The organism is Sulfurimonas sp. (assembly GCF_019429335.1).
Lineage (GTDB): Bacteria > Campylobacterota > Campylobacteria > Campylobacterales > Sulfurimonadaceae > Sulfurimonas.
On record NZ_JAHYJB010000005.1, the window covers coordinates 57672 to 110588 of the forward strand.

Sequence of the window (52917 nt, forward strand, 5' to 3'; positions counted from 1 at the left end):
ATCTTTCACGTAAACCCCATACTCTTTTGTATTTAACTCATTGAGGCTATATTTTTTAAGCAATATATTTTTATATGATGAAGAAACAATGGTAGAGTCTAAGGCAACCGCCATAAATGTGATATCTAAGTTTAAATCCTCTTTTTTTGAGTTAAGAGCCTTGAGATTCTCTTGTCGATATCCTCCGCCAAGAGGTCATCCATCAAATCAAGGGAGCTTAAAAATCTCACCTCCTTGGTTAAGCTCTCTAGATGGTTGTTAATAAGTCCTATTACAACTTTGGTTCTCTCTAGATGTTCATTAATAGTTTTGTTTACTATTTTTGTTTCACTTAAAAAAAGGGTATAGATTAAAAGTGTTAGAAACGGCAAAAAACCTATAACTATAAAAATAGAGAGCAGCTTGTTGCGCAGTGATTTTTTTAAAAAATCAAACATCTTGAAGCTTTTCTTCAATTTCTAGGATTTCATCCAAGTTCTCCATAAATATGTCAACTACCTTTGGATTAAAATGCGAACCTGAATAATTTTTGATAATTTCAAGAGTTTTCTCTAAAGTAAAAGCTCTCTTGTAAGGTCTTTCACTAAGTAGTGCATCAAACACGTCAACAACCGCAACTATGGCGCCGCTAAGTGGGATATTATCGCCAGCAAGAGCATTCGGATAGCCTTTGCCGTTGTATTTTTCATGATGAGAGTGGGCTATCTCTGCTGCCAGCCTAAGAAGAGGCGTCTCTTTTTGTGAGAGGATAGAGTAGCCGATAACGGAGTGCTGTTTCATTATCTCAAACTCTTCGTTATCTAGTTTGCCGGGTTTTAGAAGTATGTTGTCAGCAATACCGACTTTTCCTATGTCGTGCATCGGGGACGCCAATCTCATAAGTTCAACGCCCTCGCTGCTCCATCCAAATTTTCTCGCAATCAGTGCAGCCATTTCGCCTACTCTGAGAGTGTGGGCTGATGTTTCATTGTCTCTATATTCGGCAGTTTTTCCAAGGATAGAGATAATATCCTGTTCGCTTTTTTGGATTTCTATGAGGGCATTTTGAAGCTCTTTTGTTTTTTTAGAGACCTCTTGCTCCAAGATTTTCTTGTGCTCTTTGAGCATATTCTGATAAGCTCCGAGTTTGATTGCATTTTTGACCCTAAGGCCAAATTCAACAATATCATACGGCTTTGTCAAGTACTCGTTTGCTCCAAGTTTTAGGCACTTTGTTATAGCCTCTTTGTCTGAGAGAGCAGAGATGACAATAAGCGGAATTGTAGAAAATTTCTCGTCGCTCTTGATGATGCTAGTGGCTTCGTACCCGTCCATAACAGGCATCATTAAGTTCATCAAAATCAAATCAACTTTTTGTCTGTTTAAAATCTCTATAGCTTCTTTGCCGTTTTGAGCTTCGATGACATTAAAACCCTCTTTGTTTAGTATCTTTGAGGCAACTTTTCTGTTCATTAACTCATCGTCACACAGTAGTACGCTTTACTACTCGCTCCATCTGTATAAAACCTTTATGTCGTTATCAAGATTCTTGACGTTAATATATCCTATGGCGCCTTCAACATTTTTGACAAAAGCTTTAACGCTCTCCTCGGAGTGCATCCCGACCGGGGGTCTTTTTCCAAGATAGTGCTGTGCGGCCCAGTATGATTTTAATCTCTCAAAATTCATCTCTACTATTTTATTTTCAACTTTTCTCTTATAGGGTCTCTTGCTCCCAGATTGACAGGAACAGCATTGATGTCCTCAATAACAGTTATTTTTTTTAAAAATATCGCTTTAATCTGCGCTCTTGAGAGATCTTTCATCTTTTGGTTTGCAATAACGGCATACTCATCAGCCAAAGATTGGGTAGAGAACATAATGGTCGATAAAAAAATTATGATAACTGTTTTCATTAGAAGAGCACTGAGAATGAGAATAAAAACTGATTTTGGTTACTTTGTGAGTGAAACTGGTATTCAGATTTTATTGCAATAGGATAGAGTGGCCTATATGTGTAGCCAAATATCAATAGGTCATCATCAGTTGTGTTGAGATTGTCATCGTATGATTCTACTCTTATGACTCCTATATGCTGTTCGCTAAAGCGGTATAGACCTTGTATGTAGAGTGCGTAGTCGGTAGTAAAATCACTTTCTGATTTTTGAGAGCCTATTTCAGATAAAATCTGATATTTGTCGGACTCATATTTTGCTGAGAGAAGAAAGTAGTAAAGATTGTTTTGGATTGTGTAGTTGTCGAGATTGTGAAAATAGCCGCTGTTTAGTTTGAACGTATAGTCATCTCTCTCGTATGATATGCCAAACCCATAATGCTCATCAATTTTGTAATTATTGTACTTATTGTCAATATCATTGTTGTGCTGCAACATGACATCAACCTTTAGCTCACCATCCCTGTAGGAGAGGTAAGAGGTGCCAAGCCCCGTTGTAAATTTTGGAAAAATAATTGATGTGCTCATTGGATTGGATGTTGTTTCTCGCAGAACATTTACAGGCAGTAGGTTCCAAAAACCTATCGGTGAGCTGTATTTACCGACTCTAAACATGTAATTTTCATTGAGGTTATAATCTAAATATAGTCTTTCTGTGTACAATTTATGGTTATTGGTACTATCCTTAACGCCGTTTTGGTGCGTCACTACGTAGACCTCTTTAAACTCAAGTTCAGCCATGTATGAGAATTTTTCATAATCACCATAACCTAAAATAGCTACATCATTTATTCTGTATCTGTCAATATCGTCTGCATGTTTGTAGTCAAGTGAAAAATAGCCGCCTATGTAAAGCGGAAGTGAGCCCACTTGAACCCCTTTGCCCAGCTGATACTCTTCATCAGCGTGTGCAAAGAGCAGAAATGTAAAAATAAGAGCGATATAGCGCATAAAAAAATTTCCTTTTTATAGTTTTATAAGTTTAACCACTTTTTTGCTACATTCATTAACGATTCAGGATTTTCTGAAGCAAAAAACTCCAGCTTTGTTGTTTCATATTTTGTATTTAATTTAAAATCAAGTTCAAGCTGTTCTACGATAGCGTCGCCTGAGTGGATAAGCACGGTATCTTTGCCGAAATAGTTCCCAATGGCGTCAGAGATGAGCGGAAAGTGTGTACACCCCAAGATAATAGCGTCTGGTTTTTCAAGGGCGTCAAAGTAGTGTTTGAATGTCGCTTCCAAAATCTCCCCGCTGTAAATCTCCTCTTCAACGATAGGAACAAAAAGCCCCGTCGCTTTTGCTTGAAGATTATAAAATCCTTCTGCATGTAGTCCTATTTCATAAGCTTTTGAGTTGATTGTCGCTTTTGTTCCAAGGATTAATATATTTGCATTTTTATCTTTGATTGCATTTGCAGTTGCCAAAATTCCCGCTTCAACAACACCGATAACAGGGCAAGAGGAGACTTCCCGCATCTCATCAAGCGCATGTGCGCTCACCGTGTTACATGCTACAATGATGAGGTCAAGGTCAAAGTTTTTGAAAAACTCTACGGCTTCTATGGCGTAGCGAATGATGGTGGTTTTGTCTTTTATGCCATAGGGAACTCTCGCGGTGTCTCCAAAATAGACTATCTCTGCAAAAAGATTGTGTTCAAGCAGTGATTTTACAACAGTTAAGCCGCCGATTCCGCTGTCAAATACACCGACTTTCACTATTCTTCTCCTCTGTCCAAGAAGTGGATTCCTTGACAAATTCCCCTTACTAAAGCTAGGCCAAAAGGCGATAAATCTGACTTCGTCATTACTGGTTAGTGTTCATACTTTCAAGAAACTCTTCATTTGTAGCTTTTTTCCCCATTGTTGTATAGACAAATTTCAGCGCTTCTATCTCGTTGTCCTGCTTATGAATCATTTGGCGCAGGATAAATACTTTTTGTAGTATTTCAGGACTGACAAGAAGCTCCTCTTTTCTCGTTCCTGATTTAAGGATATCAATAGCAGGGAAAATTCTTCTGTCTGCGATTTTGCGATCAAGTACAACCTCTGAGTTGCCGGTACCTTTGAACTCTTCAAAGATAACTTCATCCATTCTGCTTCCCGTATCTACAAGAGCGGTTGCGATGATGGTCAAGCTTCCGCCGTTTTCTATGTTACGAGCCGCTCCAAAAAATCTTTTTGGCTTGTGAAGTGCATTTGCATCCACACCGCCCGATAAAACTTTTCCGCTTGATGGTGTTACGGTGTTGTAAGCACGTGCTAGACGTGTGATAGAGTCTAGTAAAATAACAACATTGCGTCCAAGCTCTACGCGTCTTTTTGCTTTTTCTATTACCATCTCCGCTACTTTTACGTGGTTCTTTGCGGGCATGTCAAAAGTTGAGCTGTAAACATCACCCTTGACGCTTCTCTCCATGTCTGTTACCTCTTCGGGTCTCTCGTCAACAAGCAGAACCATCAAATCTATCTCAGGGTGATTGTGAGTGATACCGTGAGCAATCTCTTTTAAGAGTTCAGTTTTACCGCTTCTTGGAGGTGCTACTATAAGACCGCGCTGCCCCTTACCGATAGGAACAAAAAGGTCCATCATACGACCTGTTAACCCTTTTTCTCTGTATTCTAGTTTTATCTGTTGTGTTGCGTAGAGTGGAGTAAGGTTTTCAAAAAGAGGTCTTTTTTTACTCTCTTCGGGAGGAAGGCCGTTGACTGCTTCTATTTTAATAAGCGCGTAGTATCTCTCTTGGTCCTTTGGAGGGCGAACCTGACCCGTTACTACATCTCCGTTACGAAGAGCAAAACGTTTGATTTGGGTATTTGACACATACGCATCGTTGATACTCTCATCAAAACTTTTATCAATCGAGCGGATAAAACCGTAACCATCTAGCATAATCTCCAAAATACCGCTAAAGAGGATAAAGCCGCCTTGTTCGGTTTGAGCTTTTAATATCTCAAAGATAAGGTCTTGGCGTTTTAGCTCATTTGGATGCTCAATGCTGAGCTCCGTTGCCATAGCGGTAAGTTCTTCTATGCTTTTTACACGGAGATCTTCTACGCTTGCGCCCTTTACCGGACTGTGCGTTCTTGTTTTAGCGTTAGTTTTGTTATTTGTGTTTTTACGAGGTTGTTGCGGAGTGTTTTCGCTCATAAGATAGCTACCTTAATGTTTTTAGATTTGCCATGTGGATATTAACTGTATGGTGCATAGGGAAAGTGTAAGATGTTTTCATACAGTTTTTGATGGCGTAATTTTACACTAATAGAAGTTGCAATGTCAAGTTTTTGTATTAGTCCATAGCATTTGGCACTGAGGATTAGTATTAATGAGATATTGTACAGGAGTTTTCATTTGTAAACTATGGTGTGGTATTTCAGTGTTATATTCTATGAGCCAATCTGCCATTTTTTGATTAAATAGATCTATATCGCTAAAAAGTAAATCATCGTTGTAATCAACGAATTGCTCTTGTATGGTTCTATTAAATCTTTCATTGTGAGCATTCATTTTAGGGGAGCGTGGATATGTCCAATAGTGTGTTAGCTGCTTTTTTTGTAAAAGAGCATCAAACTCTTTTTTAAACTCAGAGCCGTTATCAGATAGAATTGAAAATTTATCTTGATTATCGTTTGTAGTAACACCATCTATTAGTGCTTCAAGCACTTTGGCTGTATGCGTTGTGTGTTTGGTTGGAATTGCAACTGCAAATGCTATGCGACTGTTAGGGTCAATCATAGTCATAATATATCTTCTCATACCAGCTGTTACTCTTTGAATTGTATCAACGGCCCACAGATGCATAGGGGCATTCTTAAGACCTTTTGGTTTACGAGTTTTAATCTCTTTTTTCTTTGGTTTCACTCTGCCTTTAGAGTCTATGCGCTGTGGAAACAGTCTCATTTTATCTTTATCCCTTGCGATTATTCTTCCAATAGTTGACTCTGAGGGGAGAAGAAGATTATTATCTTCACACCAAGAATGTAACATTACATGTAGTTTAGCTTTACCAATATTTGGATATTTTTCTCTAAGGCGTTTAATTTCATCAACTACAGCTTTTGGTGTAGTAGGTTTTCTAATTTGTTTTGGTGCGGTAGATTTTGGATTTAAAGACGACACATTTTCTTTACTTTTTTTAAAAGTTGCTTTGTATCTATAGATAGTTCTTCTGCTTACACCAAATGCTTCTATGGTTGCTTCAAGTCCGTATTTGTCAAAAAACTTTATGATTTTTAATCTTTTAGTAGCTTCTGTATTTTCCATCTCAAAAAGATAGCTAAATCTTTTAAATCTGGAATATCCTCTTATGCCGTTGAAGAGATAATCTGTTTGCATTTTTCACTCTTTAGTTCTCCTCTAGAGAGTGCCATATGTTTCTGAACTTATACAGTTTTTAAACTTTAATGATAAAATGGCACTATAAAAATAAATACGCACTAGGCGTAACTTAGGAAGTGCAATTGGCCTATAAGATTTTAGTAACAAATGATGACGGATACGAGGCAAAAGGTCTTCTTAGCCTTATTAAAGCGCTCAGAGAGCTTGATGATGTAGAGATAACGGTCGTAGCACCCGCAAGTGAGAAGTCTGCCTGCGGACACTCCCTAACTATAATACGCCCGCTTCGTTTTGTAGGCGTAGAGGACAACTTTTTCAAACTCGATGATGGAACACCGAGCGATTGTGTCTATCTGGCGCTCAGCACAATATTTGTTGACTCTAAGCCCGATTTGCTTATCAGCGGGATAAACCGCGGCTCAAACATGGGCGAGGACATTACATACTCTGGAACTGCTGCCGGAGCCATGGAGGGAGTTTTACATGGTATAGCGTCTATCGCCATATCTCAAGTTATGGACTTTACAAACCCTGATGGCGATTTTACTTTGGCGCAAGAGGCAATTAAAAAGCTGGTTACAAAGATTAGAGAGGGTTCATTTCCTCTGCCTGAGCGAGAGTTTTTAAATGTAAACATTCCGCCCGATATTGATTCTAGCGACAATAAAGGCGCAAAGATAGAGGTTACTTATGCGGGATACAGACTCTATGCAAACGATTCGCATCTTCACAGAAACCCAAGAGGCGAGGAGTACTACTGGCTGGGAACGCATCCGCTGAACTTCTCCGCTCGAATAGGAAAAGAGGGCATAAGCGATTATGAGGCGATTGAGGCTGGAAATATATCAATAACGCCTATCCAGCTCGATATGAGCGCATATAAAAGCATGAGTGTACTTAAAGATTGGATAGAAGAACAATGAAATATGAACGTATAAAATCCCTTTTAGGAGATGATTTTTCAAAACTTCAAAACGCAAAAATTTTACTTCTGGGCGTGGGAGGAGTCGGTGGGCACTGTCTTGATTGTCTTAGCAGAAGCGGTGTTGGGCATATAACTATTGTCGATTATGACACCTATGATAAGTCAAATCAAAACCGCCAGATGTGGTCTGAACTTCATGAGGGCGAGATAAAAGTGCAAGCGTTAAAGACGCACTATCCTCATGTTAAAACCATAAATGCAAAAATAAACGAGCAGTGGGTGAGGGATTTTGATTTTGACGAGTATGATTTGGTTCTTGATGCGATTGACGATATCAAGGCAAAATTGGCTCTCACACAAAAGTGCTACAAAAAGCTTATATCATCCCTTGGAAGTGCAAAGAGGCTTGACCCGACAAAAGTGCATGTAGATGATATTTGGAAGAGTCATGGAGACAAATTTGGTTCAAAAATCCGCTACGAGCTTAAAAAACGAGGCTTTAACAAAAAGTATAAAGTTATATTTAGCTCAGAACATGCAAAAGTAAAAGAGAAGGGCAGCTTTAATGCTGTAACTGGAACATTTGGGCTTGTCATGTGCGCAGAAGCTGTTAAAAAAATAATTTCAAAATGAAGGAGTATTGGATGATTGATGATTTTGATTTAGGGAATCCGCTTGTATGCAAGGGGATAGTGGGTGATGGATGCGGAGGCGGAAGAATATTTTTTATAAAAGATGAAACACTTTACGCCCATGATCCACTCTCAAAAGAGAGTAGAATACTGCTTCAAGGCATAAAAAAAGCACAAAAGATAAGCAAAAGCGCATGTGTTATTACTATTGAGTGCGAGGATGAAAATATAAAATTTAACCTCTCCGCGATGAGTGCGGGCTGAAAAGTTTTGCTATAATTGTACGAAAAAATAAAACAAGAGAATAAGTTATGGAAAAAATAGAGCCGATGACGCTGTTTGGGTATAACAAACTGCAAGCCGAAGTAAAATATCTTAGAGAAGTAAGAAGACCGCAAATCGTAAGAGATATAGAAGAGGCTTTGGGTTATGGCGACTTAAAAGAGAATGCAGAGTATCACGCAGCAAAAGAGAATCAGAAGCTTATAGATTTAAGATTGTCGGAGCTGGCTGAGCTTTTGGGCTCATCAAAGATTGTGGATCCGAGCGAACTTGAACACACTAAAGTAAGTTTCGGCTCAACCGTCGTTCTTTGCGATACTGATACGGATGAGGAGTTTACATACACCATAGTCGGCGGATGCGAATCAAACCCCGACATGGGGCTTATCTCGTTTAACTCTCCGCTTGCAAAACAGCTTCTGGGACGCGAAGAGGGCGATGACGTTAAAATTCAGCTTCCAAACGGCAAAAAAGAGTTTGAGGTTATCGAGGTGAGATATCAGGAGATAGTTTTTGAATGCAATTAATGTTGGAGTCATTGGAGCTAGCGGCTACACAGGGCTTGAACTTTTAAAAATTCTTATCCGCCATCCAAAATTCAACCTCTCTTATGTTGCAAATACGGAGGGCGGAACGACTCTCTCGAGGCTCCACCCGTCTTTAAACAAAGTGCACGAGCTTGAGGTTAAAAAAGCCGATATTGACGAGTGTGCTGCAAGTTGCGAACTTGTCTTTTTGGCACTTCCTCATCAAACAGCAATGGCTTACGTAAAACCGCTTATTGCAAAGGGTTTGAAAGTAGTTGACCTCTCGGCTGACTATAGATTGCCGCAAGATATTTATGAAGCATTTTACTGCCCTCATACAGATACAAAAAACTTAGAGCATGCAGTTTACGGGCTTCCTGAGCTGTTTCGCAAGGAGCTAAAATCAGCTTCGTTAGTCGCAAATCCAGGTTGTTTTCCAACCTCTGCTATTTTGGGGCTTTTGCCTTTTATGGATAGACGTGTTAAAAACACGCCGATAATCATAGACTCAAAAACGGGCGTGAGCGGTGCCGGAAAAAAACTAAGCGACGTTACCCATTTTGTAAATATAAATGACAACCTTTTTGCATACAATCCTCTTTTCCACAGACATGCGCCTGAAATTGCACAAAAGCTACATGTAGATTTTGAAGATGTACATTTTGTACCGCATTTATGCCCTGTAACAAGAGGAATGCTAAGTTCTATCTATATCCAAGTAGAGGGCGATTTTGATGCAGAAAAACTTCTAGAAGAGTTTTACAAAGATGCTCTGCATGTAAGAGCAAGTAAAATTCCTGTTGATATGAAAAATGTGGCTGGGACAAATTTTTGCGACATTTTCGTAAAAAGAAAAGGCAATATTCTCTTTATATCAAGTGCGATAGATAATCTTTTAAGAGGCGCATCCTCAGCTGCGGTTGTAAATGCCAATCTTATGATGGGGCTTGATGAAGATTTAGGAATCCCAAATATAGCTTACGTTCCCTGAATAATGACTCAAGATTTTAAGATTTTAGAGGGTGCGTTTGTAGTGGCAGACGCACACTACTCGCATAAACGCCCAGAACTTTTAGCTTTTCTAAGGGAGATTCACTCAAAAAAACTCTCTCCTTCACAGCTTATTTTAATGGGCGATATATTTGATGCGCTTTTTGGTCAAATCCCCATGACGCATAAAAAAAATGAAGAGGCGATAGAGCTTATAAATAAGATATCTTTGGAGATTGAAGTTATATATCTAGAGGGAAATCATGACTTTAATTTAAAGAAAATATTTCCACATGTAAAAACTTTTCCAATCTCATTACAGCCTCTTGCATGTAGATTTGAAAATAAGAAAGTTCTACTCTCCCACGGCGATATTGAGGCTCCGCTTGGATACAGAATATATACTGCTATTATTAGAAGTTCTATCGTTTTATACCTTTTGAGAGCTGTCGATTTTCTCACAAAGCACTCTGTTTCAAAACGTCTCGACCTTTATCTTGGCAAAAAAGATGACTGCAGAGAGTTTGTAGGGCTAGAGAAATTTATCTACAAGAGGCTGTGGCAGAAGTATAAGTGTGACTACTTTGTAGAGGGTCATTTTCATCAAAACAGAACCGTAGAAATGGGAGATTTCATATATATAAACCTCGGGGCTTTTGCTTGCAATCAAAGATATTTTATAGTAAAATCTGCTCAAGATATAGAGTTATTGCAAGAGAAAAATTTCTCAAAAGGGATTTAAAGTATGAATATAGAGAGTTCATTAAAAGTCGGCTCCAATGAGATGGAACTTGTAGACTTTCGCATCTTCAAACAAGAAGACGACCAAGTTTACGAGGGTATTTACGGGATAAATGTCTCAAAGGTCCGCGAAATTATCAAGCTGCCAAAGCTGACAGACCTTCCGGGTACGCCTGAGTTTATAGAGGGTATTTTTGACCTTAGAAGCGTCGTTATTCCTGTTGTTAATCTCGCAAAATGGATGAAAATCAAACAGCCTGAGAGCGCTGAGAAAAACTCAAGAGTTATTATTACCGAGTTTAACAACGTGCTTATCGGCTTTATCGTCCATGAAGCAAAACGCATCAGAAGAATCAGCTGGGCAGATATAGAGCCTGCATCTTTTATGAGCAACTCAGCTTCGGTAGAGGGAAGCAAGATAACGGGAGTAACCAGAATAGAGGGAGACAATGTTCTTCTGATTTTGGACTTAGAGAGTGTTATCCAAGATTTGGGTCTTTATGAGCCAGACACTCAGTTCACGGCAACTGATAATGAGACTTTTTCAGGTCTGGCGCTTGTTTTGGATGACAGCTCAACAGCTCGAAAAATAGTAAAGGAGGCCCTTGTTAAGATGGGCTTTGACGTGCTTGAAGCAATGGACGGAAAAGAGGGGTTAGAGAAACTTGATGAGCTTTATGAGCTTTATGGCGAAAGTTTGTCTAAAAATCTCAAGATAATCATCTCCGACGTTGAGATGCCGAGAATGGATGGTTTTCATTTTGCGGCAAATGTAAAAGAGGATGGAAGATTTGGCAATATACCAATCGTATTTAACTCTTCGATAAGTGATCATTTTAGTGAAGACAGGGGTGTTGAAGCCGGCGGTGAAGCTTATTTGGTTAAATTTAAAGCAAATTCATTTTACAATGAAGTAGCACGAGTTGTTCGTGCACATATGAAGTAGGAGTATAAATATGGATGAATTTCAAGAGATATTGCAAGATTTTTTGGTTGAGTCTTTCGAACTTATCGACCAGTTGGATCAGGATTTGGTTGAGCTAGAGAGCAGACCCGACGATTTGGAGCTTTTAAACAGAATATTTCGCGTTGCGCATACTGTAAAAGGTGCTTCGTCATTTTTGAATTTTGATGTTTTAACACATTTGACTCATCATATGGAAGATGTTTTAAATAAAGCAAGACACGGAGAGCTTAGAATAAGTCCAAATATAATGGATGTTATTTTAGAGTCAATCGATCTGATGAAAGCTCTTTTAAGCACCATCCGCGATACAAGCTCAGACAGCGGTATTGACGTCTCTGGTTGTGTTGTAAGGCTTGATAAATGCACCGGAGGAAAAGGAGATGTAGAGACTCCTGCTCCAAAACCTGCCGCTGCCGTAGAAGTTGTAGAAGAGGTTGAGAAGGAGAGCGTAGAAGATAACTCTCCTGCCACAGACGAGCCTGACTATGATAATATGGATGCCGATGAACTTGAAGCTGAGATAGAGAGACTTCTGCAACAGAGAATGGCTGAGGACAAGGCTAAGAGAGAGTCTAAAAAATCAGCGCCTTCTGAAGCAAAAGATGATGTGTCTGAGGAGGAGGAGAATGAGCCTGCGCTTAATGTGCCCGTCGCAGTTACTCCTGCCAGAAGACCTGCTTCTCTAAGAGACGATGCAGACTCAGGTGATGGTGCAAAAGCTGCATCACCGGTTAAAAAGCAGTCTACCGTTGAACAGACAATCCGTGTTGACGTTAAGAGACTTGACCATCTTATGAATCTTATCGGCGAGCTTGTTCTTGCTAAAAACAGACTTATAAAAATAAACGATGATGTTGAAGAGAGATATGAGGGAGAGGGGTTCCTTGAGGAGCTAAATCAAGTTGTATCAATAGTCTCTATCGTAACAACAGACCTTCAGATAGCCGTTATGAAGACAAGAATGCTCCCTATTGGAAAAGTCTTTAATAAATTCCCTAGAATGATTCGCGACTTAAGTCGTGAGCTGAACAAAAAAATAGAGCTTGAGATATTCGGTGAAGATACAGAGCTTGACAAATCAATCGTTGAAGAGATTGGTGACCCGTTGGTTCACATTATCAGAAACTCATGCGACCATGGAATAGAGATACCAGAAATTCGTCTTGAACAAGGCAAAAGCGAAACGGGAACGATTAAGCTAAAAGCCTACAACGAAGGAAACCAGATAGTCATTCAGATAGATGACGACGGTAAGGGACTTGATGTTGAGATGCTAAAGAGAAAGTCTTTGGAAAAAGGTCTGATTACTGAAAAAGAGGCCGACAGCATGAGCGATAAAGAGGCGTTTGGGCTTATATTTAAGCCTGGCTTCTCCACCGCTACGGTTGTTACCAATGTTTCAGGCCGCGGTGTCGGAATGGACGTTGTTAAGACAAACATTGAAAAAGTAAACGGCATCATAGATATCGATAGCGAAATCGGCATCGGTACCTCAATGAAGCTAAAAATTCCTCTTACGCTTGCGATTATCCAAGCGCTTCTAGTCGGAGTTCAAGAGGAGCAGTATGCTATTCCTCTTGCTTCGGTTCTAGAGACTGTTAGAATCTCAAAAGATGAGGTCTATACGGTTGAGGGACGCTCTGTTATGAGACTTCGCGAAGATGTCCTCTCTCTGGTTCATATCGGCGATATATTTGAGGTTGAGCGCATTTTAGACTCAAGCGAGTATGCGTATGTTGTTGTTCTTGGACTTGGCACAAGCAAACTGGGGCTTATTGTTGATACTCTTGTGGGACAAGAGGAGATAGTTATCAAATCTCTTGGAGATTTCCTAAAAGGCATCGAGGGAATTGCAGGAGCGACTATCCGCGGTGATGGCGGTGTCACGCTGATTGTTGATGTTGTGGCTATTATGGATATGGCAAAACATGTTAAAGCTAGCATTTTAGTTGACACTACATCTGATGCGGCAATGCTTACGCACGAAAAAACAAAAGCAAGCGATTACGCCATAATGATAGTAGATGACTCTAAAACAGACAGAACTATTATGAGAAAAGCTCTGGAGCCTCTGGGAGTAACTCTTGTAGAAGCGGGTGATGGACAAGAAGCGTTAAGTATCTTAAAGCAGGGCGACTACAACTTTGACGCAATGCTTGTAGATATTGAGATGCCTAGAATGGACGGCTACACTCTAGCTACAGAGATTAAAAAGTACAACCGTTACAAAAACCTCCCGCTTATTGCCGTAACATCGCGCACAGGAAAATCTGACCGTATGCGTGGCGTTGAGTCTGGCATGATAGAGTATATTACCAAGCCTTACTCTTCTGATTATCTGATGAGCGTAGTTCAAAGAAACATTAATTTTAAATCGGAGTTTTTAAGATGAGCGATAGATTAAAACAGATTATTAAAAAACAGACTCAAAAAGAGAATGAAAATTTAGATCATGCAGACGATATCGTTCAGCTGGTAGGATTTATAATCGGTGACGAAGAGTACGCAGTGCCTATTCTCTCTATTCAAGAGATTATAAAGCCGTTTCCTTGGACAAGAGTTCCTCAGGTTCCAAAGTATGTTATCGGCGTGTTTAATATGCGCGGCGCCGTTATACCTCTGATAGACCTTCGTACAAAGTTCGGGCTAAGTCCTAAAAAACACAATGAAGACACTAGGTTTATCGTAATGAGAGACGGAGATGATATTGCAGGATTTGTTATAGATAGACTGACAATGGCAATAAGAATTAAAAACTCAAATATCGGACCTGCACCCGATACTGCTAACGGTGATGATACAGCGATTGACGGAGTAGGTAAACAGGCTGACAAAATTATTACTATTCTAAAGGTAAAAAAACTTCTTCAGAGAGATTTTTAGAGTTTTGATATGCACTACTCATCTCTGGATATTAGACATATAGACAATAGGCTCTCTCTAAAATTCAGAGGGGAGCTTACCCTCTACAACCTCGCAAAATATCAAAAAGATATAGACAAGCTAGACTTTGACAAAGAGCACGGCGTAGTCCTAGACTTGTCACAGCTTACTTTTTTGGATACTGCCGGATCTATTTTTCTGTATAATCTGAAAAAAAAACTGCAATCAAACAGCTCCTTACATGTGGATCTGCTTTGTGACAATAGTGAAGTTATAGATATGCTTGAGCTTGTCATGGCGCAAAAAATAAAATTCAAAGATATATTGCAGCCTAGAAAAGTAGGTTTTTTAGAGAATATCGGGAGAATAGCATATCAAAACTATCTTCTCTTTTTATCTTTTATGGTTTTTATAGGCGAGCTTTTTGCGCATAAGATGTACTATCTTGTCTCTCCTAAAAACATCAGATTTAAAGAGATAGCTTTTGAGATAAATGAGAGTGCGATAAAGGCGTTTGGCATTGTCGCACTGACGAGTTTTTTGATAGGTTTGGTCGTAGCTTACCAATCGGCACATCAGCTAAAAATGTATGGAGCTAATATATTTATAGTAGAAGTACTGGGAATATCTGTCTTAAGAGAGCTCTCTCCGTTAATTACGGCAATAGTCATAGCAGGAAGAAGCGGCTCGGCTTTTACTGCTCAAATAGGCGCTATGAAAATAACTCAAGAGCTTGATGCAATGCAGACTATGGGATTTGACCCATATAGATTTTTGGTTATGCCAAAGATAGTTGCCCTTATGATTACGCTTCCGATTTTGATATTTGTATCGGACGTAATGGCAATTATGGGCGGAATGGTGGTCGCAAATCTAGAGCTAAATATCACGACAAACCTTTTTTTAGACAGATTTAGCGATGTTGTCGCACTTAAACACTTTTTTGTAGGAATAGCAAAAGGGCCTTTTTTTGCTTTTTTGATTGCCGCTATCGGTATATATAGGGGAATGCAGGTTAGGGATGATACGCAAAGCATAGGATTTAACACCACAAAAAGTGTAGTGGAGTCCATTTTTGCGGTTATAATATGTGATGCAGTTTTTTCAATCGCTTTTACGAACTTGGGGATATGATGGATAATATTATTGAAGTAAGAGGCGTAAAAACGAGTTTTGAAGAGAGGATAATTCATGATACTCTTACGCTTAGCATTCCAAAAGGTTCAATATACGGTCTTTTAGGTCCAAGCGGATGCGGCAAAACCACGCTGCTACGAGAGATGGTAATGCTTCAGGAGTTTAGCGGCGGCGAGATTGAGATTTTGGGGCATAAACTCGGCAAAATAGAGTATAAAGAGGCCATGGAACTAAGGCAGCAATGGGGTGTGCTTTTTCAATCAGGAGCACTCTTCTCATCGCTTAGTCTAAAAGACAATATCGCTCTGCCACTTGTAGAGTATAGTGATTTGTCCGCGGCTATGATTAATGAGATAGTAAAGTTTAAGATAGGCATAGTAGGTCTGAAACAAGAAGATGCAAACCTCTATCCGTCTCAAATAAGCGGCGGTATGAGGAAAAAAGCCGCTCTTGCTCGCGCTCTTGCCATGGACCCGAAGCTTCTCTTTTTGGATGAGCCGACAAGCGGGCTCGACCCAATCTCTGCGAGGGAGTTTGATGCTTTGATACTGAAACTGCGCTCTTTGCTAAATTTAACCATAGTGATGGTTTCACATGATTTACAATCAGTTTACGATACACTCGACAAGGTTGCCGTAATAGATAATAAAAAGATTATATACGAGGGCGATTTAAAAAATATTCTCAGTGTTGAGAATAAATTTATAAAAACTTTTTTTAAGGGAATGGGGCGTATATGAACAATAGAGTTAATTACGGTCTTGTGGGCTTCTTGGTGCTGCTCTCTTTGAGCATGATGGTCGCATTTGGCTATTGGCTATTAAAGCCTACCAAAGAGGCTGAAGTGAAGACATATGCCATATATTTTGACGAATCTGTTTTGGGATTAAATATTGATGCTCCCGTAAAATATAGAGGAATCAACGTGGGCAATGTGGCCTCGCTAAATATAAATCAGAACAACTCCGAGCAGGTTGAGGTTTTGATAAATGTTCTAAAAACAACTCCCATAAAAGCATCCACTGTAGCGCAGCTTACTTCACAGGGAATTACGGGACTAAGTTATATAAATCTCAGTTATGGAGAGGAGACGTCAGAGGCTCTTATAAGTAAAGAAGGCGAAAAATACCCAGTTATAAAAACAGTACCCTCGCTTCTTATAAAACTTGAAAATACGTTTGGAGACATGTCGATTAATCTCTCGGAGACACTCTATAGAACACATCAGCTTTTAAGAGATGAGAATCAGCAGGAGATTTCGCTGCTTTTAAAAAACAGTGCTATTTTTATATCTAAGATGAACCAGATATTAGACGATGAGACGATAAGCAATTTTCAGCAGAGTGTAAAGAACCTAAACAGCGCTTCTAAAAAGCTTGACATGTTGATTCCAAAGGTTAGTGAGCTTATGGATAAAAGCATCAGATGGGAGAATGATATCTCTAACGCTTTTAAATCCATAACGAACAGTTATATGGGCATAAAAGACTCCATGGATATGTTTAAGCACTCGCTTCAAAGCGGGGACTTTAATCTCAAAGAGATGAGTAGCGATATCTTGCCTGCAATGAACAGCACATTTTTAGAGATGCAAAATCTTATTATAAAGATAGAGGAGACTCTAAACAAGCACAATAGAAGTCCTGGGGATATTATATTTATGCAAGAGAAGATTAAAAAAGGACCGGGGGAGAATTAGAATGAGAGCGATTTTAATAATTTTAACAATACTTTTTAGCGGCTGTACGACCATAAAGCCTCCTGTTACTGAGTATAGCGTTGCAACAAAAGATCTTAAAATAGATAGCGTTTCAAGCGGCTGTATAGATAAATCGCTAAAAATAGCACAGGCATTTAGCTCGAACTCTTTAATGTCTGTCAATATGGATTATACTCAAGATTCAAACAGAGTTTTTTCATACTCTCAGGCAGAGTGGCGGGAGTCTCCAAACAGCCTTGTAACCTCGGAACTTTTAAAAAGCATCGGCAACTCAAAGTTATTTGGCAGCGTTCATCCATCAAAATCAAGAGTTAAGAGCGATTTTATTTTAGAGACTAACGTTGAGGAGTTTATGCAGTTTTACACTCAAGATATGCAAAAATCATTTGTACATGTAGGATTTAGTTTAACGCTAATAGATGCAAAAACAAACAGTGTTGTCAAGTCGCAATATTTCAGCTCAAAGTTTGATGCAAAAACTCTTGATGCGCAGGGCGGAGCAGAGGCAACACAAAATGCGCTCTTTGAGATAATTTTTCAAAGTATAGATTGGCTAGGCGGAGTTTGCAAGTGATTAAGGAGAGCGAGTACAAAAAAAGACGCGACAGTCTCGCAAAGAAGATGCCAAACAACTCTGTAGGTGTTATCTTCAGCGCTGAGCCTGCAACCCGTTCACACGACACGCACCACCCATACAGACAGGAGAGCAACTTTTACTATCTGAGCGGTTTCAAAGAGGATAATGCTGTTCTGCTTTTTTTGAAAACAAAAGAGGTAGTAAAAACTGTTATGTTTGTTCACAAAAAGGATAGAGCACTCGAACTCTGGAACGGGGAAAGGCTTGGAGCTAAAGAGGCAAAAAAGAGTTTTTTGGTAGATGAGGTCTATGAGAGCAGTGAGTTTAAAAAGAGGCTTAAAGAGTTTATGAAAGGAAAAGATACTCTGTTTTGTGAGCTTGGTTCAAAAAAGAGAGAGGTCAAGAAGCTCTTAAAGCTGACAAAAGATTTTAAAACTAAGCATGACATTATTCCGCTTGTACAAAAAATGAGACTATTTAAGTCAGCCGCAGAGATAGAGCTTGTAAAAGAGTCAATCGCAATAACAACAAAGGCTCACCACAGGGCGATGAGGGTGAATAAAAAAGATAGATTTGAGTATGAATTGCAGGCTGAAATAGAGCATGAGTTTAAGATAAATGCCGCATACAGTGACGCTTACACGTCTATAGTGGCATGTGGAAACAGTGCAAACACGCTTCACTACATAAAAAATGACAAACCGCTTATTGACGGTGAGCTTATACTTATAGACGCAGGGTGTGAGCACAACTACTACGCAAGCGATATAACAAGAACAATTCCTGTAAATGGAAAGTTCACTGAGGCGCAAAAAGAGCTATACAATCTTGTTTTAGAGACACAGCTAAGAGTCATTAGCATGATAAAACCCTCTGTTAAAAGAAGCCATCTTCAAGAGAGCGCAGAGATGATGCTTACGAAAGGGATGGTTGAGCTTGGCATTTTAAAGGGTAACTATAAAAAGCTTGTAAAATTGCAAAAGCATAAGAGGTACTATCCGCACGGTATAGGGCACTGGATGGGAATTGATGTTCACGACCCCGCACCATACAAAGATAAAAAGCATCGTGAGATACCGCTTCAAAAGGGTATGGTTTTAACGATAGAGCCGGGGATTTATATTGATAAAGATGATAAAAGTGTACCGGAGCGGTATCGCGGAATCGGCATAAGAATAGAAGACAATATCTTAGTTACCAAAGACGGGTATGAGAATCTATCTTCAGCCATTGCAAAAACAGTCGATGAAGTAGAATCTATCTCCACAAAGCTTTAGTCGCTATAGCTGTAACTCCAGCCAGTTAAGCTTTTATCTTTTGCTTCGCTAAAGTTATCTGAGTCGGCTAGAAAATCCATAACGAGCATAGGAGTGTTTGGAATAGCTCTCATGTCTTCTTGTTTAACTAAAAGCAGCGGCATCGGGGTCTCCTGTGTTCCCTCGGAGAACCCCACCGGCATAATCTGGCTCATTATCTCTATTGGATTTCTAATACCGTTTTCATCCAAAAATTTATCTAAAATCGCCTCTTGAATCTCTCTTGGCAAATCATCAGAGGTGTTTAAAAAAATAGTAAAATGGATAGGCGCAGAGCTGAAATGCTCCGGTGATGGTGCCGCCATTATGATAAACTCAACGTTTTGAATATGTTTTTCAATCTCGCTAACAGTTAAATATCTAACTGTTTTTATAGCTTTTGCTTCCAATTGCTCTTTTTCTCCCTCAATTATGATTTCACCAGTCTCTTCTTCAATCTCTCTTTGAAGTTTAGACATCTCAAATCTGACAACATCCACTATATACGGTCTGACACTCTCCGCTTTGCTCCATCTTACTTCGTCGATATTTCCGCCGTAATTGGCTCCAAGCTCTTCGATTTTTTTTGCATATTCTATCAAATCTTTGCAAATCTCTATCTCGCCACTCTTTGTATCTCTTAGTTCAATATACCAATCTTCACGGCTGCCGTTCACCATTTTTATAGTTGATTCAAATATAGCAGACAAAACTTACCTCTTTGTTTGGTCAAATTTTCTTGTAAAAGTTGCTAAGTCATCCCTCTTTTTCAGATCTCCGTTGTAGGTCATGTTTGTAAAATCAACTCTGTCATCATTTAGTATTTTTGGCACGGCATCACCGTTTGCAATTACTTCCATATGTGCATCAAGCTCATCTTCGCTATATGCCATTTGCATGTCAGCTGTTATTACATGAGGTATGGCTTCTATGATTCTGAGTTTTTCAAGTTCCTCTGCAACGCCTTCCCCCTCTATCGTGATTATTACTCTGCCAAGCTCGTCGTGCATGTGATAGTCGCACGCTCCGCAATCCTTAAGGCTTTGAACAACCTCTTCCAGATATTTAGGTACTGTCTTAACTACTATGCTTGAAATATTCATCTCTTATCCTTTTTTTATTCTACACTATATAAATTAATAGTCTTGTCGTCACTTGCGACTAAAAACTCATTCTCATTTATAAATACTATTCTATTGAGCGTCATTTTATTTTTGCCAAATCTAGCAATTTTAGATTTTGTAACACTATTTAAAAGCGTTACGTTGTTATTCTCATCGGAGGCATACCCAACAATAGCTCCGCTTGGGGAGAGACCTACGCTGTATACTAAAAAATCAGATTTTATCTGGTATGCAGAGCCTGTTTTCGGAGCGTAAATAACTACTCTCCTATCTTGTCCTGCTGTTGCAATCACCCCGTTTTTATAATCAACCTGAAAAACGTTATCCAAGTTTTCTCCAGCGAGAGTTTTTAGAAGTTTGCCATCTTTTGTGCTGTGTATTTTTAGATTTCCGCTCTCATCAGCTATAACTACTTCATCTTTTGATTCATTTAAAACAAAATCTGAAAATTTGGCACCGGAAACTTGAATAAGCCAATTATTTGTGCGCTTTTTTATGTCATATGAGATTAGCTCATTGCTAAGAAGCGCCAAAAGAATAGTGTTTTCATTCAAGAATTTTGCTTTTGCTATTGTCAGAGCTTTTGAGTAATCAATAAGCAGTTGTGTTTTGCCGTCTTGATTTATGTGTACTCTTCTAAAACCATCTCTGCCCTGAGACAAAATCATGATTTTAGTGTTAATCTTATCAACAGAGTAGACTTTGGAATCAATCTCATCTCCCATAAAATCCTCAATTTTTGGCACCTCTATCTTTTTTAAAATTGCTCTGCTTTTAAAATCAAAAATATCGACACAGCCGGCATCTGTAGCGCTGTATAATCTGCCATCTTGATATAGTATATCGATGACTGAGCCGCTAGAGATGAAAGATGCTTTGGGCTCTTTTATATCAGCGCCAAATAAGAACCCCACAAGAAGAGTCAGAAGTATAAAAGGCTTCATCATATTACCTTTAAAGTTATCGCATTGGCCGGACATTTGCTTATGCAAAAGCCGCAGATAATGCATTTGTCGTTTATTATAGGCATAAACATCGCCTTGAAGTCTATCGCATTGTCAAGGCATGGATCTTTACATGAAAAACAGAGTGTGTGTCCCCAGCTTAAACATTTACTCTTATCTATACTGACAAGAGCATTTATAACTCTTTTATCTTCAACTCTCAAAACACCGTAGTTACAGGCAATTGCGCACTCGTCACAGTAGGTGCAGCCATGAGTTGAAAAATCCAGATAAGGAGTTTTGTCAGAGGCAATTTTTATTATATCTTCTTCACAAACAGTCTTACATGCGCCATCGCATTTGTGACACTCATTATGAAAAAGAGATTCGTCGCCGAAGTACGGTGGTCTTGGTAATTTCTCTTGCTTCTTAGTTTGTTTTATAGATGAAGCAAGAGAGCTAAATAGCTCCCTTCTTTGCATTAGTGACCAGAGTCTCCTAAAGTGCCTGCAGGCGAGTTTTTATTCGCAACATCTTCTTGCGTAACAAAGCTCTCATCCCCGACAGTGTCTAGAGCCTCTGTCATTTTGCTCCCAGCCCAGCTTGATTTGTTTGCTCCGTCTTTACTTGTAAAAACCGGTTCAAAAGTATTCTCAACTACCAAGTTTCCTTTAGATTGAGGCGTATGGCAAGCAGAACAGTTGAATCTGGCATTTTGAAGTTTGTCCTCTTGTTTGATAGCAACTTCATTTTTCATAACATCCGTTGGCAACTCAAATTTGCCGTCAACTATTTTTCCTTTTGGTCTAAAATCCGTAAAGTGCGACACAGGAATTGGTGTAGCACCCATCGAACCCGCAACTTCAGGCATATGACAGCTGATACATCTGTTGTCTTCTGTTTTAATAGGAAGCATTCCTGTCGTATCGTGCGGAATCATAGGGGGAGCGTCTTGAAACGCTCTTTTAATTTTTGTGCTTGTCGTAGCTTGCGCAGTTCCATATTCCGTTTTATCGGCTATGGTTGAGTCTTCCGTGTATATGTCGGTTTTTCTTAAACCCAAAGACTCTTCAGTGATAGTTTTTGATGCACCTTTGCTTGCCGGTGATTTGGCTACTTCAGCAGCGCAATCAACCATCAGCATTGCAACGGCAACTAAACCAATCGTTATTTTACTTATTGTTTTCATTCTACTCTCCCGATTTTTTATTTTTTATTAGTTTTCTGATTGAAAAACTCAGAGCATCATCTTCACACACTTCAACGCATCTTGCGCAATTTGTACACTCTCCTGAGAGAACATCTGCACTCTCTTTGGCAATCATATGCAGAACTTGATGTTCAGGACAGACGGTTTTGCATTTCATACATGAGGTACAATTCTCCACATTGTGATGCACTCTTATTAGACTGACTTTACCCAAAATTGAATAAAATCCACCTAGCGGACAAATATGCCCGCACCACCCATTTTTAAGAACAAACATGTCAAAAAGAAAAATAATGAGCATCGCCGCCCATCCAAAACCCAAACCAAATACAATACCTCTGTGAAGCATAGATATCGGCGATATAAATTCAAATGCCGTAACACCCATCATAAGCGAGATAATAAGGCCCAGAACTAAAACCCAGTACCTCATACTGCGTGAAGCAGGCTGTCTTTTAGAGATGCTATCGACATTAAGCTTTCTTCGCAAAATTGCTGCTGCGTCCGTTACTAAATTTACAGGACAAACCCAGCTGCAAAAAGCGCGACCGCCGATAAGCAGATAAAAGGTGCTTATTATCAAAGCGCCGACTATTATATCTGTAGCCAAAACAGCGCCTGCTGCGGCCATTTGAAGCGCAGCATAAGGGTCGCTCAGAGGAACAGTGCTTAAAAAAAGAGACGAGCTGAGATTTCCCATAAGAAGACCCCATCCCCAAGCATTCGCTCCGAAATAGAGCAGCAATAAGCCTAATTGCGTAGTTCTTCTTAAAATCAGGTATCGGTAGTTATTCCAAATAGTTCTCATTAGTATAAATCTCCCGAATCGCTGTTTAAAGAGTCAACCGCACTATCTTTGCTTATCTCTGTCTTGGTTTTTATCTCTTTAGCACCTTCTAGGCGCTTCTCATCATCTTTATCCCAACCTTTTATATAGTAGTTGCCGACTCTGCCCATTGCAACCTCTCTGGGAAGAACAAATATTGCCGCTTTCTCCGTAACACAAGCCTTTTCACATAATCCGCAACCGGTACATATATCCGAGTGCACAACCGGTGTCAGATATGCATGTTTGCCTGTTCTTTCGTTTTTCTTATACTCAACGCTTATCGCTTCACCCAAAAGAGGGCAGGCTCTATAACATGCATCACACTGAATTCCCCAAAAAGCTATACAGCTTTCATCGTCTATAACCGCAAGACCCATCTCTGCTATGTTTATGTCCAGAACTCCGTTGGTAGTAACACTAGATTCATCAAGTGCGCCTGAGGGACAAATAGGCACACAAGGAATATCTGGACACATGTAACAAGGGATGTCTCTAGGAATAAAATATGGAGTTCCCATAGGCTTATTGTCACCAGGTTTGGCAAGCAGTAACGTATTGTACGGACAGGCTTCAACACAAAGCCCGCATTTAATACATGTACGAAGAAAATCGTCCTCTTTAATAGCTCCCGGCGGGCGAAGCAGAAGTTGAGAAGCTGTAGCTTCATCAACATACGCACTCCATACAAAACCGCCAAGCGCTGCAATTCCAGCACTTCTTGTCATTCTTAGAATAAATTTTCTTCTATCGTTTGATGCTCTGTTTTCCATTTTACTAGGTGCGTCTTGCATGAGCAAGAGTCTCCTTATTCTTTAGATATCTAGTTATGCTTTATAAACTTTTACTGCGCATTTTTTAAAGTCTGTCTGTTTTGACATTGGACATGTTGCATCGAGACATACTTTGTTTATAAACACTTTTTCGTCAAACCAAGGCACGAACACCAATCCTCTTGGAGGTCTGTTTCTGCCACGAGTTTCAACTCTTGCTTTTACTCTGCCGCGACGTGACTCAACCCAGCACAGACCACCCTGCTTGAGATTTTTTGCCTCAGCATCCTTTGGATTCATATAGCAAAGTGCTTCAGGAACCGCACGGTAAAGTTCAGGAACACGCATCGTCATTGTTCCAGAGTGCCAGTGCTCTAGCACACGCCCTGTTGATAACCAGATATCATACTCAGCATCGGGCATTTCAGGAGGATCCATATACGGACGGGCAAATATTTTGGCTTTATTTGCCAATGATTTTTGCTCAGTAGCTTTATCCATACCTTTGAGGTCACCAAACTTAAGTGCTTTTGCAATCGTTCCGTAGAATGCATGAGAATTGTCTGTACCTTTTGCGGCTTTTGCAGCATAAGGGTCATATTTAACGTTAAATCTCCACTGCGTCTCTTTGCCGTCAACTACAGGCCACTTAAGACCGCGAACTTTATGGTACATGTCAAACGGTGCAAGATCATGTCCATGTCCGCGTGTAAATGCCGCATACTCTTCAAAAAGATATTTTTGAATAAAGAAGCCGTAGCCTTTAAATACTTTTCCGTCACTTCCTACAACATTTCTGCTATCCCCGTAACCTTCAGAGTTGTCGTATCCTTTTTGGATAGGATCATTTTGGTCAAGTTTGTATGATTTTGCAATATCATTCGCAAAAAGTATCTCAAACATAGTAGTCTCTTCGTTGTATCCCATAGCTTTTGCTTGTTCTATAACGCTTGGAAGTTTCTCTTTTCTAGGACCACTTGGAGCCCATTCACCCCATACATCTTTAACCGTAAATCTTTTTGAGAGCTCAACCCATTGCCATGTATCACTCATAGCATCACCCACAGGAATAACCTGCTGTCTCCAGTGTTGTGTACGACGCTCAGCATTACCGTAAGCTCCCCACTTCTCATAAATCATAGCAGAGGGTAAAATAAGGTCAGAAACTTTAGCTGAAATACCTGGGTATCCATCAGAAGTAACTATGAAGTTATCCATTTCGCGAGCCGCTTTAATCCAGTGCGTTGCACTTGCAGAATCTTGATAAGGATTACAAACATTTACCCATGCGAATTTAATTAGACCATCCTCTATATCACGATGTATTTTCATAATATGCTGTACACCAATCGGATTGATTGTTCCCTCGGGAACCATCCATTTGTGTTCTGCAATTTTTCTGTGCGCAGGGTTTGCTACCATCATGTCTGCCGGAAGTCTATGGCAGAATGTACCAACCTCTCTAGCGGTACCACATGCAGAAGGCTGACCTGTTAATGAGAACGCTCCAGAACCGGGAATAGCTTGTTTGTTTAGCAAGAAGTGAACATTGTAAGAGAGAGTATTTACCCAAGTACCGCGTGTATGCTGATTCATACCCATAGTCCAGAAAGATACAACTTTTCTTCCTTTTTCAATGTAAAGGTCTGCTAAAGCTTGAAGTTTTTCTTTGAATGACTCCATATTTTCATCAGGGTCACCCTTTACTATAGCCGCAGTGTACTCTAGCGTATATGGCTCAAGAGATTTTTTATAATCTTCAAATGAGATTTCCCAGTGTCCAAGAGTTCCAGGCTGATGGTTCATAGTATCGCCGGCTTTGTATCCGTAAGGCTCTAGTGCCGGACCTTCTTTATTTGAAACTATGGTTTTCATCTCTTTAGAGATTATTTCCATCTCTTTGGCACTGTATTTTCCATCTTTTAGAGATTTTTCACCCTCTCTTCTCATTCCGTAGCCGATATTTACAGGTCCTGTTGCAAAAATCATATGTTTTTTGACAAAATCCCAGTCAATGATGCCTTCTGCCTCATCTCTCATGACAATCTCTCTAGCAATATAGTTCCAAAGAGCCACATCAGTATTTGGAGAGAAGATAATCTCTATATCAGCTAAGTCTGAAGTTCTATGTGTGTAAGTTTGGATAGATATAACTTTTACGCGATCTGGATCTGAGAGTTTTCTATCAGTTACGCGAGACCATAAAATCGGGTGCATTTCAGCCATGTTTGAACCCCAAGATACTATTGTATCTGTTAGTTCGATATCATCATAACAGCCTGAAGGTTCATCCACACCGAATGTCTGGTAAAAACCGACAACCGCAGATGCCATACAGTGACGAGCATTTGGATCTATTGCATTTGAACGAAATCCTGCCTTCATCATTTTTTGAGCTGCATAACCCTCCATGATTGTGTATTGTCCCGATGCAAATATACCCACAGACTCCGGTCCACCATGCTTAAGTGCTTTTTTGATGTTTATTTCCATCTCATCAAAAGCTCTTTGCCATGATATCGGAGCAAACTTCCCTTTTTTGTCAAATTTACCATCAGCGCCGACTCTAAGTAGCGGTTGAGTAAGTCTATCAGCACCATACATAATCTTAGCATTAAAGTAACCCTTAATACAGTTAAGACCACGATTTACAGGTGCAGCCGGATCCCCTTTAACAGCAACGATTTTACCGCCTTTAGTTGCCATCATAATACCACAACCGGTACCGCAGAAACGACAAGCCGCCTTGTCCCATCTCCAGTCGCCTTCAGCTTCGTTTGCCGCTGCTTCTAGCTCTGCCGGTACGCTCATACCAATAGCCGCTGCTGCAGATGCCGCCGCTGAACTTTTAAGAAATTCTCTTCTTGAAAGTGACATATTTTCTCCTATTTAATTATTTTTAAAATATGAGATTACAAAACCGCAATATTTTAATTTTTTTGTTAAGGTGTCCATTAACGAGATTGATGGTACCACTTTTTAAATAGAAAAATCTTTGACTTAAGTCATAATAGTAGTTATTATTATTAAGTTCAGATTAATATCGACTAGCTTTATATAGTCATGCAGCACTTAAAATAAAATAAGTTTTTAAAATTAAGAGTCTCTTTTTTAAGATTTTTGTTCTTGGCAGCTTTTGATAAGTTTGTCGAGCTCTTTTTTGAGATTAGTAAGCTTTTTTGTCGAGTTTATAAGCTCCTCGGTAGATTCTATAACAATATCTTCGCTGTTGTTTAGATGTTTTGATGTAAGAGATTTATCTTTTAATTCGCCTAAAATTGAATCAAACTCATCGGTCAGCTCTTCAAGTTTTGAGGAGGCTTTTTGAGACTGCAGCAGCGCCTCATTTGAGTGCTCCATGGCAGAATTTATCTTGTTTATAAAACAGTTTATCGTGTCACTTACCTCAATAATCTCATGCTCGCTTTCAGCCTCAAGTTTTATAGGAGTCAGGCTTGATATGTCTTGGTTGTCAACAAGCATTTTGGAGTACTGCATAAAAGAGTCTACATGTGATTCTATCGACTTTAACTGCACAAGAGAGTAGATAAAGAGCAAAAACAGTATAGCTCCTGAAGAGTATTGAAAACTTTTTATAAAGTTCGTTTTGTCTTCGCTGTGGTTTGTGTACATGGTTACGAGTTTATCTACGTTGTTTAGCAGTATGGTGTTGTGCTTGTAGATAGAGGCTACTATCTCCTCAAACTCCTTTGTTTTTTTAATTTCAGAATTTGAGAGGAGTTTGAAATTTTGTACATCTTCGTAGAAAATTTCCCACAACTTGCTTACTTCGCGCAGTTGTGCTGAAATTTCACTTGTCGGTGCGACCAAAATTCCCTTGTCTTGATTTCCGTGCTTTAAAGTGCTTAACCCCTCTATGAATTCATCGGATGCGGAGTTTAGCTCATAAAAATCCAAAGTAGAGTTGTAGTATATGTAAAAGACGTTTTTTGCTATTTTTTGCGTAAGCATTCTCTGTTTGCCGGCAATGTTTATTACCAGCGCATCTTTGATGTTTTGCTGATTTAGATATATGGTAGTTACGATTACACTTGCCATCAAAATTATAAGCAATGCACCTATAAGCTTGATTTTTGTACTGATTTTATTAGGTTTTATCATGGCAGTTCACCCCTGTAGATACTTTTTAGCATCTCTTTGTTTAAGATAACGACGTCCGTATTTTCAATATCTATAATAGCACTTCTCTTTAGTTTTTTTAAAACTCTTGATAACGTCTCCGGTTGAATATGCAGCATAAAAGATATCTCATGTCTCTTTAGAGAGTTAAACATCTCTAAATCATTATGCAGGGTAAATGCTACTTTTGCAGTTGCATCAAATACAAGCTCTCTGTTTACTACGCAGTGAAGTTGCTGAGTTTTTAGCAGTATTTCGTTTATAAATTCGTTGGTTAGTATGTTTTTTGATAAAAACTCTGATTTCAGCTCTGAAAAACCAACTTCCAAAACAGTGCTCTCTTTCATAAATTCGGCATTAGAGAAGCAGTGTATTATGTTGTCTTCTAAAGCAGTAAGCTCTGATATAAGTGAATTTTTATGTATATGATATAGAAATATCTCATTTTCAAACTTGTCTATCTTATATACTTTTAATAATCCTGAGACTAGAAAAAAGATTTTGTTGCTTGAGTCGTTTTCATAGAAGAGTATAGAGTTTTTGGGGTAGGTGGTTATTTTTGAGATAGTGTCAATAATATTCAATTTTTCGCTATCTAGAGAGCTAAAGAAAGAGAGCTGTTTTATATAATTTAGTTTATCACTCATAAATGCTGTTTTGCTTCTTTAAAAGATTTTTTAGAGTACCGGTCTTAAATTTCATATGCTGAGTATTTTATCATAAAAGATGGCTCTTTTACAGTAAGTCAATATATTTGGCATAGTGTTTGCTTTAGTTAAAAGATGTTTTATAGGGAGTCAAATGAATTTTATTGAAGCTTTAAAATTAAGAAGCAAACTTTTTTTTATATTCATAATTATTACCATTGGACTTCTTTTTGTCGGCATCATGGGAGCCATAAACCTTAGTTCCATGAAAAAAAATCTAGACTCTCTCTATTTTGGCTCACTAGTTCCCGTCATTGAGCTAAATACAATTCTTTTATCGTATCACGGCAATTTGGCAAATAGCTTATATATGGCAAAAAACATGCAAATTAGCCCAGATGAGGCGCAATCACAAATAAAACTCTCAATAAATAGAATAGAAAAAGAGTGGAAAAATTACGAAGCTCACTTTAAAAGGGATGGCGAAATGCCTTATGTAGCTTATACAGCAGCAGAGATAAAAGCTACAAATCAATATTTTATCAGCGTGCTAAAAGCTCTTGAAAACGGCTATGAGATAAAAGATTTGGTTATAGAGAGTGTTGAGAAAAAAATAATTCATATCCACAATGTGATAAACAAGCTGATTAATTATGAGGTGGATGTTGCCAAATATGAGAGGAAAAATTTTTTAATTGGTTATGACTCTATTTTGTTTAAAGTAGGCACTATTTTAATTATGGTAATTTTTGGCGTAATGATAGTCTCATTTTATGTTTTTAAGAGTATTCAAAGTGACCAGAGTGCTCTTGAGATAGCTACAAAGAAGTTAAAAATTGTAAATAAAAAGCTTGAAAATGCTTCATATACGGACTCATTAACGGGACTGCATAATAGAAGATATTTTAATCTGGTTTACGACAGAGAGTTAAAAAGGGCTAAAAGAAACCACAGCTATATAACATTTATGATGCTTGATATCGACTACTTTAAGCAATATAACGACATGTATGGACACATAGAGGGCGATGCTGCTCTTAAGTGTGTTGCAAAAGTTTTTAAAGATATTTTAAAGCGTCCTAGTGATTTTGTCTTCAGACTTGGCGGAGAGGAGTTTGGGGTTCTTTTTACAGAGACACCTGAGTCAAACAGCGCAGTAATAGCTAGAAATATTTGTGATGCCATAAAAGCGCGAGAGGTTAAGCACGAAGGTTCAAAAATAGGCAAATATCTAACAATCTCAATAGGTGTGGCATGCTGTGTGGCGGATGAAGCACTTAATGAAGAGATTTTGCTAACTAAGGCGGATGATATGCTCTATAAAACTAAAGAGAGCGGAAGGGACGGATACACTATTACAACTAATATAAGCACGGCTACCCCGCATACAGCGGAGCAGACGAGTGCTTAAATTAAACTAGTCCTTGCTCAATCATAGCGTCTGCTACTTTTCTAAATCCTGCGATATTTGCACCTAAAACTAGGTTAGTAGGCTCGCCGAATTCAGCAGCTGTCGTGCTTGCGTCTATGTAGATGTTTTTCATAATTTGAGCCAGTTTAGCATCAACTTCTTCAAAAGTCCAGCTACTCATAGAAGCATTTTGCTGCATCTCTAGTTGGCTTGTCGCAACACCGCCTGCATTTGCAGCTTTTCCCGGTCCGTAGCAAATTTTTGCATCAATAAACGCATGAACAGCTTCAAGAGTCGATGGCATATTCGCACCTTCGCTTATGCAGATACAACCGTTTGCAAGAAGATTTTTTGCATCGTTTAGGTTTAGCTCGTTTTGAGTAGCACTTGGAAATGCTGCAAAACAAGGAATAGTGTAAACACCGTTGCAATCCTGAGGATACTCTTCAACGGGAGTATATTTTGCATTTGGTCTGCTTTTTACATATTCGCTTAGTCTCTCTCTTCTTACCTCTTTTAAATCTTTTAAAAGCTCTAAGTCAATTCCTGCCTCATCATAAATCATACCGTTTGAGTCACTGCATGTAACCGGAATTGCACCAAGGTGGTAAAGCTTTTCGATTGTATAGATAGAAACGTTACCGCTTCCTGAAACTACACACTTTTTACCCTCTAGAGTTTCACCTCTGTCTTCTAGCATGTACTTTGCAAAATAGACCGCTCCATAACCGGTAGCTTCTGTACGTGCGAGTGAACCGCCCCATTTTAATGACTTTCCTGTTAGCACACCTTCATATTTGTTTGAGAGTTTTTTATACATACCAAACATGTAGCCGATTTCTCTGCCGCCAACTCCAATGTCTCCTGCAGGAACGTCAGTATTTGCTCCAATGTGTCTGAAAAGTTCGCTCATAAATGCTTGGCAAAATCTCATGATTTCGTTGTCCGATTTGCCCTTTGGATCGAAGTCGCTTCCGCCTTTTCCGCCGCCGATTTGAAGACCTGTAAGCGAGTTTTTGAAAATCTGCTCAAATCCCAAAAACTTGATAACACCCGCATTTACGCTCGGGTGAAATCTTAGACCCCCTTTGTATGGTCCAAGTGCTGAGTTGAACTCTATTCTATACCCCTTGTTTACTTGAATTTCGCCGTTGTCATCAACCCAGGTTACACGAAAAAATATCTGTCTCTCAGGTTCAACAATTCTCTCTATAATCTTATGTTTTCTATATTTTGGATATTTTTCCATTAACGGGCGGAGTGATTCAAGAACCTCTTCGGCAGCCTGATAAAACTCTTTTTGAGACGGGCTAGATCTCTTTAGGTATTCAAAAACGTCTTTTACGTATGGCATATATCTTCCTTTTTATTCTGATTTTAAATAGACGTGGATAATACAATAAAGTAAATTAAATTTTCTATAACAAGAGGCAAATTTAATAAAATTTTAAAAAAAATGATTAATTTTTGCTATTTTTAAATTGACAAATATACTTTTTTTTGATAGTCTAGGAGAGATGTGCCTAGAGTTTTGCGCCAAGAAGATTAGGGAGTTTTATAATTATGAATATATCTAAAGAGAGATTTGAAGAGGCGAAAGTGGTAGCTAGGGAGTGGCAGCTCTACATACAAGATCACAGGGAGGGCGTTGAGGAGAAGTTTCACCAAACAATCGGCAGGATGCTAAAAAATCCAATGAATAAGATTTTTCTGATTGAGCTTCTAGACCAGAGCTTTCGTTCAGGTAACCCTCGCAGAGTTGCAGATCAGATAGAGCATATATTTAACAAATATAAAGATACAAGTTTTTTTAGCACATTTGAGGAGCTTCTTCTTCTCTCTTTTCGCAAAGTAGGTATCTATATGTCAAATATCTCCATACCTATTTTTATAAAGTATTTAAGAAACGATATTAAAAATGTCGTTATACCGGGAGAAGAGAAGGCTCTTATGGAGCATATAAAAAAGAGAAGGGCAGAGGGAACAAGGGTAAATATAAACATAATCGGCGAGATAGTCCTAGGCGAAGAGGAAGCTGACTATAGAGTTAACAAATATATAAAAACGCTTCAAAATCCAAATATCGACTATATCTCTATAAAGATATCTACTATTTTTTCTCAGATAAATTCTTTGGCTCATGAGTGGAGCGTGGATATGATTTCAAGTAAGCTGGAGAAGATATATAGTGCCGCAATGCAGAACAGATTTGTAGATATGGACGCTAAAGAGAGCAATAAGTTTGTAAATCTTGATATGGAGGAGTATAAAGATGTACACCTGACTATCGATGTCTTTAAAAAAACACTCTCGTTAGAGAAGTTTAAAGAGCTTCATGCAGGAATCGTTCTTCAGGCATATCTTCCCGATACGCTGGAGCTGGCAAAAAATCTTGTATCATGGGCAAAAGAGAGAGTAGGTAACGGCGGAGCACCTATTAAGATACGTCTGGTAAAGGGTGCAAATCAGGAGATGGAACTCACAGAAGCGAGTCTGAGAGAGTGGGAGTGTGTCACATATAGAAAAAAAACGCAAAGTGACGCCAACTTTAAAGTTATCATGGACTACCTTTTAGACCCTGACGTAGCGCCTTACGCACATCTAGGAGTTGCTTCGCACAATCTTTTTGACCACGCTCTTGGAATGCTTCTCTCACGCGAGAGAGGAGTTGAGAAGTTTTACACTGCCGAGATGCTGGAGGGTATGAGCGAGACTGCTTACAAGGTTCTTAAAAAAGAGGGCTTAAGCGTCATCCTCTACGCTCCGACGGCGACAAAAGAGACCTTTACAAATGCTATAGCATATCTTGTGAGAAGATTTGATGAAAACACTGCACAGCAGAATTTTTTGCGCCATAGTTTCGGACTAAAAGCAGACTCTGGGGCGTGGAAGACGCTTGTAAAGAGTTATGATGACGCCTTGGGTGAGATAAAAGATTTGAGACTTACTCCATATAGGGTTCAAGATAGAAACATAGAGCCGATAAAGCCTGAGATTGATTTGGACAGTTACATGTATGAGAGTGAAGCTGATACGGATTTTGTTCTTATGCAGAATAAAAAGTGGGCAAGAGATATTGCCGATAAGTGGAAAAATATCGCAAAAAGCGGCGGTTATCATGCAAAACCTGTTGTCGGCTCAAAAGAGATTGAGAGTGATGATATTGTAGAGATAATTGATAAGTCCCAGTATCATGATGGTATCGTTGTAGGCTCTTACGTAAAAGCCAGTGCCGGAGATATGTATGAAGCCGTAAAAGTAGCAAAAGAGGATGTTGATGGTTGGAGAAAACTCAGCACAAAAGAGCGTCAAAAAATACTTATGAACGTGGCACATGAGTTTAGAAAAAGAAGAGCAGACCTTATAGGAGTTGCCGCGGCGGAAGTCGGCAAAGTCTTTGGCGAGACGGATGTCGAGGTCTCTGAAGCAATAGACTTTTTAAACTTCTATCCATACAGTGTGAGAAAAATAGAGGAGCTAGAGGGTTTGCATGTATCTCCAAAAGGGGTAGGGCTGGTGGTTAGCCCATGGAACTTCCCGGTAGCAATTCCGGCAGGCGGTATTGCTGCGGCACTCGCAGCAGGAAACAGGGTTATACTTAAACCCGCATCCGACTCCGTTCTTTGCGCGCAGATAGTTTGTGAATGTTTTTGGAGTGCGGGTGTTAGTAAAAATACGCTTCAATTTCTTCCATCTAGCGGAACTTTGGCGGGAGAGGAGCTTATTGCTAACAGAGATATAGATTTTACTATATTTACGGGAGGCGAGCAGACTGCTTATGGCATGATAAAACAGCGTCCAGATATCCATCTAAGTGCCGAGACGGGAGGCAAAGATGCCACCATTGTTACCTCCATGAGCGATCGTGATCAGGCAGTTAAAAACGTTGTAGCTTCCGCATTTAACAACTCGGGGCAGAAGTGTTCGGCAACATCCCTGCTTGTGTTAGAAGATGAGCTTTATAATGATGAGAATTTTAAAAGAATGTTGGTTGATGCAACAGAATCTCTACATGTAGGTTCCGTTTGGGATTTTAAAAATCGAATCGGAACACTCTCATCTAAACCTTCAGGCAATCTTCAAAAAGCTTTGAGTTATCTCGATGATGGCGAAGAGTGGCTAGTTCCGCCGTCTTACGCCGATAGCGATAATCCATATATGCTAAAGCCATCAATCAGATGGGCTACAAAAGAGGGTGATTTTTGTCATATGAATGAGCTTTTCGGCCCAGTGCTCAGCGTTATGAGAGCGGATGATTTAAAAGATGCCATAGATGCCGTAAACTCTACTGGTTATGGTCTAACATCGGGGATAGAGAGTCTTGATGAGAGGGAACAGAAGATATGGAGAGGGGAGCTAAAAGCCGGAAATCTCTATATTAACCGCGGCACAACCGGTGCGATAGTCATTAGACAGCCTTTTGGCGGGATGGGCAAATCGGCGATTGGAAGCGGCAAAAAAGCTGGCGGATTTAACTATGTCACGCAGTTAATGAACATAAGTGCGGATGAGATAGAGTTTAAGGAGATGGGCGAATTTCTCTCTCACGGAATTTTTGCAGATGAGGTCTCAAAAGCTTCCGAGATAGCAAAAGATTTTGTAAAGTGGCACAGAGCTGAGTTTAGCAAAGAACACGATTATGCAAACATTAGAGGTGAGAGCAATATCATACGTTATTTGGGTGTAGAGAGCGTTCTTTTGAGATGTCAAAAAGGCGATAAGCTTCATGAGATACTCTCCTCCATAACGGCGACAAAGATTGCGGGGGCAACGCTGCATATCTCGCTTCCTAAAAAGATAGATAGCGATGAGCTGGCTTGGCTTATAAATAACTCAAGAGATATTCTGGCAAAAGAGGATATTTTGGAACTTCAAAGTGAAGATGAGTTGATAGAGTCGATGAAAAAAGCTCAAAGAGTCAGGTTTTTAAATCCAAAACATGTAACAAAAAATATATATGATTCCCTAAAAGATGAAGCAAAATATATTGCAAGAGAGCCTTTTGTACCGCATGGCAGAATCGAACTCCTCCACTACTTTATAGAACAGAGTGTTGCGAACTCATACCACAGATATGGAAATCTAGGAGTTAGAGGCTTAGAAGAGAGAGCTAGTGACCACTCTTGAATCTAAAGCCCTCTTGGACAAGAAGGGTTCTTAGCTTCTCCTTGAGCTCCCCTTGAAACTCCATCCAGCCATCTTTAAAAGCTCCGCCGCAGCCGAGCTTTTTCTTTAAAGCTTTTAAGAGTGCCTCTGAATCGTTTTGCGGCAGGTGAAATTCGCCTACAAGAGTGACGGTTTTGCCTCTTCTCCTCTCTTTTTTAAAGAGCAAAAAGTGCTTGCTTGGCTCCAATATCTCATCTGAGATAATACTTTTTCTGGGAGTATCGACTTTTGCCCAGCCATCTTCTATATCGGCTCCTACAAAGATATCGAGCCTCTTTCCTCTGCTCATGAGATGACTTTCTGCCTTAAGATGCTCATATCGGCACTCTCAAAGCTATCATCCTCGATGCTTTTTATCACATCATCCAAAGAGAGCTTTGTGTGATTATAAAGCACTACGAAAACCTCGTCACTCTCTTTTAAAAATGTGCTCTCCCCGTAAGGCGTATATCTTGTTGCGCCTATACTGATAACTGCATCAGATGGATTCTTGCATGTAGAAATATATTGGCTCAACGGCTCAAGCGGACCGAAATCTTTTTGCTCATTAATCTGCACAACCATCCAATCAAGAAGCTTCTCGTAAAAGTAGCTATAACCGCTTAGCTCTACATCTTCTCCATAGGCGTGAACCTCGCCCCCTCTTTTTAGAAAAGAGCAGATAGAGTAGCCGTCCATAACTCCGCCCTCACTAAACTTGTCTATCTTGATTAGGTTATTGCTTAATCCCTTTGAGCTATCACCCCAATTTTTCTTATCGCTTATCTTACTTGCCCCAGCAACTCTTATTGAACAGTCGTTATAGGCGCCAAAATGTGTTGGGATTATTTTTGTGAGTTTATCGTTTGTGTACTCAAGTTTGCAGATAAGTCCGACTTCCGGCTCCGCCTGAACATTGACATTTTCTTTTGGGAGTTTAATAGCAGAGCTTGAGAGAGGATAGATGTTTAGTATCTCTTTAGCCTCTTTAACTATCTTTGGTAGATAAAAAGGAAACATCCCTTTTGGAGCCGCTTCATCAGCTGTAATAACATCTTTAAAATCTTCAAGTTCGCCGGCCTGTGCGAGGTGTAGTGCAAAGTTGCCTGCAATCCCAAGGCCTAGAAAATCTCTATATTTGTCCATTTTCTTTAGCTTCTGTAAACTCTTCATAGCTTCCTTTGAAGTCAACATAACTTCCATCAGCTCTAAGTTCAATTACACGGTTTGCAAAAGCGTCTAGCAATTCGCGGTCGTGTGAGACACATATAACATTGCCTTTAAAGTTAAAAAGTGCTTCTCCAAGTGCAACAATGGCTTCAAGGTCAAGGTGGTTTGAAGGCTCATCGAGAACTAAAAAGTTTCCGCCCTCAAGCATCATTTTGCTTAACATCATTCTATGCTTTTCACCGCCTGAAATGCTTACAACCGATTTTTCTTGCTGCTCACCGGAAAAAAGCATTCTTCCCAAACAGTTTCTAATCTCGGCAATATCGCGTTTTGGGTCAAACCCTCTAAGCCAGTCATAAAGAGTTCCATCACCCTTGATGATGTCTGCCGTATCTTGAGGAAAATAGCTGTTCTCAATAGTTGCGCCCCAGTGAATCTCTCCGCTAGTCGGCTTCATCTCTTCCATAATTATCTTTAAGAGAGTTGTTTTACCGGCACCGTTTGGACCTATCAGTGCTACTTTTTCGTCCGGTTCAAATTTTAGAGTTATATTTTTTAAAACTTCGTTATCGCCGTAAGAGTGGTTTACGTTGGTAATATTTAAAGCTTCATCTCCCATAACTCTTTTTGCTTTAAAAACAATACTAGGGTCGCGACGTGAAGATGGTTTTATATCATCAATAACAAGTTTGTCAAGTTTTTTCTGTCTTGATGTTGCTTGTTTTGCTTTTGAAGCATTTGCGCTAAATCTGCGAACAAAAGCCTCAAGCTCATCCTTTTCTTTCTCTTTTTTTGCATTACTAAGCTCATTTTGTTTTGCAATAACATTTGCAGCAATGTACCAATCATCGTAGTTACCGGTAAATTCACGGATTTTTTGATAATCAACATCAAGAATATTTGTAACAACGGCATTTAGGAAGTGTCTGTCGTGAGATATTACAACCATGGTTCCCTCATGGCGCTGCAACTCATGCTCTAACCAGCTGATTGTTTGTATATCAAGGTTGTTTGTAGGCTCATCAAGGAAAAGAACGTCCGGTTTTGGGTATAAAACCTGTGCCAAAAGAACTTTGAATTTGTCCGCACTGTCGAGTGTGCTCATAAGTTCATTATGCAGATTTGCAGGGATGCCGACGTTTTCTAAAATTTTTGCGATGTTTACATCATACTCGTATGTAGGGTCCTCTTCAACGCAGATAGTCTCAAGCTCTGCAAGACGGTCGTTTACGGCATCGTCTTCGAAGTTGCCTGTTGCGTAAATCTCCTCTTTTTCTTTTATTGCATCATAGAGTCTTTTGTTTCCATAAAGTACAGCATCGGCAATTGTAAACTCTTCATAAGCATATTGATTCTGCCCTAAAACTCCGACTTTGTTTGTTTTTGGGATGATTACTTCACCCTCATACTCTTTAATCTCTCCACAGAGTATTTTTAAAAAGGTTGTTTTTCCGGCACCGTTCGCACCGATTAAGCCATATCTTTTATGACGGTCAAGTTTAAGATTTATGTCTTGAAATAGAACCCTGTTTCCATAACGCATAACTAATTTTTGTACTGTTACCATAGTTTATCTCTCGTTTAGACACAGCTGAAATGTGTCTGTTAATTTTTCGCGATTGTAGCCAATCGTTGTTTAAAGCTTGATTTAAAACTTATATTTTACTATGCGGATTATCCCAAAACTCAGCATCGGGCTCTCCTACATGTAGCTCTTGAAGATACTTCTCCTCGGTTCTTTGAATCTCGGCTCTAATTAGATTTACGATTGCTTTTTGTGATGCAATCGGCTCAGGCAGAGCGCAATATTCGCCATCTGTAAGCTCATCATTAAATTTTTTCTCATCAAAATTTTTGCCTAAATATTTGACTATATATTTTAAATCTCTCTGGGCATTTCCAAGACACGATGTCGCACCAGGGGATGGTGTCATGTTAAATATCAAACCCTCTCCCGTATAGATTGAAGCCTCGCCGAGGAGGAGTTTTTGCTCATCTTTGTTTAGCACCTGAGGACGAACTCCTCCAAAACCTTTTGCATACTTAAACTCGTTGATTTTAAGAGATGGGACGATTTTTCTTGCATCTTTTAAAAAGAGATATTTGTTGAAAAAAGGAATTTCAAAGAGGAAGTTTCTAAAGATATATCTGCGGATATCTCGCTCTTTTAAAAGTTTCCAAAGTGCTATGGCAATATTTTTATCAAAACGCAAAGTTTTCCAAAAGTCCATATATGTACCGCTTTTATAGCGCTCAAGTTTTGGAAGTATAAGTGCCGTAGGTCCGAAGCGGGTGTTACCGTCTGCCAGCACGTCAGGGTCTCCGTGAAGGGCTGCAAAGGGGAGTTTTGGATTTTGAATCATATATACTTTTCCATTTAACATCTTCTCATTTGTCATGTAAAAGCTTCCTGCAACCGGCAGACAGCCCAGATTTAGTCCAAAACCCATTTTGTGTGCTAAAAAGAGTGAGTGTGCCCCCGCATCTACGACCACGAAGTCGGCATAAAAGGTATTATCTTTTGTTTTGACTACGTAACCGCGTTTTTTGCTCTTCTCAATGCTCTCTACTTTGGTATTTAAAAAAAGTTCCAGCTCTACGTCTCTCTCTTTTTTTGCATTCTCTATAAAAGAGTTAGATAGTTTTTGATAGTCAACCGTAGTCCACTCTCCTCTTGCTCCGATGGCTACGATATCTTCTTTGCGCTCATTTCCATCTTTATCAAACACGACACGCGGCTCAAGCTCTTTTAGCTTCTCTTTGTTCCAAACCTCAAGATACGGAAAAAGTTCCGAGAACTCTTCGTAGCGGTGGAGCAAAAATTCAACCTCTTTTTTGCCGACGCCAAGCGCCATTTTTTGGTGTGAGAAGATTATCTTGTTTTGGTATTGGTGCTGCAGACAATATTTCTCCACCATTTTTGCAGTGCGTTTTGTTATTGATGCTTTTTGCAGAGTGTAGTTTGTCTCGATATCGCCTACATGTATTGTTTGTGAATTGCTCGTTCCGCAAGAGTTAAGAGTTGCAATATCACCGTATTTTTCAATAATAGCGATAGATTTTATATCCGTATATCTTGCCAGCTCATAAGCTAATGCGGCACCAGATACGCCAGCACCGACTATAATAACCTCAAAATTTTTGCTACTCATTATTAATTACCGCCCAAGGATATTTTTTAGTCGTATTGTAGCAAGTTTGTTATAATACTTCATAATGTTTCAGGCAGGTGGATATGCAGATTAGAGAGTTGGATTTAAAAGAGCTTTTAAGCGCATATGATTTAGTTTCGCAACTTCGCACAACGCTTTCGTACGATGAATTTGAAGATTTGATATATGAGATGAGAAGCATGGAGTATAAAATGTTTGGAATTGTGGACGGAGAGAAGCTGATAACTTATGCGGGCGTTGCAATCCAAACAAATCTTTACCACAAGAGACATCTTTTTGTTTTTGATTTGGTTACGGATGGGAAATATAGAAGTAATGGATATGGTGAGATGATGCTTGGGTATCTTAGAGACTTTGCAAAGATGGGAATGTGTGAAAATATAGTTCTTTCTTCAGGAATTCAAAGAGAAGATACCCATAGATTTTACGAGAAGAACGGTTTTGTAAAAAAAAGTTTTGTTTTTTTAAAGAGTGTTTGAGTTAAGTTGGAAGATGGGATATTCTATAAATCTCGAAAAACTTATTTTTTTAAAGAAACTTCGTTTTAGTGCTTAACAAAAGTTTGCAGGCATCATGCCTGCAAGGTAAAGCCTATTATAAAGGTGTTACATTCTCAGCTTGAGGACCTTTTTGACCTTCTCCTAGTTCAAAAGTTACCTTTTGACCTTCAGATAAAGAAACACGACCTGGTCCTGTTCTGTTTACTTGGCGAAAGTGTACGAATACGTCTTTACCGCCGTTGTCTTGTTGAATGAAACCATAACCTTTTTCTTCATTGAACCATTTTACTGATCCGTCTAGCAATTCTGCCATGTGTAGTACCTCTGTGGTAAAAATTCACTTCTTGTGGAAGAGGAGTCAAAATATAGGGAGAGTCGTTTGTCTAGCAGAATATACTATAGATGAACTCGCACGCAAAATCTTTCATCAGAAAAATTATAACCTAAATTTTAATTTTTTGCGCATTAAAGATAAAAAGTTTAAAAAAGTCCTGTTGAAGTCGATATATACGCATCTAATTTGAAGGATTTAAAATGCAGATATCACCAAATATTGGTGCCGCTAGACCAATAAAGGGCATGTCGGAGATTAAGACGCAATTTGCCCAGAAGCTCTCAAAAGATGAGGCTTTAGAGATAAGAGAGAAGATTAAGCAAAATGCCAATGCTATAGCTTTTAATTCAACATCTCTTCAAGGCGCGCTTTCAAGCGGAGGCGATGTTTTTAAGAAGCAGTATGACGAGTTCCAATCCTTTCTAAATGATATCGGATATAACGGAAAACCGATAGCCGAACTTTCACAGGAAGAGGCGGCAAATCTTGTTAGCGAAGATGGGTTTTTCGGTATCGCTCAAACATCTGAGAGAATAGCAAATTTCGTTATAAACGGAGCAGGAGAGGATGAGAGCAGATTGCGCGCAGGGCGCGAGGGAATGCTTCAAGGTTTTAAAGAAGCTGAGGAGATGTGGGGCGGAGAACTTCCTGAGATTTCTCAAAAAACAATGCAAAAAGCTATAGAGATGGTCGATAAAGCTATGTATAATTTGGGGTTCTCTATTTTAGACAAAGAGGCATAATTAAGATAAAACAATCAGGCTGGGAAATCTACACCTTCATCCTTGCTTGATTCATCGCCACTGTGATTGTCATTTTCCTTTTGGTATATCTCTTTGCCAAGCATCTCTTGTTGCATCTCCTTGGCTTGTTGCTGCTGAGCCTTCATAAGCATCACCATTGCACTTGAGGCAACGGCAAAATCTTGACCGCTCGGGTCTGAGGGTGCCATTGCCGCGGCAATGGCTTGCTGTGCATTTCTTATAGTCTCTTGCGGTGTAGAGCCTGATGGGATGGATATGGAGACTTCACCGCCAATTGCATACATTCTTCCGTCTGGTCCCTGCTGATAGGTAAAGGAAGCCCCTCCGGTCATTCCTCCGCCAGCACCCTGATGCGCCGATTCGTGTGAACGTACTTCAACATCTCTTGATTGAAGCTCTTGTACCAATATTTTTTCATCAATACTAAGCTCGTCAGGGGATTTTGACTTTTCTTGGCGCTTTTTTTCCTCTTCCTGCGAGAGTTTATTTTCGTCAGACTTTTTATTTTCTCTAAGAGGGTCATCTTCGACAACTAAAGCCTCTTTCTCATTGAGCCTAATTGAGTAGTTTGTACCGATGTTGTAGAGTGAATTAAGACCTATTTCCATAATCTTCATTCTACTTCTTTGGGATTTAAAAATTGCTTTAAAAAAGTAGCTAATAATCTGATAATATTTCAGCAGATGTTTTGCAAAATTGCAAGATATCTATATGCCTTGTAAAAGACAAGCTTCGGTGCCATAGCGGCAGTGTAGCTAAACGGACTTGTTCGCTTAGCGTGATAAATTAATTAAAAAAGGAAGAGATTATGAAATATGAGCTAAAAGATGAGTATATAGAGCTGTTTAAACTACTTAAGGTTTTGGATTTGGTAGACAGCGGAGCGGAGGCTAAGATGATTATAGCTGATGGACATGTAAGAAGAGGCGGCGAAGTAGAGCTTAGAAAAAGAGCCAAGATACTGCGCGGCGAGACTATTGAAGTCGCAGATGTGGTTATAGAGGTCGTTTAGAGCTAATTGATATTATAGATTGCTTCGTCGCGGGCTTCTCGCAATGACGATTACAGCAGCTCCTTGCAATAACAGTCATTGCGAGCTTCGCTAGAAGCGTGGCAATCTAAAACATAAACTTAATTGAGACAAACACACTTTTTAAGCTTGTAAAATGAACGAACTAAGCAACCCGATTAGTCCGCCAAACACTCCGCCCCAAACCACAAGCCATGCGAGATGCTCATGTATGATTTTTTGAATCATCTCTTTAACCATAAGCGGAGTAAGCTCGCCGAGTCTAGCGTCAATAATGTTTTCTATCGATTTAATCATATCTTGGCTCAAAGATGAATTTTGAAGATGATTTTTCATAGTTTCGTTAAAGCTCTCGCTGTTTACTATTTCTATAACGGCGCTCTTCATTTTTACACTAAAGGGCTCTCTCAGGCTGCCCAAGACACTCTCTCCGCCAAACATTCCAAGCATTCCGCCAAAAGATGACTCCATAACGGTTTTACTGAGCGCGTCAAAAGCGGGAGAAAAGTCTGTCTTTTCGATAATAGGCGTCAAGTCAATCTTCTTCTCCTCATGTCTGAAGAAGTCGTCCAACTGTTCTGGCGTGAAAAACTGAGTCATCATAAGATTTTTAATCGACTCTTTAAAGGCTTCGAATTTTTCCACAATTACGCCTGAGCCGTAAAGAAACGGTACACGTTCAAAAAGCATGTGAATTGCAAGCTGATTCGTAAGTGCGCCGGAAAGCGCAAAAAGACCTGTGTAGAGAAGCAAAGAGCTAAGTGTTCCCTCAAAAAGAAATGAGAAAGCAACTAAGAGTGCGGCAATAAGATCGGTTATAAAAGTTTTAGATAGTCTCAATTTTGAGCTCCTATTATTAAATCTCATATAATTTGAACAATGTCCAAATTATATGCAGTTACTAAAGTTTTGCCTTATGGCAAGAAGGAGCCAAAATGACTCCTTATAGATAATAAAAGCCAAATTATACTAAAAAGAATTTATAATGACACAAATCAATAATAAATGGATAATTTATGAAACAAGAGAGCTACGACCTTTTTAAAAGCGCAGAGATTAAAACAATTTTAGAAGTTTTGGAGACAGAGCTGAACACAAGAAGCGAATCACCTTTTTGGCGTGACAAGGTTATTCCATTTAGTGAAGCAATTTTGAGCGTTTTGATTCCGCTCAGGGATGCAAATATGCTTTTTACTCCCGAGGGCTTGTCGGCAGAAACACTCACTCCCGAACTCTTTTTTGCATGGAGCGATTTTGTAAGTTTAAAGAGTTTGGCGTTTACGATTCAAAAGTCAAATGATGCAAATGAGCTTCTAAGAACAAATCTGGACAAATCTACATGTAGAAATTATAAGAGCATAGATTTGAAGAGGCTTGGGGATTATTTGGCAAGATACAGCGTTAATCTTGAAGATGAGTCTTTGGACTTTCCTATCTCAAATTATAACTTGCATCAGGGTGTAAGCAATGTTATTAAATCACTTTTATAAGAGACACATTTGATTAAATTAATTGAATTTTTTATAAAAAACAGCAGACTTAATTATGCCATATTGGCTTTTTTAATCTTTATGGGAGTCAACTCCTACATAAATATCCCAAAAGAGATTTTTCCTGATGCCCAACTTGACCAGATAACTGTTTTAGGTACATACAGAGGAGCTAGTGCTTCTGTTATGGATAAGATGGCTGTGCGTGACATTGAGGATGAGCTTAGCAACGTCATTGGGATTGACAAAACAGAGACGACTATTACACCAGGCGCATTTGCAATACTTTTAACACTAAACAAAAGCGCAAACAGAGAGATTGCTTTAGGACTTGTCAAAGACGCCATCGCATCAACCAGACAGTATTTGCCTTCCGACATGAATGAGCCGGTTGCAAAGCTTCGCCAAAAGACAAGGTCGCTTATAAAACTGGCAGTCTCCTCCTCAACACTTTCGATAGGCGAGCTAACGCTTGTGGCGCAAGATATGAAAACAAAAGTATCAAAAATCAGCGGCATCAGCGAGGTTTTAATCCGCGGAGACTCAAACGAAGAGGTTATTATAAGGATAGACTCTGATGCAGTTTTGGCGTATGGCTTAACACATGAGGGCGTGCAGAGGGCGATATCAAACCTCTCATATATTTTCCCCATAGGAAATATAGAACAAAGAGGAAAATTTGCCTATGTCTCCACGGCAAACGGCAAGGCCGATGAGGTGGAGTATAAAGATAGCATCCTGAATATTGATGGGAAATATATAAAACTAGGCGATATTGCCGAAGTAAATATAGAGTACCCTCAGACCGACACACTTGCGACATTCAACAATAAAAAGACAATCTCGCTTGTTATATCAAAGGGAGAGGAGGGTGACTCTATTGTTCTCTCCAGAGAGCTTAGGGAGTATGTTAAAAAAACAGAGCAAAACTATAAGAGCGTTGATTTTAATTTTTACGAAGACAGCTCTAAGCCAGTCAGGCAAAGATTGGACGTAATTATATCAAACCTGATGTTTGGTTTGATTCTTGTTTTTTTATCGATGTATATTCTGATAAACCTTAGAATTGCGGTAATCGTAGCGCTTGGAATACCTTTTTCTTTTATTATAGGATTGCTGAGCATCTACTATATGGGATACTCTATAAATGTTATCTCTCTTCTTGGAGGATTGATTGTAATAGGAATTGTAGTTGATGATGCGATAATCGTCGGTGAAAATATACAGCGGCATATCGATGAGGGCATGAATAATTATGATGCGGCAGTTGCAGGGGTAAAAGAGATGATGCTTCCAGTAACGCTTGCGACAATAACGACCGTCGCAACATTTCTGCCTATTTTTATGCTTCAAGGAGAGATAGCTCTTTTTATTATCCTCATCCCCATTACGGTTATAATCATTCTGCTTGCCTCTCTTTTGGAGAGCTTTTTCTTTTTGCCTCTGCATGCGAAGGAGTTTCTAAAAAAGAGCAACAAGGCGATAAGCTGGGTGCCTCTTCAGAATTTATATGAAAAAATAATTCTACATCTTTTGAACTATAAAAAAATCTCTATTCTGCTTTTTTTGATAGTGATTCCGCTGGCAACGTTTTATACGGCAAAATCTATGAAGTTTCAGTTTTTTCCAAATTTTGACGGAAATTATCTCTATATCTCGGGAAAGCTAGATATCAATACTCCGCTTCAAGATACTTATGAGGTTTCAAAAGAGATAGAAGCAGAGCTTATGAAACATGCAGAGGAGTTCTCATTAAAATCAATCTCATCCGTTGTGGGATTCAGAAGAAGCCTCTCGGGCGATTCACAGAGAAACAACGGTGTTTTTATGATAACCATGGAACTTTATGACAGGGAAGAGACAAACTGGATAGATAAGTATGTAAATCCGATATTAAACTTTAGTTTTGAGTTTGACAATCCTGAGAACATAAGAAAAAAACAGACATTTGAGCTCTCTCCTTTGGCAAAAGAGATAATAGCGCCCTATAGAGAGAAGTATAAGATGGAAGATATCGGAGTTATGGAGGATAAGTCTGGTCTTATCAAGAGTGATATTCAGGTCAACCTCTCAGGAAGTAATGACGAGAGACTTCAAGAGGGGATTTTAAAACTTGAAAATGAGCTCTTGAAGATGGAGAATATAAGAGACTATAGCGACAATATAAAATACGGCAAGATGGAGTATAAAATTAAAATAAACTCCTACGGCGAGAGTTTGGGTCTTAGCGAGGCCGTTGTTGCAAGAACTCTCAGCGGATATTTTTTAGAACAAAAACAGGCAACTACGTTTAACGACAGAGGCGTTATGGATATAAAAACGCAGGAGAGTGCCAAAGACAGCATCTCTACGCTGTTGGATTTTAACGTGGCTCTTGGTGATAGGAGGTATGTGAAATTGTCTGATGTTGCCGACATGACGCAGATTAGAGATTATGAGAAGATAGATAAACTAAACGGCAATATAGTAAAAACAGTATATGCAAATATAGACAAAAGAAAGGTGACTGCTCAGGAGATTTTGGATAAATTAGAGCCTGCTCTAAACGAAATAAGAGCTTCGGGCATAAATGTAGAGCTCTTGGGAGAGAAGGAGAAGAATCAACAGCTAAAGAGCGACATGAAAAACGCTCTGTTTCTGTCGCTTTTCTTAGTCTTTTTAACACTGCTGTTTATCTTTCCTAAGATAAAGTACGTGCTAATGGTTATGAGCGTTATTCCGCTATCGATTTTAGGTGCGCTTTTAGGACATAAACTGCTTGGGATAAATCTTACAATGCCTTCGATAATAGGTATTTTAGGTCTCGCAGGTGTTGTTATTAATGATGGAATAATTATGCTTGACTTTCTGCGCGGTACTCATAAGCTGGATGAGTTTTTGCGACGTGCAAAACTCAGACTCCGTCCCATCCTCATCACCTCTTTGACAACATTTTTGGGACTATTTACGCTCATCTTCTACGCAAGCGGTCAGGCGGTTATACTGCAGCCAATTGCAATATCTCTTGGATTTGGTCTAATTTGGGGAACTGTTTTGAACCTGATTTATCTACCAACACTCTACGCTATGGTAAATAAAATCGAACCTAAAAAAGAGGTTTAGTGTGCTTGATATGGCAGAATAGGGAGCTTTAAATATTTTGCGTATACTATTCCGCTTTTTATGTTGATAACGTTATAGTTTAACTTTTGTGATAGAAACGGTGCCAGAACACTTGTCCTGCTACCTGTTCTGCATATAATAGCAAAAGGTTTTTTTGTATCAACCGCTATGTTTAGTTTCTCTAAAAAATCTTTTAGGTCGTAGTTCCCTTTTTCATCAAAAAGCATTATAGGAATAGACCCCTTTAAAAGGCCCGTCTCTCTCCACTCCCCAGGTGTTCTGATATCAACTATCGGTATGTTAGAGTTGATTAGCTTTTCTGATGCTTCCTCGTTTGTTACAGCCGAAAAAAGCGAAATGGACAATAACAGAAGCGATGACACTATTTTTTTCAATATCTTCCCCATACATTAAATTAAGGGTATAATTGTACCTCTAAATAGATAAACAATAGGTAAAAATGGCATCTCAAAAAGCAATAGATAACTCACAAAGGCTTCGTTATATAAGAGCTTTGGAGAGGTTTCACAAAAGTATCGTCTCATATCTCACAAGCACGTCAAATCTTACTAAAGAGGGTTATGGCAAAAAGATAGAGAGTGCTATAAAAGTTCTTCATAAAGTCGAAGAGATAGCACTCTATAAAGGTGATTTGCAGGAGTTGCAAAAGCTGGTTAAAAAGATAATAGGTTATAGAGATGGTGATAAGGATATTTTAGAGATAAAAGAGGAGATTCTTTACGGCTCAAATCAGCTTGATAAAACAAAAAACGCAAGGCGATATAAAAAGGATAAGCACTCCCCTATCTATGGAGATTGGGAGTAAAGAGAGCGTCTTTGGCTACTCTTTTAGCATCTTGTCAAGCAATACGAAGACTTCCGCAGAAACATCCTCCATCTCATCAAAGTTTTTAACAATCTTATCGCCATTTTTAAGAGTCTCATTCTCGGCATCTTTTTCAAGATAGCTGAGATTTTCATGAACTTTTCTGCTGAGCATTATGCGAGGAGCGTCCAGTTTATGGAAAGATTCAGTCTTTGCAAATCTTGCTTGACCATCCTCAGAACACCACTCTCCAAGACGGCACTTATCACCTGCTTTTGAAGGCACGACATTTTTAAGCGATATGATAGAGTTATAAGCGCGTGATTTAAAGAGTATCTGGTCTAATTTTGCAAGAACAATAAATATGCTGTTTTCCATACCGTAAGAGTAGTCGACTATTTTAGAAGAGTTTTCGCTCAGCTCGATTAGAGTATTCTCAAAGCCGTTTATCTTTCGTGTAGAACCCTCAACGGTTATTTTCATGTTGTCAGAACTTGTTTGAATTTCACTCATATTTTGTTGTAGAGATTTGATAGAGACTGAAATCTCTCCAGTGGCCTTATGCGTTCTCTCCGCTAGTTTTCTGACCTCGTCTGCGACAACTGCAAATCCGCGACCATGCTCGCCGGCACGTGCGGCTTCGATAGCAGCGTTAAGTGCAAGCAGGTTAGTCTGGTCTGCAATGTCGGTAATAAGCTGTATAACAGAAGTTATATCATTTGCCTGATTTGCAATCTCTCCTATACTGTCGTTGTTTATATTTACCTGCTCGTTTAGAGCGTTTAACTCTGTCGTGATATCGGTAATATCGTTGCGAGAGTTTGTTGCCAGATCTGAAGCATCTCTAGTTGCAGAGGTAATCTCTTTTAAGTCATGAAGGTTGCCGTCTAAGTCGGAGATAATCATGGATAGTGATTCCGTGACCTTAACGCTTCTTGTGCTGATTTTAGAGTTAAATATATCTCTTTGTGCCTTTGCATGTTGAGCTTTCATAAACTCAATGCTTTTGCCCACACTCTCTATAGCATCTACAAACTCGCCGCTCATACCATCAGATGAGATGCTGTGTGTAAATATTCCTTTTGATGCGTCAGTGATTGTAGTATTGATTTCGTGGATAAGATCTTTTGTATGTTTTATAAGTTCTGTGAGCTCATGTCCCATAATGCCGAGTTCTGTATTTCTATCTGTTGTTGTGGCATCATGGCTGAAGTTACCTTTTGATACATAGCCTATTAGGGTTGTAAAGTCGTTTATTCCGCTTGTAATTGATTTTCTAATTATTGTTGCAAAAATAAGTACTACAATGCCTACAGCTATTCCCGTAATCAAAGCTAGGTATTTAAAAAATATAATAATGCTGCCAAGATTTATGGAGTCACCGTCAAGCTCTTTTGATTTTAAATCAACCAGTTTTTTAAAAGAGTCTCTGGATGCATTTGCAAAAGGTGTTAAATCATTTTTGTATCTGCTATAAATTACATCTTTATCGTTTTTAATATCTTGCTGGGTAAGCGATTTCATCATAGTTAGAGAGTTGTTTAAAAATAGCAATGTAGAGTTTTTAGCCTCGATTACGATATCTAGCGACTTCTCTCCAGCCATAAGCTTTTCAAGCGAGTCAAAACTGTTTTTAATCTTACTGATTGTATCGCTGAGGTTAGCTATGTTTTTCTCATAATTGCCACCGAGCATAATGTCTCTGGATAGTCTGCTGATAAAATTTAGATTTTTCTCTATTTCAAGCGTCGTTAATGCACTCTCCATTGAGTTCTCATATAGGTGGTCATATTTTGACTCAATGTGCCCAAGTGCGAGAAACATGGATATTGCAGCGGCAAAAATGGAAATCGTAACCACCGCGACAAAATAATTCATTTTCTTATGAATACTTAAATTTTTAAACATTGAAACCTCCGACATTCTTTTTGCTGAATGATAACATATTATTTGTGATTATTTTGTAATTTTTTTCTAAATTCGATTAGATTGTAAGTTATCGCAGATACATAAACTGAGACAGAAGAATTATTATAACAACCAGACTAAAAGGAAAAAAGTGGCTTTTAAATACCCATGGATTTATTTTAAAAAGTTTTTGGTTGATTCCCCTGATTCCAAGCCATATTCCAAGAAAAGCTTTTATGGACAAAAGAGTCTGAAAGTATGAGAGAGAGCCGCCCTCAATCTTGCCGAAAATCTGTGAGATTAGATAGAGTCCGCTTGCGACAGCTACCATCAGGGCATAAGGAACAACCTCTCTTACATGTACCATAATTGCTTCTCTTGCTTTTTTATGCTCTTTATCGCTTAGATTCTGACTCATTTTTGATAAAAAAAGCACATCTACGAATAAAAAACCTCCGTAGATAAAGACAGAAAAGATATGGAGCGTATGGATAAAAGTGTAAGTAATGTGTAATCCTTTTTTTTGGAAATTTTATCATAATTTATCCTAAAGCGATTTGTTTTAGGTCAATAACATAACTCTACATTTATACTTTTTAGATAAAATCACAAACCAAAAAAATCAAAATAAAGAATAGATATAATGCAAAATACAAAAGCAAGAGCTAATATTTACGCACTTCTCTCCCGTGTGCTGCTTCAAGAGCTCGATGAGAAGATGCTTCAAACAATCAAAAATGATGAAAATATTTTAGATTTTTTTCCGACACTCAAAGAGTGGAAACCGTTTAACGAAGTTCAAAACAGCAAGCTTTTGGAAGAGTATTTAAATCCTGATTTTGTAAATTTATCTCTTTTGCACCTTATTCCTTATGAGACGTTTTACACAAGAGAAGATCAGAAAATCGAGACCGGCGGAGCAAATCCTGTAACCGACATGTACAGCGCATATAATTTTATGGTTGACTACGAGGCCGCGCGCGCTATTTCTGCAGACCATATAGGCGTTGAGCTTGAATTTATGCACCATTTAGCCGTTGCCGAATTAAAAGCTCTGGAAGAGGGTGACAAAGAGGCTGTTAAAGCGCTTAGAGAGATTCAAAAAGAGTTTTTGGACAAGCACCTTCTAAGATGGGCGCCGCTCTATCTTATAAATGTAAAATATGAGGCTAGAACACCGCTTTACTATGATGTTGCGGATATGGCTTTAGAGTTTATTTTAAGTGATAACGAATATCTGGTAAAAGAGCTGAATACTTAAATGATACAACTCAAAGCCAGCCGTTGTGTCCGCTCGCTCTCAAAGGAGAGTGAGTGCAACAAGTGTGAACTTATCTGCCCTACGGAAGCAATAATCGTAGGCGATAATCCGCTGCCAAGTATTAACTTCTCCGCATGTGTGGGTTGCGGTGCTTGTGATGCGGTGTGTCCAAATGAAGCGCTTTTTTTAGATGATTTCAGCCCGAGTGATTTTTTCTTTAACTATATGGAAGATGAAGCCAACCTTATCTCATGCAGAAAAAATGTTCCCTGCATTGCTGCGCTAAATATAGAAAATATTATTTCGATGGCTCTACTTAAAAAAGAGATGGTATTTGACATGGGACATTGCGACGGATGTGCGATAGCTCATAAATGCAAACCTGAGATTCTAAGAAACCATGATGAGGCTTCTTACATGTTAGAAGCTATGGAGAGTGAAGCTGTTATAAAACTTGAAGATGTAAAGTATGAAAAAGAGCAAAACGGTGAAGAAAATGTGCCAAACAGAAGAGAGTTTTTTAGTAAAGTCAATCTGAAAAATGCTGTAAAAACAAAAATAGAGTTTGAAAAAGAGATACAAAAAGCGACAGACGAGCTTGTCGCGCATACTCTGCAAAAGAGCGACATTGCGCTTTTGCGTCAAAAACGTATTACAGAGAGAAGAAAGCTTTTTTTTACAGCACTAAAAAGAGTCAAAAAACCATCCGTCTATCATGTAATAGAAGCAGATGAGCTTACGTTTACCTCAATGAAGCTCTTAGACGCAGATAAATGTACGGCATGTCAGATGTGTTATAGAGTCTGTCCTACGGGAGCGCTCAGCTCGGATGTTAAAAATTCAAAGATAGAGTTTGACCCTTTTCTTTGTATAAAGTGCAGCATCTGCCATGATGTGTGTGAACCAGAAGCAATTACTCTCTCGCCTACATACAGGGTTAAAGAGTTGTTTGAACCGGAAGTTCAAAATCTTATCACTTTTAAGGTAAGAAGATGTAACGAGTGCAGTGTCATCTTTAGCACAAACTCCAATGAGAAACTCTGTTACAGATGCAAGGCTGAAGAAGAAGAGGCAAGAGAACTTTGGGGTATAAGAGGAGATATGTAAGATGATGAACAACGGCAATGAGATATCGCATCACACCAAGCTCTACGGTTTTATAGGCGAGTATGCCGGTCAGAGCAGTTTGTCTGCAACGCTAAACAAGCACTTTAAAGCAGAAAATAGAGATGCCATGATGATACCGATGAATATACGCGAGGATGATTTATATTTTACGGTAGTAAATATGAAAAAGTCACATGTAAACGGCGCACTGATATCTAATGAATATATGAAAGGTGTCGTTGAGGTGCTTGATGACTCAAGCGAAGCAGTTAAGCTTTGCGGGATGTGCGATATTCTTATAAGAGATGAGCAGAAGTTGGTCGGGGATATCGTTGGAGTGAGAGCGCTTGTAAAACTTTTAAAAAATAGAGGTGTTCAAAGAGTGGCTCTTATCGGAGTTGATTCAAGGGCAAAAGCATTTGCTTTTTTTGCGGATGGTTTTGATGTGAGCTACTTCTATGATGATTTGGAAAAGCTTATGGGTTTTACGAATGAGATTGGTGTTACTGATGCCGATATCAACCGCATAGCTGAGGGAATGGATATAGACCTCTCCGCGTACGATGCTGTTGTCGATTTTTCGGATTTTGAAAATCTGGAGATGGTAAAGGCATTTGCGAAAATAAACGCAGATATGAAGCAAAAAAAAGAGTTCTCGCCGCTCAAGGCAAGAACAAACGAGCTCTTAGCCGCTTACATCGGTTTTGATGACATGCTAGGCGAGTTAAGCAGCACTGTTTTTGAATTTTTAAAAGATAAAAAACACCTAGAGCATGATAAAAGCGATATGAGATTTTAAAATAATAAAACCATCCTATAAAGAATAGCTTAAACCAATAGCTATTTTTTATAGACATAGATAATGTGTTTCATTATTTGAGTATTTAAAAAGTATAAATGCTCAGATGATCAAATACAAAGATATAACCACTATTTTAAAGGTTATGTTTTTTGGTCAGTGTTCCTTAAAAACTCATTGTTTTCACAAGTGTTAAAACTAACCGTTTTAATATCATTTAGAGATTAAAACTCTTTTAGAATTGTATGGTGTGTTGTATTTAAAAATTGAGTACATAATTGTTGCT

55 protein-coding genes (1 of these 55 cut by a window edge) are annotated in these 52917 nt (G+C 39.0%); 25 read left to right on the top strand and 30 right to left on the bottom strand.

Annotation, left to right across the window (positions count from 1 at the left end; all coding sequences use genetic code 11):
• From K0A91_RS03405 to K0A91_RS03445, 9 genes are all read right to left on the bottom strand, one after another.
• Window positions 1–114: the start of an ATP-binding protein gene (locus K0A91_RS03405; RefSeq protein WP_295008165.1), read on the bottom strand. 1602 nt of this gene lie to the left of the window's left edge; 114 of the gene's 1716 nt are visible here — the first part of the coding sequence; it begins with the start codon at window positions 112–114; its stop codon lies off the left edge, out of view.
• A gap of 17 nt (window positions 115–131) precedes the next feature.
• Window positions 132–437 carry a hypothetical protein gene (locus K0A91_RS03410; RefSeq protein WP_295008167.1) on the bottom strand — a complete coding sequence of 102 codons (306 nt, stop codon included), beginning with the start codon at window positions 435–437 and terminating at the stop codon, window positions 132–134.
• Window positions 430–1470 carry an HD domain-containing phosphohydrolase gene (locus tag K0A91_RS03415; RefSeq protein ID WP_295008268.1) on the bottom strand — a complete coding sequence of 347 codons (1041 nt, stop codon included), beginning with the start codon at window positions 1468–1470 and terminating at the stop codon, window positions 430–432. The genes K0A91_RS03410 and K0A91_RS03415 overlap by 8 nt, the downstream gene beginning before the upstream one ends.
• A 12-nt stretch (window positions 1471–1482) precedes the next feature.
• The gene (locus K0A91_RS03420; RefSeq protein ID WP_295008169.1) at window positions 1483–1668 is read right to left on the bottom strand and encodes a hypothetical protein; all 186 of its coding nucleotides are present in this window, start codon (window positions 1666–1668) and stop codon (window positions 1483–1485) included.
• 5 nt (window positions 1669–1673) lie between these two features.
• Complete coding sequence (locus K0A91_RS03425; protein ID WP_295008171.1) at window positions 1674–1895, bottom strand: hypothetical protein; 222 nt, start codon at window positions 1893–1895, stop codon at window positions 1674–1676.
• Window positions 1895–2884, bottom strand: a complete 990-nt coding sequence (locus tag K0A91_RS03430; protein ID WP_295008173.1) for a hypothetical protein — start codon at window positions 2882–2884, stop codon at window positions 1895–1897. The genes K0A91_RS03425 and K0A91_RS03430 overlap by 1 nt, the downstream gene beginning before the upstream one ends.
• Window positions 2885–2907: 23 nt before the next feature.
• Entirely contained in the window at window positions 2908–3651 is a 744-nt protein-coding gene (murI, locus tag K0A91_RS03435) for a glutamate racemase (RefSeq protein ID WP_295008175.1), read from the bottom strand.
• A gap of 88 nt (window positions 3652–3739) precedes the next feature.
• On the bottom strand, window positions 3740–5083 hold the full coding sequence (gene rho / locus K0A91_RS03440; RefSeq protein WP_295008177.1) for a transcription termination factor Rho: 1344 nt from the start codon (window positions 5081–5083) through the stop codon (window positions 3740–3742).
• A gap of 126 nt (window positions 5084–5209) precedes the next feature.
• Window positions 5210–6268, bottom strand: coding sequence for an integrase core domain-containing protein (locus K0A91_RS03445; RefSeq protein ID WP_295008179.1), 1059 nt, complete (start codon window positions 6266–6268; stop codon window positions 5210–5212).
• 119 nt (window positions 6269–6387) lie between these two features.
• On the opposite strand from K0A91_RS03445, the gene surE reads away from it, so the two are divergent.
• Genes surE through K0A91_RS03515 form a run of 14 tightly spaced genes read left to right on the top strand, consistent with a single transcriptional unit; the run spans window position 6388 to window position 18929 of the window.
• The gene (gene surE / locus K0A91_RS03450; RefSeq protein WP_295008181.1) at window positions 6388–7194 is read left to right on the top strand and encodes a 5'/3'-nucleotidase SurE; all 807 of its coding nucleotides are present in this window, start codon (window positions 6388–6390) and stop codon (window positions 7192–7194) included.
• Complete coding sequence (locus tag K0A91_RS03455; RefSeq protein ID WP_295008182.1) at window positions 7191–7829, top strand: ThiF family adenylyltransferase; 639 nt, start codon at window positions 7191–7193, stop codon at window positions 7827–7829. The genes surE and K0A91_RS03455 overlap by 4 nt, the downstream gene beginning before the upstream one ends.
• 11 nt (window positions 7830–7840) lie before the next feature.
• Window positions 7841–8092 carry a thiamine biosynthesis protein ThiF gene (locus tag K0A91_RS03460; protein WP_295008184.1) on the top strand — a complete coding sequence of 84 codons (252 nt, stop codon included), beginning with the start codon at window positions 7841–7843 and terminating at the stop codon, window positions 8090–8092.
• Between the two features lie 47 nt (window positions 8093–8139).
• Complete coding sequence (greA, locus tag K0A91_RS03465) at window positions 8140–8637, top strand: transcription elongation factor GreA (protein ID WP_295008185.1); 498 nt, start codon at window positions 8140–8142, stop codon at window positions 8635–8637.
• A complete protein-coding gene (argC, locus tag K0A91_RS03470) occupies window positions 8624–9628 on the top strand; it encodes an N-acetyl-gamma-glutamyl-phosphate reductase (protein WP_295008187.1) in 1005 nt (334 codons plus the stop codon). The genes greA and argC overlap by 14 nt, the downstream gene beginning before the upstream one ends.
• Window positions 9629–9631: 3 nt before the next feature.
• Window positions 9632–10369 carry a metallophosphoesterase gene (locus K0A91_RS03475; RefSeq protein ID WP_295008189.1) on the top strand — a complete coding sequence of 246 codons (738 nt, stop codon included), beginning with the start codon at window positions 9632–9634 and terminating at the stop codon, window positions 10367–10369.
• A gap of 3 nt (window positions 10370–10372) precedes the next feature.
• Window positions 10373–11314: a chemotaxis protein gene (locus tag K0A91_RS03480; RefSeq protein WP_295008191.1), complete on the top strand. Its 942-nt coding sequence runs from the start codon at window positions 10373–10375 to the stop codon at window positions 11312–11314.
• 10 nt (window positions 11315–11324) lie between these two features.
• Window positions 11325–13727, top strand: coding sequence for a chemotaxis protein CheW (locus K0A91_RS03485; protein WP_295008193.1), 2403 nt, complete (start codon window positions 11325–11327; stop codon window positions 13725–13727).
• The gene (locus K0A91_RS03490; protein ID WP_295008194.1) at window positions 13724–14218 is read left to right on the top strand and encodes a chemotaxis protein CheW; all 495 of its coding nucleotides are present in this window, start codon (window positions 13724–13726) and stop codon (window positions 14216–14218) included. Before K0A91_RS03485 ends, K0A91_RS03490 begins: the two co-directional genes overlap by 4 nt.
• A gap of 9 nt (window positions 14219–14227) precedes the next feature.
• Entirely contained in the window at window positions 14228–15352 is a 1125-nt protein-coding gene (locus tag K0A91_RS03495) for an MlaE family lipid ABC transporter permease subunit (protein WP_295008196.1), read from the top strand.
• Window positions 15352–16095 (top strand): ATP-binding cassette domain-containing protein, encoded by a 744-nt coding sequence (locus tag K0A91_RS03500; protein WP_295008198.1) that lies wholly within the window; start codon window positions 15352–15354, stop codon window positions 16093–16095. Before K0A91_RS03495 ends, K0A91_RS03500 begins: the two co-directional genes overlap by 1 nt.
• On the top strand, window positions 16092–17054 hold the full coding sequence (locus K0A91_RS03505) for an MlaD family protein (protein WP_295008200.1): 963 nt from the start codon (window positions 16092–16094) through the stop codon (window positions 17052–17054). Before K0A91_RS03500 ends, K0A91_RS03505 begins: the two co-directional genes overlap by 4 nt.
• A 1-nt stretch (window position 17055) precedes the next feature.
• On the top strand, window positions 17056–17649 hold the full coding sequence (locus tag K0A91_RS03510) for a hypothetical protein (protein ID WP_295008202.1): 594 nt from the start codon (window positions 17056–17058) through the stop codon (window positions 17647–17649).
• A complete protein-coding gene (locus tag K0A91_RS03515; protein ID WP_295008270.1) occupies window positions 17646–18929 on the top strand; it encodes an aminopeptidase P N-terminal domain-containing protein in 1284 nt (427 codons plus the stop codon). The genes K0A91_RS03510 and K0A91_RS03515 overlap by 4 nt, the downstream gene beginning before the upstream one ends.
• Here the strand turns inward: K0A91_RS03515 and K0A91_RS03520 are convergent.
• The 10 genes from K0A91_RS03520 to K0A91_RS03565 all read right to left on the bottom strand — a co-directional run bounded on the left by K0A91_RS03520 (window position 18926) and on the right by K0A91_RS03565 (window position 28611).
• Window positions 18926–19657, bottom strand: a complete 732-nt coding sequence (locus K0A91_RS03520) for a hypothetical protein (protein WP_295008203.1) — start codon at window positions 19655–19657, stop codon at window positions 18926–18928. The genes K0A91_RS03515 and K0A91_RS03520 overlap by 4 nt on opposite strands.
• Window positions 19658–19660: 3 nt before the next feature.
• A complete protein-coding gene (locus tag K0A91_RS03525) occupies window positions 19661–20050 on the bottom strand; it encodes a chaperone NapD (RefSeq protein WP_295008205.1) in 390 nt (129 codons plus the stop codon).
• A 14-nt stretch (window positions 20051–20064) separates the two neighbouring features.
• Entirely contained in the window at window positions 20065–21015 is a 951-nt protein-coding gene (locus K0A91_RS03530) for a WD40 repeat domain-containing protein (protein WP_295008206.1), read from the bottom strand.
• The gene (locus tag K0A91_RS03535; RefSeq protein ID WP_295008208.1) at window positions 21015–21497 is read right to left on the bottom strand and encodes a 4Fe-4S binding protein; all 483 of its coding nucleotides are present in this window, start codon (window positions 21495–21497) and stop codon (window positions 21015–21017) included. Before K0A91_RS03535 ends, K0A91_RS03530 begins: the two co-directional genes overlap by 1 nt.
• Window positions 21497–22204, bottom strand: coding sequence for a nitrate reductase cytochrome c-type subunit (locus K0A91_RS03540; RefSeq protein WP_295008209.1), 708 nt, complete (start codon window positions 22202–22204; stop codon window positions 21497–21499). The genes K0A91_RS03535 and K0A91_RS03540 overlap by 1 nt, the downstream gene beginning before the upstream one ends.
• 1 nt (window position 22205) lies before the next feature.
• A complete protein-coding gene (gene napH, locus K0A91_RS03545) occupies window positions 22206–23033 on the bottom strand; it encodes a quinol dehydrogenase ferredoxin subunit NapH (RefSeq protein WP_295008211.1) in 828 nt (275 codons plus the stop codon).
• Entirely contained in the window at window positions 23033–23845 is an 813-nt protein-coding gene (gene napG, locus K0A91_RS03550) for a ferredoxin-type protein NapG (protein ID WP_295008212.1), read from the bottom strand. The genes napH and napG overlap by 1 nt, the downstream gene beginning before the upstream one ends.
• A 33-nt stretch (window positions 23846–23878) precedes the next feature.
• Window positions 23879–26701 (bottom strand): nitrate reductase catalytic subunit NapA, encoded by a 2823-nt coding sequence (napA, locus tag K0A91_RS03555; protein WP_295008214.1) that lies wholly within the window; start codon window positions 26699–26701, stop codon window positions 23879–23881.
• Window positions 26702–26935: 234 nt separating this feature from the next.
• Complete coding sequence (locus tag K0A91_RS03560; protein ID WP_295008216.1) at window positions 26936–27946, bottom strand: type IV pili methyl-accepting chemotaxis transducer N-terminal domain-containing protein; 1011 nt, start codon at window positions 27944–27946, stop codon at window positions 26936–26938.
• A complete protein-coding gene (locus K0A91_RS03565) occupies window positions 27943–28611 on the bottom strand; it encodes a Crp/Fnr family transcriptional regulator (RefSeq protein ID WP_295008218.1) in 669 nt (222 codons plus the stop codon). Before K0A91_RS03565 ends, K0A91_RS03560 begins: the two co-directional genes overlap by 4 nt.
• A 154-nt stretch (window positions 28612–28765) precedes the next feature.
• Between K0A91_RS03565 and K0A91_RS03570 the strand changes: the two genes are divergently transcribed.
• Window positions 28766–30022, top strand: coding sequence for a diguanylate cyclase (locus K0A91_RS03570; RefSeq protein WP_295008220.1), 1257 nt, complete (start codon window positions 28766–28768; stop codon window positions 30020–30022).
• Between the two features lies 1 nt (window position 30023).
• Here K0A91_RS03570 and gdhA read toward each other — a convergent pair whose 3' ends face one another.
• Window positions 30024–31376 (bottom strand): NADP-specific glutamate dehydrogenase, encoded by a 1353-nt coding sequence (gdhA, locus tag K0A91_RS03575; protein ID WP_295008222.1) that lies wholly within the window; start codon window positions 31374–31376, stop codon window positions 30024–30026.
• A gap of 209 nt (window positions 31377–31585) precedes the next feature.
• Between gdhA and K0A91_RS03580 the strand changes: the two genes are divergently transcribed.
• Complete coding sequence (locus K0A91_RS03580) at window positions 31586–35149, top strand: bifunctional proline dehydrogenase/L-glutamate gamma-semialdehyde dehydrogenase (RefSeq protein ID WP_295008224.1); 3564 nt, start codon at window positions 31586–31588, stop codon at window positions 35147–35149.
• On the opposite strand, the gene K0A91_RS03585 is transcribed toward K0A91_RS03580, so the two are convergent.
• The 4 genes from K0A91_RS03585 to K0A91_RS03600 form a co-directional block, all read right to left on the bottom strand.
• Window positions 35133–35477, bottom strand: a complete 345-nt coding sequence (locus tag K0A91_RS03585; protein WP_295008226.1) for a translation initiation factor — start codon at window positions 35475–35477, stop codon at window positions 35133–35135. The two genes, K0A91_RS03580 and K0A91_RS03585, sit on opposite strands and share 17 nt — an antisense overlap.
• Window positions 35474–36340, bottom strand: coding sequence for a DUF5718 family protein (locus K0A91_RS03590; RefSeq protein WP_295008228.1), 867 nt, complete (start codon window positions 36338–36340; stop codon window positions 35474–35476). The genes K0A91_RS03585 and K0A91_RS03590 overlap by 4 nt, the downstream gene beginning before the upstream one ends.
• Window positions 36300–37904 carry an ATP-binding cassette domain-containing protein gene (locus tag K0A91_RS03595; RefSeq protein WP_295008230.1) on the bottom strand — a complete coding sequence of 535 codons (1605 nt, stop codon included), beginning with the start codon at window positions 37902–37904 and terminating at the stop codon, window positions 36300–36302. The genes K0A91_RS03590 and K0A91_RS03595 overlap by 41 nt, the downstream gene beginning before the upstream one ends.
• Before the next feature lie 88 nt (window positions 37905–37992).
• Entirely contained in the window at window positions 37993–39489 is a 1497-nt protein-coding gene (locus K0A91_RS03600) for an FAD-dependent oxidoreductase (protein ID WP_295008231.1), read from the bottom strand.
• Window positions 39490–39572: 83 nt separating this feature from the next.
• Here K0A91_RS03600 and K0A91_RS03605 point away from each other — a divergent pair, with 83 nt between their 5' ends.
• Complete coding sequence (locus tag K0A91_RS03605) at window positions 39573–39989, top strand: GNAT family N-acetyltransferase (protein ID WP_295008233.1); 417 nt, start codon at window positions 39573–39575, stop codon at window positions 39987–39989.
• A gap of 115 nt (window positions 39990–40104) precedes the next feature.
• Here K0A91_RS03605 and K0A91_RS03610 read toward each other — a convergent pair whose 3' ends face one another.
• Window positions 40105–40323, bottom strand: coding sequence for a cold-shock protein (locus tag K0A91_RS03610; protein ID WP_295008235.1), 219 nt, complete (start codon window positions 40321–40323; stop codon window positions 40105–40107).
• Window positions 40324–40544: 221 nt separating this feature from the next.
• Between K0A91_RS03610 and K0A91_RS03615 the strand changes: the two genes are divergently transcribed.
• On the top strand, window positions 40545–41087 hold the full coding sequence (locus tag K0A91_RS03615) for a hypothetical protein (protein WP_295008237.1): 543 nt from the start codon (window positions 40545–40547) through the stop codon (window positions 41085–41087).
• Between the two features lie 14 nt (window positions 41088–41101).
• Here K0A91_RS03615 and K0A91_RS03620 read toward each other — a convergent pair whose 3' ends face one another.
• Window positions 41102–41725 (bottom strand): putative metalloprotease CJM1_0395 family protein, encoded by a 624-nt coding sequence (locus K0A91_RS03620; RefSeq protein WP_295008239.1) that lies wholly within the window; start codon window positions 41723–41725, stop codon window positions 41102–41104.
• Between the two features lie 191 nt (window positions 41726–41916).
• On the opposite strand from K0A91_RS03620, the gene K0A91_RS03625 reads away from it, so the two are divergent.
• Window positions 41917–42120, top strand: a complete 204-nt coding sequence (locus K0A91_RS03625; protein ID WP_295008240.1) for an RNA-binding S4 domain-containing protein — start codon at window positions 41917–41919, stop codon at window positions 42118–42120.
• A gap of 141 nt (window positions 42121–42261) precedes the next feature.
• Here the strand turns inward: K0A91_RS03625 and K0A91_RS03630 are convergent, their stop codons facing one another.
• Window positions 42262–42978, bottom strand: a complete 717-nt coding sequence (locus K0A91_RS03630) for a DUF445 domain-containing protein (protein ID WP_295008242.1) — start codon at window positions 42976–42978, stop codon at window positions 42262–42264.
• A 176-nt stretch (window positions 42979–43154) separates the two neighbouring features.
• On the opposite strand from K0A91_RS03630, the gene K0A91_RS03635 reads away from it, so the two are divergent.
• Both K0A91_RS03635 and K0A91_RS03640 read left to right on the top strand, forming a co-directional pair.
• Window positions 43155–43628, top strand: coding sequence for a hypothetical protein (locus tag K0A91_RS03635; protein ID WP_295008244.1), 474 nt, complete (start codon window positions 43155–43157; stop codon window positions 43626–43628).
• Between the two features lie 9 nt (window positions 43629–43637).
• Window positions 43638–46730 carry an efflux RND transporter permease subunit gene (locus tag K0A91_RS03640; protein ID WP_295008246.1) on the top strand — a complete coding sequence of 1031 codons (3093 nt, stop codon included), beginning with the start codon at window positions 43638–43640 and terminating at the stop codon, window positions 46728–46730.
• On the opposite strand, the gene K0A91_RS03645 is transcribed toward K0A91_RS03640, so the two are convergent.
• Window positions 46727–47125 (bottom strand): rhodanese-like domain-containing protein, encoded by a 399-nt coding sequence (locus K0A91_RS03645; RefSeq protein WP_295008248.1) that lies wholly within the window; start codon window positions 47123–47125, stop codon window positions 46727–46729. The two genes, K0A91_RS03640 and K0A91_RS03645, sit on opposite strands and share 4 nt — an antisense overlap.
• Window positions 47126–47190: 65 nt before the next feature.
• On the opposite strand from K0A91_RS03645, the gene K0A91_RS03650 reads away from it, so the two are divergent.
• On the top strand, window positions 47191–47556 hold the full coding sequence (locus K0A91_RS03650; RefSeq protein WP_295008249.1) for a hypothetical protein: 366 nt from the start codon (window positions 47191–47193) through the stop codon (window positions 47554–47556).
• Window positions 47557–47571: 15 nt separating this feature from the next.
• Here K0A91_RS03650 and K0A91_RS03655 read toward each other — a convergent pair whose 3' ends face one another.
• Window positions 47572–49464: a methyl-accepting chemotaxis protein gene (locus K0A91_RS03655; protein WP_295008251.1), complete on the bottom strand. Its 1893-nt coding sequence runs from the start codon at window positions 49462–49464 to the stop codon at window positions 47572–47574.
• 88 nt (window positions 49465–49552) lie between these two features.
• Window positions 49553–49900 carry a hypothetical protein gene (locus K0A91_RS03660; protein ID WP_295008253.1) on the bottom strand — a complete coding sequence of 116 codons (348 nt, stop codon included), beginning with the start codon at window positions 49898–49900 and terminating at the stop codon, window positions 49553–49555.
• Window positions 49901–50107: 207 nt separating this feature from the next.
• Here K0A91_RS03660 and K0A91_RS03665 point away from each other — a divergent pair, with 207 nt between their 5' ends.
• Genes K0A91_RS03665 through K0A91_RS03675 form a run of 3 tightly spaced genes read left to right on the top strand, consistent with a single transcriptional unit; the run spans window position 50108 to window position 52631 of the window.
• Window positions 50108–50725 carry a molecular chaperone TorD family protein gene (locus K0A91_RS03665; protein WP_295008255.1) on the top strand — a complete coding sequence of 206 codons (618 nt, stop codon included), beginning with the start codon at window positions 50108–50110 and terminating at the stop codon, window positions 50723–50725.
• Window positions 50726–51832 (top strand): 4Fe-4S binding protein, encoded by a 1107-nt coding sequence (locus tag K0A91_RS03670; protein ID WP_295008257.1) that lies wholly within the window; start codon window positions 50726–50728, stop codon window positions 51830–51832.
• Window position 51833: 1 nt separating this feature from the next.
• Window positions 51834–52631 (top strand): hypothetical protein, encoded by a 798-nt coding sequence (locus tag K0A91_RS03675; protein ID WP_295008259.1) that lies wholly within the window; start codon window positions 51834–51836, stop codon window positions 52629–52631.
• The last annotated feature ends 286 nt before the right edge of the window (window positions 52632–52917 follow it).

What these genes read in the sequence shown, in the direction of transcription:
- K0A91_RS03410 (WP_295008167.1), bottom strand. Translation starts at nt 437, where the DNA reads ATGTTTGATTTTTTAAAAAAATCACTGCGCAACAAGCTGCTCTCTATT.
- K0A91_RS03420 (WP_295008169.1), bottom strand. Translation starts at nt 1,668, where the DNA reads ATGAATTTTGAGAGATTAAAATCATACTGGGCCGCACAGCACTATCTT.
- K0A91_RS03425 (WP_295008171.1), bottom strand. Translation starts at nt 1,895, where the DNA reads ATGAAAACAGTTATCATAATTTTTTTATCGACCATTATGTTCTCTACC.
- K0A91_RS03430 (WP_295008173.1), bottom strand. Translation starts at nt 2,884, where the DNA reads ATGCGCTATATCGCTCTTATTTTTACATTTCTGCTCTTTGCACACGCT.
- rho (WP_295008177.1), bottom strand. Translation starts at nt 5,083, where the DNA reads ATGAGCGAAAACACTCCGCAACAACCTCGTAAAAACACAAATAACAAA.
- K0A91_RS03445 (WP_295008179.1), bottom strand. Translation starts at nt 6,268, where the DNA reads ATGCAAACAGATTATCTCTTCAACGGCATAAGAGGATATTCCAGATTT.
- K0A91_RS03455 (WP_295008182.1), top strand. Translation starts at nt 7,191, where the DNA reads ATGAAATATGAACGTATAAAATCCCTTTTAGGAGATGATTTTTCAAAA.
- K0A91_RS03460 (WP_295008184.1), top strand. Translation starts at nt 7,841, where the DNA reads ATGATTGATGATTTTGATTTAGGGAATCCGCTTGTATGCAAGGGGATA.
- greA (WP_295008185.1), top strand. Translation starts at nt 8,140, where the DNA reads ATGGAAAAAATAGAGCCGATGACGCTGTTTGGGTATAACAAACTGCAA.
- K0A91_RS03475 (WP_295008189.1), top strand. Translation starts at nt 9,632, where the DNA reads ATGACTCAAGATTTTAAGATTTTAGAGGGTGCGTTTGTAGTGGCAGAC.
- K0A91_RS03480 (WP_295008191.1), top strand. Translation starts at nt 10,373, where the DNA reads ATGAATATAGAGAGTTCATTAAAAGTCGGCTCCAATGAGATGGAACTT.
- K0A91_RS03485 (WP_295008193.1), top strand. Translation starts at nt 11,325, where the DNA reads ATGGATGAATTTCAAGAGATATTGCAAGATTTTTTGGTTGAGTCTTTC.
- K0A91_RS03490 (WP_295008194.1), top strand. Translation starts at nt 13,724, where the DNA reads ATGAGCGATAGATTAAAACAGATTATTAAAAAACAGACTCAAAAAGAG.
- K0A91_RS03495 (WP_295008196.1), top strand. Translation starts at nt 14,228, where the DNA reads ATGCACTACTCATCTCTGGATATTAGACATATAGACAATAGGCTCTCT.
- K0A91_RS03500 (WP_295008198.1), top strand. Translation starts at nt 15,352, where the DNA reads ATGGATAATATTATTGAAGTAAGAGGCGTAAAAACGAGTTTTGAAGAG.
- K0A91_RS03505 (WP_295008200.1), top strand. Translation starts at nt 16,092, where the DNA reads ATGAACAATAGAGTTAATTACGGTCTTGTGGGCTTCTTGGTGCTGCTC.
- K0A91_RS03510 (WP_295008202.1), top strand. Translation starts at nt 17,056, where the DNA reads ATGAGAGCGATTTTAATAATTTTAACAATACTTTTTAGCGGCTGTACG.
- K0A91_RS03525 (WP_295008205.1), bottom strand. Translation starts at nt 20,050, where the DNA reads ATGAATATTTCAAGCATAGTAGTTAAGACAGTACCTAAATATCTGGAA.
- K0A91_RS03530 (WP_295008206.1), bottom strand. Translation starts at nt 21,015, where the DNA reads ATGAAGCCTTTTATACTTCTGACTCTTCTTGTGGGGTTCTTATTTGGC.
- K0A91_RS03535 (WP_295008208.1), bottom strand. Translation starts at nt 21,497, where the DNA reads ATGCAAAGAAGGGAGCTATTTAGCTCTCTTGCTTCATCTATAAAACAA.
- K0A91_RS03540 (WP_295008209.1), bottom strand. Translation starts at nt 22,204, where the DNA reads ATGAAAACAATAAGTAAAATAACGATTGGTTTAGTTGCCGTTGCAATG.
- napH (WP_295008211.1), bottom strand. Translation starts at nt 23,033, where the DNA reads ATGAGAACTATTTGGAATAACTACCGATACCTGATTTTAAGAAGAACT.
- napG (WP_295008212.1), bottom strand. Translation starts at nt 23,845, where the DNA reads ATGCAAGACGCACCTAGTAAAATGGAAAACAGAGCATCAAACGATAGA.
- napA (WP_295008214.1), bottom strand. Translation starts at nt 26,701, where the DNA reads ATGTCACTTTCAAGAAGAGAATTTCTTAAAAGTTCAGCGGCGGCATCT.
- K0A91_RS03560 (WP_295008216.1), bottom strand. Translation starts at nt 27,946, where the DNA reads ATGATAAAACCTAATAAAATCAGTACAAAAATCAAGCTTATAGGTGCA.
- K0A91_RS03565 (WP_295008218.1), bottom strand. Translation starts at nt 28,611, where the DNA reads ATGAGTGATAAACTAAATTATATAAAACAGCTCTCTTTCTTTAGCTCT.
- K0A91_RS03570 (WP_295008220.1), top strand. Translation starts at nt 28,766, where the DNA reads ATGAATTTTATTGAAGCTTTAAAATTAAGAAGCAAACTTTTTTTTATA.
- gdhA (WP_295008222.1), bottom strand. Translation starts at nt 31,376, where the DNA reads ATGCCATACGTAAAAGACGTTTTTGAATACCTAAAGAGATCTAGCCCG.
- K0A91_RS03580 (WP_295008224.1), top strand. Translation starts at nt 31,586, where the DNA reads ATGAATATATCTAAAGAGAGATTTGAAGAGGCGAAAGTGGTAGCTAGG.
- K0A91_RS03585 (WP_295008226.1), bottom strand. Translation starts at nt 35,477, where the DNA reads ATGAGCAGAGGAAAGAGGCTCGATATCTTTGTAGGAGCCGATATAGAA.
- K0A91_RS03590 (WP_295008228.1), bottom strand. Translation starts at nt 36,340, where the DNA reads ATGAAGAGTTTACAGAAGCTAAAGAAAATGGACAAATATAGAGATTTT.
- K0A91_RS03595 (WP_295008230.1), bottom strand. Translation starts at nt 37,904, where the DNA reads ATGGTAACAGTACAAAAATTAGTTATGCGTTATGGAAACAGGGTTCTA.
- K0A91_RS03600 (WP_295008231.1), bottom strand. Translation starts at nt 39,489, where the DNA reads ATGAGTAGCAAAAATTTTGAGGTTATTATAGTCGGTGCTGGCGTATCT.
- K0A91_RS03605 (WP_295008233.1), top strand. Translation starts at nt 39,573, where the DNA reads ATGCAGATTAGAGAGTTGGATTTAAAAGAGCTTTTAAGCGCATATGAT.
- K0A91_RS03610 (WP_295008235.1), bottom strand. Translation starts at nt 40,323, where the DNA reads ATGGCAGAATTGCTAGACGGATCAGTAAAATGGTTCAATGAAGAAAAA.
- K0A91_RS03615 (WP_295008237.1), top strand. Translation starts at nt 40,545, where the DNA reads ATGCAGATATCACCAAATATTGGTGCCGCTAGACCAATAAAGGGCATG.
- K0A91_RS03620 (WP_295008239.1), bottom strand. Translation starts at nt 41,725, where the DNA reads ATGAAGATTATGGAAATAGGTCTTAATTCACTCTACAACATCGGTACA.
- K0A91_RS03625 (WP_295008240.1), top strand. Translation starts at nt 41,917, where the DNA reads ATGAAATATGAGCTAAAAGATGAGTATATAGAGCTGTTTAAACTACTT.
- K0A91_RS03635 (WP_295008244.1), top strand. Translation starts at nt 43,155, where the DNA reads ATGAAACAAGAGAGCTACGACCTTTTTAAAAGCGCAGAGATTAAAACA.
- K0A91_RS03650 (WP_295008249.1), top strand. Translation starts at nt 47,191, where the DNA reads ATGGCATCTCAAAAAGCAATAGATAACTCACAAAGGCTTCGTTATATA.
- K0A91_RS03655 (WP_295008251.1), bottom strand. Translation starts at nt 49,464, where the DNA reads ATGTTTAAAAATTTAAGTATTCATAAGAAAATGAATTATTTTGTCGCG.
- K0A91_RS03665 (WP_295008255.1), top strand. Translation starts at nt 50,108, where the DNA reads ATGCAAAATACAAAAGCAAGAGCTAATATTTACGCACTTCTCTCCCGT.
- K0A91_RS03670 (WP_295008257.1), top strand. Translation starts at nt 50,726, where the DNA reads ATGATACAACTCAAAGCCAGCCGTTGTGTCCGCTCGCTCTCAAAGGAG.
- K0A91_RS03675 (WP_295008259.1), top strand. Translation starts at nt 51,834, where the DNA reads ATGATGAACAACGGCAATGAGATATCGCATCACACCAAGCTCTACGGT.